Source organism: Planomonospora antibiotica, assembly GCF_014647955.1.
In the GTDB taxonomy this organism is placed as follows: Bacteria; Actinomycetota; Actinomycetes; order Streptosporangiales; family Streptosporangiaceae; genus Planomonospora; species Planomonospora parontospora.
Genome location: NZ_BMQE01000006.1, coordinates 57,672 through 114,586, shown reverse-complemented (window position 1 = coordinate 114,586; position 56,915 = coordinate 57,672). Strand labels below are relative to the sequence as shown.

Here is a 56,915-nt window from a genome sequence, read left to right as displayed (position 1 = left end):
GACCTGCCCCTCGAACAGGAAACAGCGGGATTGGCCGAGCTCACCGACACGGTGGTGGAGGCCATCGGCGAGCGCACCGACCTGGTCGTGGTCGCCCACTCCTGGGGCGGGTTCGTCGGTCCGCTGGTGTGCGAGCGGGTCCGCACCGACCTGCTGGTCCTGCTGGCGGGCATGATCCCCGCGCCGGGCGAGCCGCCAGGCGACTGGTGGACCGCGACCGGCTTCGAAGCGTCCGGCGGCGACGACATCGACGGAGATCCGGTGGCCACCTTCTGCCATGACGTGCCGCCTGCCTTGGCCGCCGAAGCGATGCGCCGGGGTCAGGGCCACGCCGAACGCTCGCTGGTCGAGCCCTGGCCGTTGACGGCTTGGCCCGATGTGGCGACCAGAGTTCTGATCTGCCGCGACGACCGGTTCTTCGGCCCGGAGTTCATGCGCCGGATCGCACGCGAGCGCCTGGACGTCGTCCCCGACGAAATCGGTGGCAGCCACATGGTGATGCTCTCCCGGCCGCAGGAACTGGCCGACCGCCTCGACGGCTACGCCCGGCACATCTAGCCGACGTCCCGCTCGCGGCCGGGCGGCGCCTCGGGTCCGGGCGGTTCAGTCGTCCCGGCGCCGCGTGGAACCAAGGATCCGGTTCGCGATGCGCGCCCCGTGCTGCCGGGCCGAGGCGCGGTGCGGGCTGTGCCGTACGACGCCACCACCGATCACTGGTGACGTCCGATCTCACTGACGACAACCGGGCGCACGGCCACTGACATCAACCGGCTCTGTCCCGCGCTCAAGGACCTGCATGGTGCAGGGGCTCCGGGAGGGCGGAGCATCGTTGAACGGGATCAGCCCTGAGCTCGGTCTGGCCTTTCGCACGGTCCGTAAGCGCGCCGGCGCCGACAGCGTGGAGGAGCTGCCGGCCCCGATCCTCCACCGTTCAAGGAGCCCATCAACCGGGCGCGCAACAGGAGGTCCCCGGCGGGCGTCAGTAGGCGTCGGCGCGGCGCATGGCACGCGGTCGGCCGTCGGGGTCGCACAGCATGCGGTAGAGCGGCGTGGCCAGGGCGGCGGTCCACGGCGGCAGGGGGCCGGGCTCGTGCAGGCGCAGCCGTCCCGGCGGGCGCGGCCCGCGGCGGCCTCCGGCGTGCCAGCGCTCGAGGGCGGCCGCCGCGGCGGCGTAGGCGTCGAAGAACGCGCGCGGATCCAGCAGTCCCCCGTCGTCCCCGTCGCCGCGGTCCAGGTGCTCGCGGGCGAGCGCCAGCCGCAGGTCCCGGGGCAGGCGGCGCGCTCCGTCGCCGTGCCCGCCGGGGTCGCGGGGTTCCCGCGGGTCCCGCGTCCCGTCCAGGATCGCGCAGGTGAGCTCCGAGTCGTACGTCCAGGAACGGCGGTTGAAGTTGTCCGAGCCGACGGTCATCCACGTGTCGTCGACGATGCAGACCTTGGCGTGCACGTAGACCGGCGTGCCCTGGTGGTTCTCGATCCCGTAGACCGCGACCCGGTCCCCGCCGGCCTCCTTGAGCACGGACAGGGCCTGCTGCCGCCCGAGGACCTGCGGGGTCCCGGCGATCAGGCCGTCCTGGTCGGGGTGGAGCGGCAGGACACCGATCATCAGCAGCTCCGGGTGGGCCCGGAGCGCTTCGGCGAAGGAGGCGGCGACCTGCGGTGACCAGAGGTACTGGTCCTCGATGTAGATCAGGGACCGGGCGCGGCGCAGCGCCTTGAGATACCCGCGGGCGACGCTGTGCTCCCCCTCCGGCGCGAAGGCGTAGCGGGAGCGGCGCTGCGGGTAGGTGCGCAGCAGCTGCACGGCGTGCGGCCCGCAGACCGGCGGATCGGGGGACTGCGGCGGCAGCGGGTCGGCGTGCGTGTCGTCGTGGCGGAGCAGGTCGGCGAGGCGGTGCACGGGGTTGCGGGTCAGCGGCTTGGGGTCGGTCCACCGCTCCCGGAAGACCGCCTCCACATCACCCACGACCGGGCCCTGGAGCGCGACCTGCACGTCGTGCCAGGGCGGCCGGGGGCCGTACACCTTCGCCATCGGGGCGGCCTGCGGGTCGCCACCGTGCGAGGCGTCGTCGCGGCGGGTCCGGCACAGGTCGATCCCGCCGACGTAGGCGATGTCGCGCCGGGGGTCGTCGCGGTGCCGCAGCACCACGAGCTTCTGGTGGTGCGAGCCGCCGGGCGGGACCCGCATGTCGCGCAGGTACTCCCCGCCCGCCGCCTCGATCACCTCCCCGAGGTTGCGGTTCTCCTCGGAGCTGAAGCGGAGCCGGTCCCAGTGGGAGCGCCAGAGCAGGCCCTTGACGACGACGCCGCGCCGGGCGGCGTCCGCGAACACCTCGGCGACCTCGGTGCCGGGGCCGTCCAGCCGCTCGTCGGGGTCTCCGCGCCAGTCGGTGAAGAACAGCAGGTCGCCCTCGCGCAGCTCCCGGACGCGGGCGAGCAGGTCGGCGAAGTACGCGGAGCCGTGCACCAGGGGCCGGACCGCGTTGCCGGTGGACCAGGCGGTGCCGTCGCCGTGCCGGGAGTCGATCACCGTGGCCGGGTTGCCGCGCTCGGCGGCGGTGAGGAACCAGTCGTGGACGCGCACAGGCGCGAACTACCCCTTTTTCCCCGTTCGACGCACGGCCGACGTCGGCCGGCCAGAGGCCGTCCCGCTCGCGCCAGCCCGAGATCTCGCGTCCGCTGCTCACCACCGCCTCCTCCCGGCCGGAGGTGCCGTACCCGTGGGCCTGGTAGACGATCCGGCGGCCGTCGCGGCCGGAATCCTCGCCGGTGAGCAGGAGGGGAGCGGTCAGCGTGTGGACACCGGTCCGCAGGTGGACGGTGACGTCGCCGGCGAGCGTGCGGACGTGGTCGCGCGCCCGTTCCAGGGTGGCGAAGGGCCGCTCCGGCGTGCCCGGGCCGGAGTCGTCACCGGTGGGGGAGACGTGGACATGGTTCATCGGTGTACGCGGGGAGGCCGTCCGGCTGGCGGAGGCGGCCAGGGCCGAGCGGCGCACGGGGGTGAGCGAGGAGGCGTGGTGGGGCGCGCGCGACTCCCTGTTCGAGAGGCTCGGCCGTCATCCGGTGCTGACGGCCGTGTGGGAGGAAGACGGCTACGACCGGCCCGAGGATCCGTTCGAGTTCGGCCTGCAGCGGGTGCTCGACGGTGTCGAGGCACTCATCCGAGCCAGGAGTGACGAAATAGGTGACGAAACAATGGCGTGTGCGGTGTGCGGCACGGCCGTGGTGCGGCCCGCCTCGGGTCGGCCCCGCACCTACTGCTCGCACGCGTGCCGGCAGCGCGCCTACCGGGACCGCCGTGCCGCGCCGGCCCTGCGACCTCGCGGTGACCGGTGACGGCCTGCCGGGAGCGCTGCGCGGATCTCCGCCGGGAGCCGGTGGCCGCCGCGGGCGGGACGCCCACCGCGGGCGCGGTCAGAGGCTCTTCCACCGGGGCGTGTCGTCGGCGTCCCACTCCAGCCGGTCGACCACGTCGACCACCCCGTGCACCCGCTGGACCAGCCGGGTCACCAGGTGCGCGTCGCTGCGGAGCCGCATGCGCCCGGCCAGGGTGACGATCCCGCGGTCGACCGTGGCGGTCGCGTCGCTCGGGCCGGACCACAGGGGGCGCCGCAGGATGTCGCGGTTCACCTCCTCGGCGATCTCGGCGTCGCTCCGGACGAAGACCTTCAGCAGGTCCTGGCGGCTGACGATGCCCTCCAGCCGTCCTGCGGCGTCCACGACCGGCAGGCGCTTGACTCCGCGCTCGTCCATGAGCCGCATCGCGGAGACGATCGAGGCCTGCGAGCGGATCGTGACCGCCGGGGCGGTCATCAGCTCGGCCGCCGTGTCCCCGACGGCCTTGCGCCGGGTGTCCTCCCGGCCGCCGAGCCGGTGCCGGAGCCGGACGCGCAGCGGCGGCTGGTAACCCTCCTGGTAGTACTGCTCCTTGAACTCCTCCTTGCGGAGCAGGTCGGCCTCGGAGACGACGCCGAGGACGTGGCCCTCGCCGTCGACGACCGGGACCGCGCTCACCTCATGGTTGATCAGCACCTCGGCCACGTCCTTGAACGGCGTGCAGCCGTTGACGGACGTCACATCGGTGGTCATCACGTCCTTGACCTTGACGTGCATCCTTCAGTCCTCCTCGCGGAGCCGTTCCGCCGTTCCGCCGTTCCGCCGTTCCGCCGTCCCGCGTGGCGGCGGGACGGCCGTACGACCCGTCCTCCTGGCACCTTCCCCACATCCCCCGCATCTTCATCCCATCGCGGGGGAGGTTCTGAAGCCAGAGGACCAAGGTCCTCGCCCACGGGGTCCATCGGCCGCTGCGGCATGCGCCGCGACGGGGGTCGAATGGGAGCGGACCCCCCGAGGAGGACGACATGGCAGCACATGCGGACAGCACGACGCACGCGGGGACGACGGCGCACGTGGTGGTCGGCGCGGACGGCTCGCCCGCTTCCACGGCCGCGGTCGCCTGGGCCGCCGAGGACGCCGCGCGGCGCGGATGCGCCCTGCGGATCGTCCACGTCTGCGAGCCCTGGACCCTCGACATCCCGTTGGACACCCCGCCGGGCTTCCGCGACTCGGTCGGCGAGCACTGCCGGGAGGTCGCCGACGTGGCGCAGGACGTGGCCCGCGGGGTCGCGCCCGGGATCGAGGTGGACGCGGTGCTGGAATCCGGCCGGGTGGCCGAGGTCCTGCGTCGCGAGGCCGAGGACGCCGAGCAGGTCGTGGTCGGCAGCCGGGGCCTCGGCGGCTTCACCGGGCTGGTGCTGGGTTCGGTCTCGCTCGCGGTGGCCGGCCACGTGGCGGCGCCCGTCGTGGTGGCCAGGAACGTGCCGGAGGAGGTCCGGGGCCGGATCGTGGTGGGGTTCGACGGGTCCGAGCACTCGGCCGCCGCCCTGGCGTACGCCTTCGCCGAGGCCGGGCGGCGGGGCGCCCGCCTGCACGCGGTGCACAGCTGGCACATGCCCGTCCTCGGGCCGGGCGCCACCGCCTACACGCCGCTCGTCGAGGACCTCTTCGCCGCCGAGCGGCAGGTCGCAGAGGAGACGCTCCTGCCCTGGCAGGAGAAGTACCCGCAGGTCGAGGTGGAGCGGACGGTGGTCTGCGGCCACCCGGTCCTGACCCTCTGCGACGCCTCCGAGGGCGCCGACCTCGTCGTCGTCGGATCGCGGGGCCTGGGCACGCTCGGCTCGGCCGTACTGGGCTCGGTCAGCCACGGAGTGCTGCACCACGCCCACTGCCCCGTCGCGGTGGTGCGCGCCCGGGGCGGGTCCGCCGTCGAGGGCTGAGGAGTCACGGGGAGGCGGTGGGCGTCACGGCCTCGGATCGCCTCCCCGCTCCCGGCCGCCGGGCGCGGGGAGGTGCCTTCCGGCCGCTTCGAGCACCTGGCTCTTGGACGGGTTCACCATCGCCCTTCCGGCCACGGTCACGGTCGGCACGGTCTCGTTCCCGTCGGCGACCGAGCGGACGAACGCGGCCGCATCGGGATCCTTCCAGATGTTGACCTCGCTGTAGCGCAGCCGCGTGAAGCGCAGGCGCGCCCGCAGCCTCATGCAGTACGGGCAGCCGGGCCGCCAGTAGACGACCACGCCCGCGTGGTCCGCGTCCCTGTGCGACGCGGACCGGCCGCGGTGGGGCAGGTTCATGACGATCAGCAGCGCGAACAGGGCGAGGAGGAGGAACGCGGAGAACGACATACAGGAAGTATGTCAGGATTGTCTATTTGTGGCTTGTTTTAAAACGGGTGGCGTATCGGCTGGTGAAGGCCGTACGGCCCGAGGAGGATCAGCGGTATGTCCTCCCCGGCCTCGCACGAGGGGCGGGAACTCCTGATCGGCGGACATCGAAGCGGTACCTGTCACCCCCCGTGTACGCGGGGACGGTCTCCACGCGAGATGAGCCGCTGTTCGCGAAGGAACAGCGGCTCGCTCCTCCTGCCGGCGTTGCCCGGCGGGGAGGGCCTACAGGTCGGCTTCCAGGTCCGGGAGTGCCGTCCGCGGTTCCTGCGCCGTTCGGCGGGCTCCTTCCGGGCGGTCCGGCCGCGACCTGCCGGACCGCTCCCAGAGCGAACACCTTCACCGCACGCCGTCGGTCGGGGCATAACGCCGAGAGGATCCGTTCTGCACGACCTTGACGAAGACTTCGTCGCCGTTGCTCCAGGTCCCTCCTCGTCCACGTCGTGGACATACAGGGTGAGGCCGAATCCGAGCTGGGACGCGGCGGCGTTCGCCGGGGTCGCGCCGGCGAGGACCAGCGACCCGACAAGGCTCCGTACACCCATTCCCAGTGGCCGGCCGGCCGCCCGGCCGGACCTCCCGGCGTTTCTCGGGACACCGGGCCGACAGGGCCGAAAGTCCCACCGGGAGGTGACCTCAGGTCGGTCGGGGCGAGCCGTACGGCTCTGCGGGACGGGGGGCGCGAGCCGATGTACTGGGTGACGTAACCGAGAGACGAAAACCCCCGAGGAGCCCACCATGGCGATCATCGAAGGCCGCACCCACCTCAACGGCCGCCACACCGCCCCCGCCGCCCCCGCCACCCCGGTCGCGGCCGCCCCGGCCGCCGCCCGCACCCTGACCCCGGCCGCCGCCTACGGCCTGGCCGCCGCCCGCATCGCACTGGGCTGGGTCTTCCTGTGGGCCTTCGTCGACAAGATGTTCGGCCTGGGCTTCGCCACCCCCGCCGCCAAGGCCTGGATCAACGGCGGCAGCCCCACCACCGGCTTCCTCAAGGGCACCGGCGAGAACGCCCTCGGCGGCCTGTTCGGCGCCCTGGCCGGACAGGCCTGGGTCGACTGGCTGTTCATGACCGGCCTGGCAGGCGTCGGCACCGCCCTGATCCTGGGCATCGGCCTGCGCGTCGCCGCCGGCGCCGGTGCGACCATGATGCTCCTGATGTGGGCCGCCGCCCTGCCGCTGGAGACCAACCCCTTCATGGACGACCACATCGTCTACGCCGTCGTCCTGGTCGTCCTGGCCCTGACCCGCGCCGGCGACACCCTGGGCCTGGGCGCCCGGTGGGGCAAGACCGCCCTGGTCGAGCGCCTGCCGATCCTGAAGTGACCGCCCGCCCCGAAACGACCGCCCATCCCGAAACGACCATCCACTCCGAAACGACCATCCACTCCGAAACGACCATCCACTCCGAAACGACCGCCCGCCGCACCCGGCCGACCCAGCGCCCGCCTCCCCGGAAACCCGGGAGGCGGGCGCTCACGCGTTCCCCCGCTCCTCGCCGCGGCGCGCTTCCCGGCGGTCCGGGTCCCCGCCGGAGCCCCGGTTTCCCCGGATGGCCCGGCCGCGTGAAAGTTTCTTCGGGAGGCGCAGGTCGCGGGCACGGCGCGGGGCGCGGGATTGCCTCGCGGGACCGGGGCTTCCTACGGTCTCCTCGATGTCGAGGAGGACCGTATGACGTCTGCACGGCGCCTGAGCGTTCCGCTGTCACTGCTGTCCGCGCTGCTGCTCGCCGTGGCCCTGACGGTCGCGGACCAGGCGATCGGCGGCCGCCCGGCGGCGCGGGCGTTCGCCGCGCCGTACCAGGACCCGTCCCTGAGCGTGCCGGAGCGGGTGGCGGACCTGCTGTCCCGGATGTCGCTGGACGACAAGGTCGGGCAGATGACGCAGGCCGAGCGGGGAGCGCTCAGCCCGGTGTCGGACCTGGCGACGTACCGGATCGGCTCGGTGCTGTCGGGGGGCGGCTCGGCGCCCTCGCCGAACAACGCCACCGGCTGGGCGGACATGTACGACGCCTTCCAGCGGCAGGCGCTCTCGACCCCGCTCGGCATTCCGATGATCTACGGCGTGGACGCGGTGCACGGGCACAACAACGTCGCCGGGGCCACGATCTTCCCGCACAACATCGGACTGGGCGCCACGCGCGATCCCGGGCTGGTCGAGCGGATCGGCCGCGCCACCGCCGAGGAGGTCGCGGGCACCGGGGTGGACTGGACGTTCGCACCGTGCGTGTGCGTGGCGCGCAACGACCGGTGGGGCCGTACCTACGAGTCGTTCGGCGAGGACCCCGACCTGGTGAGCGCGATGACGACGATCGTCGACGGCTTCCAGGGACCCTCGCTGGACGGCCGGACGTCGGTGCTGGCCACCGCCAAGCACTACATCGGCGACGGCGGCACCACCGGGGGCGACGACCAGGGCGACACCCGGCTGGGCGAGGCCGAGCTGCGGGCGGTCCACCTGCCTCCGTTCAGGGCCGCGGTCGAGCGGGGCGTGGGGTCGGTGATGGTCTCCTACAGCAGCTGGAACGGGGTCAAGCTGCACGGCCACCGCCAGTTGATCACCGACGTCCTCAAGGGCGAGCTGGGCTTCACCGGCTTCGTGGTGTCCGACTGGGCGGGCATCGACCAGCTGGACGGGCAGGAGGGCTTCACCGCCGAGGAGGTCCGGTCGGCGGTGAACGCGGGCATCGACATGGTGATGGTCCCCAACGACTACCGCCGGTTCGTCTCGCTGCTCAAGGCCGAGGTGCAGGCCGGCCGGGTGCCGATGTCCAGGATCGACGACGCCAACCGGCGCATCCTGACCAAGAAGTTCGAGCTCGGGCTGTTCGAGCGGCCGCTGTCCGACCGGTCCCTGACCGGCGGGGTCGGCAGGGCCGAGCACCGCGCGCTGGCCCGCGAAGCCGTACGGAAGTCCCAGGTGCTGCTCAAGAACGACGGGCTCCTGCCGCTGGCGAAGAGCGGAGGGAAGATCTTCGTCGCGGGGCGGAACGCCGACGACATCGGCAACCAGAGCGGCGGCTGGACGATCAGCTGGCAGGGCTCCTCGGGGAACACCACGCCGGGGACGACGATCCTGCAGGGCATCAGGAACGCCGTAGGGTCCGGCGCGACCGTCACCTACAGCCGCGACGGGTCGGGCGTCGACTCCTCCTACCGGGCCGCGATCGCGGTGGTCGGGGAGACGCCGTACGCCGAGGGCCAGGGCGACCGGCCGGGCTCGCTCGGTCTGGACCCGGCCGACCTGGCGACGCTCCAGCGGCTCCGGGCGGCGGGGGTGCCGGTGGCGGTGGTGCTGGTCTCCGGGCGGCCGATGGACGTCGCCGCGCAGCTCGGCGACTGGAACGCGCTGCTGGCGGCGTGGCTGCCGGGCACCGAGGGCGGCGGGGTGGCCGACGTGCTGTTCGGCGACCACGCCCCCACCGGGCGGCTGCCGATGACCTGGATGCGGGAGGCCGGCCAGCAGCCGATCAACGCCGGGGACGGCAAGCCGGCGCTGTTCGAGTACGGCTTCGGCCTCACCTACTCGACGCCGACGCCGACCCCCACCCCCACCCCGACCCCCACCCCGACGCCGACCCCCACCCCGACGCCGACCCCCACCCCGTCCCCGTCCCCGACCGGAGGATGCGTGGTGACGTACCGGACGAACAGCTGGGGCAACGGGTTCACGGCCGAGGTGACGATCGTCAACAGGTCCGCGACCCCCGTCAGCGGCTGGACCCTCCAGTGGGCCTTCGGCGCGAACCAGAGGATCACCGGCTCCTGGAACGTCTCCCTCTCCCAGTCCGGCCGCCAGGTGACCGCGAAGAACGCGGCCTGGAACGCGTCCCTGGGAACGGCCTCCTTCGGCTTCCAGGGCACCCATGACGGAAGCAACCCGGTCCCGGACGCCTTCACCCTGAACGGCGCCGCCTGCTCGGTCGGCTGACGGCCCCGGGACGCCTCCGCGCCGAAGCCGCCCGCACCTGGCCGAGGTATGGGTCCGTCCCGGTGGCGGCCGATTGACATCGTTGTCATAGGAATCGTAGATTCTTCCTGCTTATCCGGTTAACCGGCTTCGTCCATGCACTTCGGAGGACACAGTGAGCAAGCGCCTGCCCGCCGCGGGCCCGGCATCCGGGGCCGGGTCGTGACCGTCCTGGCCGTGGACATCGGCGGCACCAAGTTCGCCGCCGCCGCGGTGGACGCCGACGGCACGGTGGTGACGCGCGCCGAGGTCCCGCTGAAGGACCGGGTCCACCCGGAGGAGGCGCTGCTGGAGGTGGTCGGCCGCGTCACCGACCGGGTGCCCGTCACCAGGCTGCAGGGCGTGGGCGTCGGCTCGGCGGGCCCGCTCGACCCGCGGGCCGGCACCGTCAGCCCGGTCAACATCCCGGCCTGGCGGGGCTTCCCGCTGCTGGACGCCCTCGGCCGGCTGGTCCCCGGCCGTCCGGTACGGCTGGCGGGCGACGGCCAGTGCATGGCGCTGGGCGAGTGGTGGCGGGGACTGCCGAAGGGGGAACCTGCCCGGTCCGTGCTCGGCATGGTCGTCTCCACCGGCGTGGGCGGCGGCTTCGTCTTCGACGGCGTCCCCCACCTCGGCCCGACCGGCAACGCCGGGCACATCGGCCACATCGCCGTCGACCCGGACGGTGAGCCGTGCCCGTGCGGGGCCGCCGGCTGCGTGGAGACCGTCGCCAGCGGACCGAGCATGGTGCGCTGGGCCCGCGCGAACGGCTGGACCGGTGACGACGCCCGGGCTCTCGCGGCCGACGCCCGCGCCGGGGTCTCCGTCGCCGAGCTGGCGTTCCGGCGGGCCGCCGACGCGCTGGCCACCGCGATCCTGACCGCCTCGGCCCTGCTCGACCTGGACCGCGTCGTCATCGGGGGCGGCGTGGCCGCCGCCGGCCCGGTCCTGCTGGACCCCCTCCGGCAGGCCGTCGCCCGCAACGCCGGGCTCGGCTTCCTGCACCGCCTGCGGGTGGAAGCGACCTCCCTGGGCCGCGACGCCGGCCTGCTCGGCGCCGCCGCCCTGGTGCTGTCGCCCTCCCGCCCCGAGGTCCCGCCGGCGCCCGCCGGTGCTCCGGCCCGCGAACCGGTGCCCGCCGGTGTCCCGGCCCGCGAACCGAGGGACACCGCATGCACCTGATGACCAACCCCGTCAAGGACTACGCCTGGGGATCGCGCACCGACATCGCGGCCCTCACCGGCCGGCCCGTGCCCGCCCCCGGCCCGGAGGCGGAGATGTGGCTCGGCGCCCACCCCGCCGGCCCGTCGCTGCTGACCGGGGACGGGCGCTCGCTGGCCGAGGCCATCGCCGCCGACCCCCTCGGGCAGCTGGGCGAGGAGACGCTCACCCGGTTCGGCGCGCGCCTGCCGTACCTGATGAAGCTCATCGCGGTCGCCCGGCCCCTCTCACTGCAGGTGCACCCCTCCGCCGGGCAGGCGGCCGACGGCCACGCCCGGGGCGTCTACGGCGACCCCTGGCCCAAGCCGGAGCTGGTGTGCGCGCTCACGCCGTTCACCGCGCTGGCCGGGTTCCGCCCTCCGGAGCAGGCCGCGATGCTCGTCGACCGGCTGGGCGTGCCGGCGCTGGCGGAGACGACGGAGCTGCTGCGGCGGGGCGCCGTGCTCGACGCCCTGCGCGTCCTCCTGGAAGGCGACCGGGCCACCGAGCAGATCGTCTGGGCGGCCTCCGCCGTGCACCATCCCGACTACGCGCTGGTGGTCCGGCTGGCCCGGCAGTACCCCGGCGACCCCGCCTGCCTGGCCCCGCTGCTGCTGCGGCGGCACGAACTCGCCCCCGGGCAGGCGCTCTTCCTGGGCGCGGGAGTGCTCCACTGCTACCTCAGGGGGTTCGGGGTGGAGATCATGGGCGGTTCCGACAACGTCATGCGGGCCGGGCTCACCGCCAAGCCGCTCGACGTCCCCGAGCTGCTGCGCGTCACCGACCCGGCGGCCGTCCCCCTGCCGGTGGAGGAGCGGGACGGCCTGTACGCCACGCCGTCCCCGGAGTTCCGGCTGCGGAGGCTGACCGGGACGGGGGAGCACCGGCTGGCGGGCGGGACGCCCCGCATCCTGCTGTGCACCGAGGGCGCGGCCGACGCCGGTCCCCTCCGGCTGGCGGCGGGGGAGTCGGCCTTCGTCCCGGCGGCCGGGGGCGCCGTCACGGTGACCACCACCGGCACCGTGTTCTGCGCGGAACCGGGAACCGCCGGCCCGTCCTGAGGCGTTCGGGGCCGGTCGCGCCGGGGACCGCGGGAACGGGTGGAAGATAATCGGGTTGTTTCCCGTCCGGCGTGTCGATCCGCGGCCGCCCCGTTCGACCTAGGGATGACAGGGTCGAGAGGCGGCCCGGAGTCAAGGAGGTCGAAGATGGCGAAGTACATGCTGATCCTGCGCGGCACCGACGAGTCCCTCGCGAAGATGATGGAGACGCCCTTCGAGCAGATGCTCGAGACGATGGGCCGCTTCAACGACGAGCTGATCCGGGCCGGCGTGCTGGTGGCCGCCGAGGGACTGGAGGACCCGGCCCAGGGTGTGGTCGTCGACTTCAGCGGCGAGACGCCGGTGGTCACCGACGGCCCGTACGGCGAGACGAAGGAGCTGTTCGGCGGCTTCTACATCATCGACGTGGCCTCGAAGGAGGAGGCGGTCGAGTGGGCCAGGCGGATCCCGGCGGTCACCGGCACCAAGTGCGAGATCCGCCGGGTGCCGGGCATCGACGAGTTCCCGCAGGACAACGAGTGGATCGCCAGGGAGCGGGCGTGGCGCGAGCGGACCGGCCAGCTGTGAGCCCCGAGGCCGGCGGCCCGCCGCGCACCGAGTCGGCGCGGCGGGCCGTCGAGGCCGTCTGGCGGATCGAGTCCGCCCGGATCGTCGGCGCGCTGACCCGCTACACCGGGGATTTCGAGCTCGCCGAGGACGTCGCGCAGGAGGCGGTGGCGGAGGCGCTCGTCACCTGGTCGCGCGAGGGCGCACCGGAGAGCCCGGTGGGCTGGCTGCTGTCGACCGCACGGCGGCGCGCCATCGACGCCTTCCGCCGCAGGTCGGCGCTCGACGAGCGGTACGCCGCGCTCGCCGGCCGGCTCACCGAGGGGGAGGCGAGCTCCGGCGCGGCGGTCCCGCCGGACCGGCGGGACGACCTGCCGTGGGATCCGGACCGGATCGACGACGACGTCCTGGCGCTGATGTTCACGGCCTGCCACCCGGTGCTCGCGCCCGAGGCGCGGGTGGCCCTGACGCTGCGCGTGGTCGGCGGCCTGTCGAGCGAGGAGATCGCCCGGGGGTTCCTCGTGCCCGTGCCGACCGTCCAGGCGCGGATCACGCGGGCGAAGAAGACGATCGCCGCGGCGAAGGTGCCGTTCGAGCTGCCGCCGGCCGGGGAACGGCGCGAGCGGCTCGGCGGCGTGCTGAGCGTGCTGTACGTGATCTTCACGGAGGGTTCGACGGCGACGAGCGGCGACCGGCTGCTCCGCTCCGACCTCGCCTACGAGGCGATCCGGCTGGCCCGGACGCTGTCCGCGCTGCTGCCCGGCGAGCCGGAGGTGCACGGGCTGCTCGCCCTGTTCGAGCTCACCGCCGCGCGCTTTCCCGCCCGCGTCGGACCCGACGGCGAGGCGGTGCTCCTGGAGGACCAGGACCGGCGGCTGTGGGACCGGTCGGCGATCCGCCGGGGCCTGGCCGCGCTCGGCCGGGCCTCGGCCGCCGGGCGCGGCCTGGGACCGTACGGGCTGCAGGCGGCGATCGCCGCCTGCCACGCGTCGGCGCCCTCGGTGCCGGAGACCGACTGGGAGCGCGTCGTGCTCCTGTACGAGGCGCTGGGCCGTGTGGCGCCCTCGCCCGTCGTCGAGCTCAACCGGGCCGTCGCCGTCGCGATGGCCGACGGGCCGGGGCGGGCGCTGTCCATCGTGGACGAACTGGTCGCCTCCGACCGCCTGTCGGGGTCCCACCTGCTGCCGGGCGTGCGCGGCGAGCTGCTGGCCCGCCTGGGCAGGACCGCCGAGGCGCGGGCGGAGCTGGAGCTCGCCGCCCGGCTCTGCCGCAACGTCCGCGAACGGTCGGTGCTGCTGCGCAAGGCGGCCGCGCTGGCCTGAGCGGAGGTCCCCGCCCGGCGGGCGCGTCACCGGCCCGCGGCCGGCCGCGTGTCCCCGGGCGCCGGGCGGTACGGGAGTCTGCGTATTTGTACATGGTCGGCCCGGCCCCCGTCCGCGACCATCGGTACGGCGGCGCACCTGGCCGTGCGCCGCCGTACAGGCGATGGTGACCCGGGGCGGGAGCGTCGATGGGCGAGGTGCAGGAGCGGGTCCCGCTCGCGGACAGGGCGGTCTTCGGCACCGCCGATCTCGACGAGGCCCGCGAGCAGGTGGCCCGGGTGTTCTGCCCGCACCGGCTGGAGCCGGCCGGCCGGGCCGCGCCGCTGGCCGCCCGGCTCAACTCCGCGCAGCCGGGCTCGGTGCGGGTGAACTACCTCGACTACGGCGCGGACGTGCGCATCGAGCCGGGGGAGCTGGAGGCCTTCTTCCTGGTGCAGATCCCGCTCGCCGGGCGCAGCCTGATCCGGTGCGGCGGGCAGGAGATCGTCTCGACGCCCGCCCTGGCCTCCCTGCCCTCGCCGACGGAGTACCTGGACATGCGCTGGGCGGCGGGCTGCCCGCAGCTGATCGTCAAGTTCGACCGGCCGGCCGTCGAGGAGGCGCTGGAGCGCATGCTCGGCCGGCGGCCCGACCGGCCCCTGGTCTTCGACCTGGGGGTGGACATGACGGCGGGCTGGGCACGGGGCTGGCGGTCGATGGCCGACCTGCTCGTCGCGGCGGCGGAGTGCGACGACGGTCTCGCCGCGCAGCCGCTCGCCGTCGCCCACCTGGAGGGAGCGCTGCTCACCTCGCTGCTCACCATGCAGCCGTCGAACCACCGGGACCTGCTGAACGCGCCCCGGCCCGCGGCCGTGCCCAAGGTGGTGCGCCGGGCGATGGAGTTCATCGAGGGCCACGCCCACGAGCCGCTGACGACCGGCGACGTCGCGCGCGCCGTGGCGGTCAGCGGCCGCTCGCTCCAGGAGGGGTTCCGCCGCCACCTCGGCCTGACCCCGATGACCTACCTGCGGGACGTGCGGCTGAGCCGGGTCCACGACGAGCTGGCGGCCGGCGACCCCGCCCGCCGCACCGTGACCGGGGTGGCCGCGCGCTGGGGCTTCCTGCACCAGGGGCGCTTCGCCGCGGCCTACCGCGCCCGGTACGGCCAGGCGCCGTCGCAGACGCTGCGCGGCCGCTGAGGGAGTCCCGGCCGGCGGTGCGGAGGTCTCCGAAGGAGACCTCGCGACCTGGGGCCGGGGTGCCCGGGCGAGGTGCACGGGGCCGGGAGGGTCAGCGGAAGCCGGCCGCGTGGTCGCGGGCCCATTCGGCGTACGTACGCGGGGGCCGGCCGGTGACCTGCTCGACGTCCGGCCAGACCCGCATCAGCGTGGACCAGTCCTGCTCGGCGTAGCCGCCGCCCTCGGGCGCGTCGCCGCCGTACTCGGCGAACCCGAGCATGAGGTCGGCCGACTCGGCGGCGAAGCCGCCCTGCGCCCTCATCAGTTCCCGCGCCCGCTCCCGGGTGACCTCCTCGTAGCGGACCTCCTCGCCGAGCGCCGCGCCGATGGCCGCGACCTGCTCGCGGACGCTCACCAGGCCGGGACCGGTGACCGTGTAAGCCCGGCCGTGGTGGCCGTCCTGGAGCAGCGCGGCCACCGCGACGGCGGCGATGTCGGCCTCGTGGACGAGCATCGTCGGCTCGTCGGCGAACGGATAGCGCACCACCCGCTCAGCTCGGACGGAGGGCGCCCAGATCTGCAGCGTGTTCACCATGAACCCGCACGGCCGCACGTGCGTCCACTCCATCCCCGACTCCTCGACCGCCTCCTCCACCGGGTTGGTGTGCAGGCCCGCGGTCACCGACGCCGCCGACAGGTCCACCACCCGCCGTACTCCGGCCCGCTCGGCCATCGCCACGACCTCCCGTGCGGTCTCGTCCACCGGGAACAGGTACATCCGGTCGATCCCGTCGAACGCGGGCGCGACGCTCCCGGGCTCGGCCAGGTCGCCCCGCACCACCTCCACCTGCGGCGGTAGTCCGGCGGCCGCCGGGTTCCTGGTCAGCGCCCGCACCTCGGTGCCCGCCCGGACCAACCGGTCCACCACGTTGCGGCCGACGAAGCCCGTCGCCCCGGTCACCAGGATCTTCATGTGCGTTCCTTCCGCCGTTCCGATCACGAGGGCAACGCTAGAGTCCATTCCGGCCATTTTCTGACCGGAATGGACGGGATCCTGAAGTCATGGCGAACACGAGTGCACGCACGCTGCGCCGCGACATCGACCGGCTGCGCGAACTGGGTTGTCCCGTCCACTCGGGTCGCGGCCTGGCCGGCGGTTACCGGCTCCGCTCGGGTACGGCGATGCCGCCGCTGCTGCTCGACGACTTCGACTGGCCGGTGCTGATCCTGGCCGCCACCGGGGCGGACTTCGACGTCGTCCATCCGCCGGAGTTCCACCGGTACCTGCGTGAGCTGGGTGAACGCCTCCTCCGGGCCGGGAGCGCCTAGCCGGGCGGGTCCGGACCCGCCCGGAGGGCCGCTTCTGCGCCCCGGTTCGGGGACGACGTGCGGACGACCGATGACGGACCCCTCCGCGCGCGGAGATCCCGCGCCAGGCGGACGGAACCCGCGCTGAGCGGATGGCCCGGACCGCGGCGCCCGCCGTACCGTTCTTCTCAGGCGCCGATCGACCATCCACCGGAAAACCCTGGAGAAGGGACACCTCACCATGCGCAGGATCCTCATCGTCGGCGCCGGGCAGGCGGGCCTCCACCTCGCCCTCGGCCTGCTCCGCAACGGCTACGACGTCACCGTCGTCTCCAACCGGACCCCGGAGGAGATCCGGGACGGCCGGGTCATGTCCGGCCAGGCCATGTTCGGCACGGCCCTCGGCCACGAGCGCGACCTCGGCCTGGACCTGTGGGCGGGCGAGTGCCCGCCGATCGAAGGGATGCAGCTCACCGTGGCCGGCCCCGGCGGCGGCCGGGCGATCGACTGGGCGGCCCGGCTCGGCACGCCCGCCCGCTCGGTCGACCAGCGGCTGAAGATGCCCGCCTGGATGGCCGAGGTCGAGCGGCTCGGCGGCAAGCTCGTCATCCACGACGCCGGGGTCGGCGACCTGGAGGCGTACGCCGCCGAGTACGACCTCGTCATGGTCGCCGCGGGCAAGGGGCCGATCGCCTCGCTGTTCGAGCGGGACGCCGCCCGCTCGCCGTACGACGCCCCGCAGCGGGCCCTGGCCGTGACCTACGTCACCGGGCTGACGCCGAGGCCGGAGCACTCCGCGGTCTGCTTCAACCTGATCCCAGGTGTCGGCGAGTACTTCGTCTTCCCGGCCCTCACCGCCGCCGGCCCCTGCGAGATCATGGTCTTCGAGGGGGTGCCCGGCGGGCCGATGGACTGCTGGGGCGACGTGCGCACCCCCGCCGAGCACCTGGCCAGGAGCCGGCGGATCCTGGAGACCTTCCTGCCCTGGGAGGCCGAGCGCTGCGCGGGCGTCGAGCTCACCGACTCCGGCGGCGTGCTGACCGGCCGCTTCGCCCCGACCGTGCGCCGCCCGGTCGCGACGCTGCCCTCGGGCGCGCCGGTCCTGGGGGTCGCCGACGTCGTCGTGCTCAACGACCCGATCACCGGGCAGGGGTCCAACAACGCCGCCAAGTGCGCCGCCTCCTATCTGGCGGACATCCTGGAGCGCGGCGGACGGCCGTTCGACGCGGCCTGGATGGAGGAGACCTTCGAGCGCTACTGGCGGGTCGCCCGGCACGTCACCGCCTGGACGAACGCGCTCCTCGCGCCCCCGCCGCCGCACGTCCTGGAGATCCTGCAGGCCGCGGGCCGGGTGCCGGAGGTGGCCTCGCGCTTCGTCAACGGCTTCGACGACCCGGCGGACTTCTCCGAGTGGTTCATGGACCCCGCCTCGGCGGGCGGCTACCTGGCGCGCACCGGCGCCCGAGGGGAGTGAGCGGCCGTGCGATCCCTGCGCGAGGCCCTCGGGCAGTACGCGACCGGGGTGGCGGTGGTCACCGCCGCCGCCCCGGGCGGGGACCGGGCCGGAGTCACCGTCAACTCCTTCACCTCGGTTTCGCTCGACCCGCCCCTGGTGCTGTGGTGCCTGACCCGGAACTCGCCCAGCGTGCCCGTCTTCCTGCGGGCCGGGCGGTTCACGGTCAACGTCCTGGCCGAGGACCAGGACCACCTGTCCCGGCGGTTCGCCACGCCGCTGCCCGACAAGTTCGCCGGGGTGGAGACGCTGCCCGGCCCCGGCGGTGCGCCGCTGCTGGCCGGGACCCTGGCGTACTTCGCCTGCCGTACGGCGACCGTCCACGAGGCCGGCGACCACCTCATCCTCATCGGGGAGGTCGAGCGCTTCCACCGCGCGGAGGGCGAGCCGCTGGTCTTCCACGCCGGCCGCTACCGCTCCGCGGCGCCGCTCGGCGCCGTCCCGGTCCAGGTCCCGGCGCGCTGCGCCTGACGCGCTCTCCGGCCGAAGGCCCGAGCCCGGCCGAATCCCGGCGGCGGCCGGCGGGCGCCGCCGGTCCGTCCCGCCGACCGGACCCGCCGGCCCGTTCCGGCGGGCGGCTCACCAGCCCGCTCCGGCGGCCCGCGCGGGTGCGCCGGAGCGGGGCCCCCAGATCGCGGGATAGTCCGGATAGCCGTAGCCGACGACCTCGCCCTTGGACCGGATGCGCCGCTCGACCCGGCCGTTGTCGGTGTTGCCCTCGATCGTGGTGATCGTGCCGTCGCCGTTGTCCTGCTTCACCAGGCCCATGTGGTCGATGCGGTAGACGCCCTCGCCGCCCTCCCCGTCGATGTCGAAGTAGACGACGGCGCCCGGGGCGGGGGCGTTGCCCCAGCGCCCGTCGAGCTGGAACCGCCTGGCCCAGGTGACGACGTAGACGTCCGAGCCGACCGTGGGGCGGAGCCCCGCCTGCTCGCCGACCCAGGAGACGAACATCGCGCACCAGGGGGCGTTGGCGTAGGCCCGGATGCTGTGGCCGTCGCGGGCCGCGGTCTCCCAGGCCCGGGAGGTCTCCATGTACCAGGAGTGGAACTTGGTGCCGCCGCCGTCGGCGTCCTCCCGGATCCCGACCTGCTGCTCGGCCACGCTCAGCATCCGCGCCACCGCCGCCTGCGGCGCCCGCCCCGCGGTCCAGTACGGCGCGGCCTGGGCGGGCGGGCCGGTCCGGGAACCCGGTGGGACACCGGACATCAGGGCCGGGACGCCGGCGAGGGCCGCCCCCGCGACGAGAACCGCGCTGAGGGCCAGCCGGGGAAGGCTGGAGGGGGGGAGGGAACGGGGAACGCGATCATTGATCATCCCGGGTTCACTCCTTGTCTCCGCGCCGCCTGCCGGGCCGGCCGGCGGATGAGAGAATTCGTCGAGAACTCCGAGGTCAGTCTAACATCCGCCCGCTTCGATGATCGTTCGTCGGTCCGGGAGGCGGCTCAGCGCCGTGCGGAGACCCAGCCGCGTCCGGCGGCCAGGCAGCCGGCCTGGAACCGGCTGCGGGCGTCCAGGCGCTCCATCAGCTCGGCGGTGACGCGGCGCAGGGTGCGCACGGAGACGTCGAGCTTGCGGGCGACGGCCTCGTCGGTGAGCCCCATCGACAGCAGGCGCAGGACCTCGCGCTCCTGGCTGCTCAGCCCCCGCTCGTCGCGGTGGGGCTCGTCGCCGAACGCGTCGGCCCGCTCCCAGATCCCTTCGAACAGCGCGGTCAGGGCGGTGATGACGCCCGCGCCGCGGAGCAGGACCGCGCCGACGCTGCTGTCGTCCGGGTCGATCGGGAGCAGCGCCGCCTCCCGGTCGAAGACGATCATCCGGGTCGGCAGGGCGGGGATCGTGCGCACCCGCCCGCCGAGCTCGGCCAGCCAGGTCGCGTAGGCGGCGGTGTGCTGGTCGTTGCGGACGCTGTCGAGGTAGACGATGCGGATCCGCACGCCGTTCTCCAGCAGCGCCCGGTCGAGCGGCCTGCTGGCGTCGATGTTCGCCAGGGTCTGGGCGCCCTGGGGCTCGAACCCGCGCAGCTCGTGCCGGCAGCGCAGGGCCAGTTCCTCGATGCGCGTGCGGACGGTGTCGATGCCGAGCAGCGTCTCGGCGCCGTCGCTGGGCTGGGCGGGGTTCAGGTCCGCGTAGGCCGCGATCATCTGGGCGACGGCCGTCCGGCCCCGCTCGATCTCCTGCTGGCGGCTCAGCAGCGCCGCCTCCTCCCGGGCGAGCAGCGCGGACAGGCCGACCTCGGGACGCACCAGGCGCAGCACGCCCGGCTCCTCCCAGGAGGGCCGGAGCAGCGACAGCCGGGCCAGCTCGTCGAGCGCGTCGCGGATCCGGGGGACCGGCCAGCCCAGCTTCTCGCTCAGTTCGGACACCCCGTGGGAGGGGTTCTCCAGGATGGCGCGGTAGACGGTCTCCTCGGCGGACCCGAGGCCAAGCAGTGAGAGCACGACCCCTCCCGGTGGCGGACGCGAGCACGGCGCGACCGGTCGGGGATCGACACCGACCTTCCGGCGGTCGCAGTGTGAAACTAGGGCGAAGGGGTCATGCCGGGGTTATGCGGCCACCGGCGGGCCACGCGGCCCCGGGCCGGTCCCGCCACGGCCCGCGGCCGTGCCGGGGCCACGCGGCCACCGGATAACCCGGCGTTAACCACCCGCCCGGAAGGTCCTCGGCGGAGACGTCTCCCCTGGCAGACTCCTGCACGGCAGGTGCCTGCCAGGGCGGATCCCTGGCGGATCCGGCGGCCGGTGGAGACCGTCGAGCCATGTACCTCATCAACGCCCGCCTGCGGGCCCCCGAGGAGGACGGCTCCCGCCCGCCGCCCGCGCCGCGGATCCCGGTCCGCGAGCTCCGCGACCTCGTCCTCGCCCTGGCCGATCCCGCCGACCGGATCGAGCACGTATACGGCGCGGTGAGCGCCGTCGGCGCCGATCTCGGCCTCTTCGTCCTACAGCCCACCCTCGAAGCCGCCGAGAGCGCCGCGGAACGGCTCTGCCGGCGCTGCCTCGCGGCGTCCCCCCGGCTCGCCGGCTGGTCCCTGGACGGCTGCGCCGCCGGCCTCGTCCCCTGCCTGGCCGAGGCCCTGCTGCTCGGCGGCGGGCCTGGCAGCGTCCTGCCATTGCAGGGCGCTGACAGGCGCCGGGGCTTATCCCGGAACTGATTGGCGGCAAGAATCCGAAGGGCCGGAGAAAACGCGGTTGATCTCCGGGGAGGAATTCACGGCCGCACCGGTCGATTGAGCCGGCGCGACGCCGGCGGAAAGGAAGGGGAGAACAATGAACGGAATCGGCCGTCCCGCCGCGCTCGGCGCCCTGTCCCTCGCGGCCGCGTTCGCCTTCGCGGCCCCGTCCCCGGTGTGCCCGGTGTCCCGGGTGTCCCCGGCCCACCTCGCGGCGGACGGTCCGGCGGGCTCCGCGCCCGGCGCCGGGCCGCTCCCCGCGCTCGGCGCCGGCTGGCAGTGACCGGCCGGCGAAGCACCTGGTCCGGGCGGTAGCCCGGCAAGTCGTCTGGGAGGCGACCACAGTGAACCATCAGGAAGTCGAAGTACTGGCGATCGGAGCAGGCCCCTCCAACCTCGCCCTCGCGGTGGCGCTGGAGGAGCTCTCACCCGAGCTGGCGAGCAGGACCCTGCTCCTCGAACAGCACGAGGACGTGTCCTGGCAGCGCGGCATGCTGCTGCCCTGGGCGCAGAGTCAGGTGTCCTTTCTGAAGGACCTCGTGACACTGCGGAATCCGCGGAGCAGATTCTCGTTCGTCAATTATCTGCACTCGGCCGGAAGGCTCAATGAATTCGTCAACCTGGGCAGCTTCACCCCCTACCGGAGTGAGATATCGGAATATCTCCTGTGGGTGGCGCAGTCGCTGTCGCGGGTGCGGATCGAGTACAGCCGGCGGTGCGTCAGGATCGAGCCGGTCCTGACGTCCGGCGGCGAGGTGGAGGAGTGGCGCGCCGAGCTCGGCGACGGCTCCACCGTCACCGCCCGCACCCTCGTGGTCGGCGCCGGCCGCGACCCGCACATCCCCGAGGTGTTCGGCGCGCTGCCGCGGGAGCGGATCATCCACAGCACCGAGTACACGCGGGGGATCAGCCGGTTCGACCACGGCGCGCCGCACCGGGTCGCGGTGATCGGCGGAGCGCAGAGCGCGGCCGAGATGCTCTGGGCCACCCACCAGGGCATGCCCGAGGCCCAGTGCACCATGGTCATGCGCTCCATCGGCCTCAACGGCTACGAGAGCAGCAGGTTCACCAACGAGCTCTTCTACTCCTCGTTCATCGACGAGTTCTACGGCGCGAAGCCGGAGGCGCGCCGCCAGCTCCTGTCCGAGATGCACCGCAGCAACTACGCGGGGCTCTCACCCGGCCTGCTGGACACCCTGTACCGGCAGATCTACCTCGAGCGGCTCAACGGCGCGGAACGGCTCAGGATGATCACGATGGCGGAGATCACCGCCGCCGGGCTCGACGGGGACGAGATCGTGCTGACCCTGACCGACCGCAAGAGCGGGAACCGCACCGAGCTGCCCTGCGACATCCTGCTGCTGGGCACCGGCTTCGACCGCCGGATGCCCTGGCTGGTCCGCGACCTGGCGGCCCGGGCCGGCCTGGAGGAGATCACCGTCGACCGGGTCTACCGGCTCGGCCTGCCCCCGGGCTCCGGCGCCGCCTGCTACCTGCAGGGCGTCAACGAGGACACGCACGGCATCGCCGACTCGCTGCTCAGCGTGCTCGCCACCCGTGCCGAGGAGATCGTCGGGGACATCCAGGACCGCCTGGCCGCCACCGAGCTGCTCGCGCCGTTCGCCCTGCCCGTCGCCTCCTGACCGCCCCACCGCCGCCCCACCGCGGCCCCCGTCCGCGACCCCGCCCGCCATCCCGTCCACCACCGCGCTCCCACCGCGCCTTCCGGCCCGTGCGGCGACCCCGCCGCGGCCCCGTCCGATCCGAGGAGCCCTCCATGGACCTCAGTACCTTCGACCCCGACCAGCTCAGGCCCGACAACGGCCTGCTCGCCAAACGGCTGCTGCCCTGGACCACGCTGAACGCCCCGTTCGAGGGCGCCTGGTGCGTGGTCCGGCCCGGCACCGCCTCCACCCGGCACGCCCACCACGAGTACGAGATCTTCATCGCCGTGTCCGGCGAGGCGGTCCTGGAGAGCGAGGGCGACCGGGCCGCCTTCGCCGCCGGGGACGTCGCCTACTTCCCGCCCGGCACCGACCACCGGGTCGTCAACGACGGCGCCGCCGACTTCGAGATGTACGGCATCTGGTGGGACGCCGACATGACCGGCGCCTTCACCGCCCGCCACGAGCAGGGCCACCGGCAGAGCCACGAGCGCGACGCCCAGGAGGAGAGATGACACGGACGATCGTCATCGCCGCCACCCCCACCCCCAACGGGGACCTGCACGTCGGGCACATGGCGGGGCCGTACCTCGCCGGCGACGTGTACGCCCGCTACCTGCGCGCCGACGGCCGGCCGGTGACCTACGCGACCTGCACCGACGACAGCCAGTCCTACATGGTCTCGACCGCGCGGGCGCGCGGCACGACCCCCGGAGAGCTCTGCCGGACCTCGACCGGGCAGATCGGCCGGTCGGTGGAGGCCATGGGCATCTCCCTGGCGCAGCTGCCGCCCGTCGACGACGTCTACCGCCGGACGGTGCTCGACTTCGTGACCGCCCTGCACCGGCAGGGGCGCTTCGAGACCCGGACCGTGCGCATGCCGTACGCCGAGAACGCGGGGACCTACCTGTTCGACGGCCTGGTCAAGGGGGAGTGCCCGTCCTGCCTGGCCGAGAGCTGCGGGGGGTCCTGCGAGGGCTGCGGCCGGCCCAACCACTTCGACGACCTGATCGGCCCCCGCTCGGTCCTCGACCCCGCCGACCCGGTGACCTCGCGGGAGGCGACCGTCCTGGTCCTGCCCATGGAGCACTACCGAAAGGAGCTCACCGCCTACTACGCGGCCCGCCAGGACGTCTGGCGGCGGCACGGCGCGCAGCTCGTCCGGGAGATCCTGGCCGGTCCGCTCCCCGAGATCCCGATCACGGTGCCGTCGCCGGGCTGGGGGATCGACGCCCCGTTCGCCGAGACCCCCGGCCAGATCCTCTACCCGTGGATCGAGGCCATGCCCGCCTCCGTCTACGCCACCTGGAAGGCGGCGGGAGAGCCCGAGGGCCCGGTCGACGCGCTCTGGCGGGCCGGGAGCGGCAACCGCCTCGTCTACTTCCACGGCTTCGACAACGTCTACTTCTGGGGGATGCTCGACCTGGTGATGCTGCTCGCCCACGGCGATCGCTACATCACCCCGGACGCCAACGTCTGCAACGAGTTCTACGAGCTGGAGAACGAGAAGTTCTCCACCAGCCGGGGCCACCTCATCCGCGGCGCCGACCTCGTCGCGGAGGTCCCGCGCGACCTGGTCCGGTTCTACCTCGCCCTGACCTGCCCCGAGGACCAGCGGGCCAACTTCACCAGGGAGGGACTCGACCAGGTGGCCGAGCGGCGCCTGCGCGCGCCGTGGAACGCGCTGGCCGACCGGATCGACGCCCTCGTCACCGACCCCGGCGAGGAGCTCCCCGTCACAGATGAGGGCCGCCGCCGGGCGGCCGTCATGGTGGAGCGGTTCCGCCTCTGCTACGACCTGCCGTCCTTCAGCCTGACCCGGGCGGCGGACGGGATCGTCACCCAGCTCGGCCGGCTGCTGGCGGCCGAGCGCGCCGAGACCGGCGACCTGCTGCTGGAGGCGCGCACCCTGCTGGCCTGCGCGGCCCCCATCCTGATCGACGTCGCCGCCGAGGCCGAGACGCGCGGGGTGAAGCTCACCCTGGAGACCGGCGCCGAGACGGTCGCCTCCTTCCTGCTGCCACGACTGCCCGGGAGCGCCCGATGAGACTGCTCGCCCTGGAGGCGCGCCAGAACGCCTCCTACTACCAGTCCCGCTACCACCAGGTCGCCGACCTCGGCGCCGAGCTGTACGTGCTGAACGGGATCGGCACGCCGGACTTCTGGCCGCAGGACCGCTACCGCGTCGCCGGCTCCCAGCGGATCGACGACCTCATCACCGAGGCGAAGGCCTGGCACGAGCAGGAGCGCTTCGACGGGGTCATCACCTTCTCCGAGTCGGCCGTGACCGCGGTCGCCGCGGTCGCCGAGGCGCTCGGCCTGCCGGGCGTCGGCCCGGAGGCGGCCAGGACCAGCCGGAACAAGCTGCTGATGCGCGAGGCGCACCGCAGGCACGGCGCCCCGCACCCCGACTTCCGCCTGGTGGCCGACGTGGAGGAGGCGCGGCGGGCCGCCGAGGACTTCGGCTACCCCGTCATCCTCAAGCCGACGCTCGGCGCGGCCAGCAACTTCGTGTTCCGCATCGACGACGAGGAGGAGCTGCGGGAGACCTTCCCGCGGGCGGCCGAGGGCATCGCGGGCATGTCGTGGTACGCCATGGAGGCCGAGGGGATCGACCTCGGCCCGCACGGCCTGATGGTCGAGGCCTTCCTCGACGGGGAGGAGTTCCTGATCGAGGCCGTCGCCTGGGACGGCGAGGTCTACCTGGGCTCGATCGTGGACCGGATCACCGCCGAGGGCGGGACCTTCGACGACGACGTGCACCACGCGCCGACCTCGCTCGGCCCGGAGCAGGTGGCCGCCGTGCACCGGGTCGTCGCGGCGGGCGCCCGCGCCCAGGGGCTGGACCGCAGCGTGATGCACGCCGAGGTGCGCTTCCACCGCGGCGAGCCGTACCTGCTGGAGATCGCGATCCGCCCCGGCGGCGGGGGACTGGACCTCATCGCCCGGATCACCGCCGACCACTGCCCGATCCGCGCCGTCATGGACGTGGCGCGCGGCGTGCGGCCCCGGGTCCGCCACTACGAGCCGACCGGCGTCCACGTCACCGCCATGTGCCTGCTCTGCGACGCGGGCCGGATCGAGCGGATCGACGTGCCCGCCGAGGTGAGCGGGTCGGACCGGGTCTTCTTCCTCAAGATCACCGCCCGGCCCGGGGACGTCGTCCGCCGCCCGCCGGAGGGCAACAGCATCCTCGGCTTCCTGGGCACCACCGGCGACTCGCTGGAGGACGCCCGGCAGACCATGAACGACCTCGCGGACCGGATCCGCGTCGAACTCTCCCCGATCGGAGACCGGTGATGACCCAGCTGACCGTCGCCCCCGCCCAGACCGCAGTCCCCGAGCGGCCCGCCGTCCCCGCGCAGGCCCCCGCGGCCCGCGGTGCGGCCCCCGGCGGGCGGACCGCCCGGACCCGCCGCTACCTGATGTGCCCGCCCACCCACTTCGACGTCGTCTACTCCATCAACCCCTGGATGGACCCTGGCAAGCCGGTGGACGGCGCCCTGGCGCGCCTCCAGTGGGAGGGGCTGCTCCGCGCCTTCCAGGCCCTCGGCCACCGGGTGGAGCTCATCGAGCCGCTGGCCGGCTACCCCGACATGGTCTTCGCCGCCAACGGCGCCACGGTCATCGGCGGGAAGGTGCTCTCGGCGCGCTTCCGGCACGCCGAGCGGGCCGCGGAGGGCCCGGCCTACCTGGAGTGGTTCCGCGCCCGCGGCTACGAGACCCGCGAGGCCGTCCACGTCAACGAGGGGGAGGGCGACTACCTGGCCGCCGGCCGCTACCTGCTCGCCGGGACCGGCTTCCGCACCGACGTCCGCTCGCACCGCGAGGCCGAGAGGTTCTTCGGCCTCCCCGTCGCCGGGCTCCGGCTGGTGGACCCGCGCTTCTACCACCTCGACACGGCGCTGGCCGTACTCGACGACGAACTGATCATGTACTACCCGGGGGCGTTCTCCCGGGAGAGCCAGGGCGTGCTGCGCGTGCTCTACCCCGACGCGGTCATCGCCACCGAGGCCGACGCCGAGGCCTTCGGCCTGAACGCCGTCTCCGACGGCCGCCACGTCCTGATGCCGCCCGCCGCCACCCACCTCATGGACGAGCTGCGCGAGCGCGGCTTCGAACCGATCGGCGTGGAGCTGTCGGAGCTGCTCAAGTCCGGCGGCAGCGCCAAGTGCTGCACGCTGGAGCTGCGCGGGGGTCCCCGATGAGCACCCCGGAGAACGGCTACGAGGGACGGCGCTTCACCTCCGGGGACGTGCCCGCCGGGGTGGAGTCGCCGACCGCGACCTACCGGCAGGACGGGGACCTGCTGTGGGGCGAGTTCGCCGGCGGGCACGCCCGGCGCGGCGCCCTCACCGGGGTCTGCGCCCCCGACGGCACCCTCGACTTCGCCTACTGCATGGTCCTGGACACCGGGGAGATCGTCTCGGGCCGCTGCCACAGCACCCCGGAGACGCTCGCCGACGGGCGCGTCCGGCTGCACGAGGAGTGGGAGCGGTACGGCGAGCACGCCGCCACCGGCGTCTCCCTGCTGGAGGAGCTCCCCGCCGCCGCCACAGCCACAGCCACCGCCGAGAACGAGAACGAGTACGAGGACGAGGACGAGGACCGGACATGACCGCGACCATCGACACCGCGACCGCCGACGCCCCGACCGCCGACACGGCGGCCCCCGCGCGCCCGCGCGGTGAGACCCCCGTCAAGGGCGGGACCGTCACCTGGGCCTGCGCGCCCGGCTTCCCGCCGTCGATCATCTTCCCGTTCACCCCGCCGGAGCGCTTCGGCACCCGCAACCTGCTGGAATTCCAGATCCTGATGTACCGGCCGCTGTACTTCTTCGGCACCCACGGCACACCCGAGGTCGACTACGACCTCAGCATCGGCGAGCCGCCGGAGTGGAGCGAGGACGGGCGGACGGTCACCGTCACGATCAAGCCCTGGAAGTGGTCCAACGGCGAGACCGTCTGCGCGGACAACGTCCTGTTCTGGGTCAACATGATGGCCGTCAAGGGCGAGCGCTACGGCGAGTACGTCCCCGGGTACTTCCCCGACAACCTGGTCTCCTACGGCAAGCTCGCCGAGGACAGGGTCTACTTCACCTTCGACAAGGCCTACTCCAAGCGCTGGGTGCTGATGAACCAGCTCAGCACCATCACCCCGATGCCCCGGGCCTGGGACCGGACCGCCGACGGGCCGGCCAACGCGTCGGAGGACCCCGCCGACGTCGAGGCCGTCTACGACTTCCTGATGGCAGAGAACGGCGGCGTGCTGGAGGAGGACAACTCCGACCGCGTGCACTGGGCCGACAGCCCCGTCTGGAGCGTGGTCAGCGGCCCGTGGCGGCTGAAGAGCTACACCATGGACGGCGTCGTCACCTTCGTGCCCAACGAGCACTACTCCGGCCCGAACAAGCCCCACCTCGACGAGTTCCGCCAGATCCCGTTCATGTCGGACGGCGAGGAGTACGAGCGGCTCCTGGCCGGACCGGACGGCCCGGACGGCGTCCAGGTCGGCTACCTGCCGCTCAGCTTCAGCACCGAGCCCACCGACGACCCCACCAGGGGCGGGCCGAACCCGCTCGCCGAGAACTACACGCTGGTCCCGCAGGCCGCGTTCTGCATCCGCTACATCCCCCTCAACTACAACAACCCGACCGTGGCCGGGAAGATGCTCGCCCAGACCTACATCCGGCAGGCGATGCAGCACACGCTCGACCAGGACCGGGCGGCCCGCGAGATCTACCACGGCTACGCCTACCGGCAGGACGGCCCCGTGCCCTGCCACCCCGCGAGCGACCTGGTCTCGCCCGCCCTGCGGGGCGCGCCGGTCCTGCCGTTCGACCCCGAGCGGGCCCGCGCGCTGCTGGCCGCCAACGGCTGGGACACGAGCGTCTTCCCCGCGGTGTGCACCGGCCCCGGCGAGGGCCCCGGCCAGGCGGGCGCGGGCATCCCGGCCGGCACGAAGCTCAGCTTCTCGCTCCGGTACGCCGAGGGGCGCCCGGCGCTCACCCTGCTGATGGAGCGGTTCCGCGACGACGCGGCGCGCGCCGGCATCGAGCTGCGGCTGCAGGAGGTCTACGGCTCGGTCCTGGTCGCCGAGGACGCCCCGTGCGTCCCCGGACCGGACAGCCCCTGCCTGTGGGAGCTGAGCACCTGGGGCGGCGGCTGGGTCTACCACTTCCCGAGCGGCGAGATCCTGTTCAAGACCGACGCCGGCGGCAACTTCGGCCACTACACCGACCCGAAGGCCGACGAGCTCATCGCGAAGTCGGTCACCACCGACGACCTGGGCGCGCTCTACGACTACCAGGACTACATCGCCGAGCAGGTCCCGGTCATCTTCATCCCGAACTTCTCGCTGCGGCTGTTCGAGGTCGCGAACGGCCTGCGGGGCTTCGAGCCGATCAACCCCTTCGGCATGATCGCGCCGGAGAACTGGTACTACGTCGAGAGCGGGGAGTGACGCCGTGACCTCCGCCGCGACGCTCACCGCCTTCTCCGGGGCACCCCTCGCCGGGGCACCCGTCGCCGTCATCCCCGCCCACCACCTGATGACCTTCCTCCTCCAGCTCGGCCTGCTCCTCGGCCTGGCGACCCTGCTCGGACGGCTCTCCGCCCGGTTCGGGCTGCCGGCGCTCCTCGGCGAGCTGTGCGCGGGCATTCTCATCGGGCCGTCGCTGCTGGCCAACGCGGCCCCGGACCTGTTCGCCTGGCTGCTGCCGCAGGACCCGGCCCGCTTCCACCTGATCGACGCCGTCGGCCAGCTCGGCGTCCTGCTCCTGGTCGGCATGACCGGCATGCACCTCGACACCGGCTTCCTGCGGCGCCAGGGCAGGTCGGCGGCCTGGATCAGCGGCACGGGACTCCTGGTGCCCCTCGCCCTCGGCGTCGGGATCGGGTTCCTGGCCCCGCCGGAGATGATCGCCGGCGGCACCGACCCCGCGGTGTTCGCCCTCTTCCTCGGCGTCGCGCTGTGCGTCAGCGCGATCCCCGTCATCGCCAAGATCCTCACCGAGATGCGCCTGCTCCACCGGGACATCGGCCAGCTCATCCTGAGCACCTCCGTGATCGACGACGTGGCGGGCTGGTTCCTGCTCTCCGTGGTCTCCGCGCTCGCCACCGCCGGAGCCCGCACCGGCCAGGCGGCGCTGACCGCGATCGCGCTGCTGGCGGTGTTCGTCCTGGCCTCCCTGCTGATCGGCCGCAGGGTGGTCGCGGCGGTGCTGCGGCTGGCCGACCGCGGCCACGGGGACCGCACCCTGATCGCCGCGGTGACCGTGCTGTTCCTGCTCTTCGCGGCGGTGACCCACGCGCTGGGCTTCGAGGCCATCCTCGGCGCCTTCGTCTGCGGGGCGCTCATCGGCTCGGCCCCGGACCTGAAGGTCGCCCGGCTCGCCCCGCTGCAGACGTTCGTCGCCGCGGTGCTGGCGCCGATCTTCTTCGCCACGGCGGGCCTGCGGATGGACCTGACCGAGCTGGCGAACCCCGTCGTGCTCGGTGCGGGCCTGCTGGTCCTCGCCGTCGCCGTCGCCGGCAAGTTCGCCGGGGCCTACCTCGGGGCGCGCATCGCGCGGCGCACCCGCTGGGAGGCGCTCGCCCTGGGCGCCGGCCTCAACTCCCGGGGCGTCATCGAGGTGATCGTCGCCATGGTCGGACTCCGGCTCGGCGTGCTCACCACCGCGTCCTACACGGTGATCGTCCTCGTCGCGGTCGTGACCTCGATGATGGCGCCGCCCCTGCTCCGCTTCGCGGCCTCCCGCATCGCCCCCACCGAGGACGAGGTCGTCCGCGAGGAGTTCTTCGACGCCCTGGAGACCCCCGGGCAGACCACCGACAAGCAGTTCGTGACGACCGCCAAGGAGGCGTGACATGACCGCAGACGACCGCCCGCTCGTCCTGCTGATCGCGACGGGGATGCGGCACTACCGCGAGTACCTGCTGCGCTCGATCGCGACCGGGTACCGGATCCACCTGTTCGCCACCGCCGAGCCCGGCTGGGAGCGCGAGTACGTCACCGGCTGGACCCTGGTGGACAGCACCGTGGACGGCCCCGGCATGGTCCCCGCCGCGCTCGACCTGGCCGCGCGCGAGCCCGTCCAGGGCGTGCTGTGCTGGGACGAGGCCAGGATCCTGGCCGCCGCCCACGTCGCGGAGGCCCTGGGCCTGCCCGGCGGCGACACCGCGATGGTGCGCCGCTGCCGCGACAAGCACCTCACCCGGGTCGCGCTCGACGCCCGCGGCGTGCCGCAGCCGCGCTCCCTGGCCGTCGGCACGCTGGAGGAGGCGCTGAAGGCCGCCGGCGAGACCGGCTACCCGGCCATCCTCAAACCGCGCGGCCTCGGCGGCAGCCTGGGCGTGATCCGGGTCGAGGACCCGGAGGAGCTCGCCGAGCGGTTCGCGTTCGTCCGCGACCTCACCGTCCCCGACGGCGCCACGTTCGACGTGCCCGTCCTGGTCGAGGAGTACGCCGACGGCCCCGAGGTGAGCGTGGACGCCGTCGTCCGGGACGGCGTGGTGACGCCGCTCTTCCTGGCCCGCAAGGTCCTCGGCTACGAGCCGTACTGCGAGGAGGTGGGCCACTACGTCGACGCCCGCGACGAGCTCCTGCACGACCCGGAGTTCCGCCGCGTCCTGCAGGACACCCACACCGCCCTCGGGTTCACCGACGGGTTCACCCACACGGAGATCAAGCTCTCCTCCCGGGGCCTGCGCGTCATCGAGGTCAACGGCCGCCTCGGCGGGGACATGATCCCCTACCTCGGGCTCCTCACCACCGGGATCGACCCCGGCCTGGCCGCCGCGGCGGTGGCCTGCGGGCGCGCGCCCGACGTGACGCCCCGGCGCGAGCTGGCCGCCGGGGTCCGCTTCTTCTACGTCGCGGAGGACGATACGACGATCGGGTCGATCGCCTTCGACGAGGCCGGCCTGCCCGGGGCCGTCGACCGGGCGATCCCGGTCGTCGAGCCCGGAGCGACCGTCTCACCCCCGCCCAAGGGCACCCTGTGGGGCCGCGTCGCCTACGCGACCGCGGTCTCCGCCGACCTCGCCGAGTGCCGCGCCGCCCTGGACGCGGCCGAGGCCAACCTGGAAGTGAAGGCAGCAGCATGACCGCCGTCGTCGGGAACGAAGAGACCACCGGGCCCGCGAAGCCCACCGAGCCCACCGATCCCACCGGAGCCGCGAAGCCCGCCGGGACCCCGCCGGCCCCGCCGGGCCAGGGCGACGACGGCGTGCTCGTCACCCTCAGGGAGACGTCCCGCGCGGCCAAGGCGCTGCTGCTCGGCGTGTTCGTCAACAAGCTCGCCGCGTTCATCCAGATCTACCTCGTGCTGTTCCTGACCAACCGCGGGTTCTCCCCGACCCAGGCGGGCCTCGCGCTCGGCGTCTACGGCGCGGGCGCGGTCGTGGGCTCGCTCGTCGGCGGGTCGCTCTCCGACCGGATCGGGCCGCGCGCGGCCACGCTGGTCAGCATGACGGGATCGGCCGCGCTGATCGTCTCCATCCTCTACCTGCCCACCTACCCGCTCCTGCTGGGCGCGATCTTCCTGGTCAGCACGGTCGGCCAGTTCTACCGGCCGGCGGCCCAGGTGCTCCTGACCGAGCTGACGCCCAAGCACCGCCTCGTGATGATCACCGCGGTGTACCGGCTCGGGCTCAACCTCGGCATGACCGCGGCCCCGCTGATCGGCGCGGCGCTGCTGTCGGTCTCCTACAACGCGCTCTTCTGGGGCGAGGCCGCCGCCGCGCTCACCTTCGCCGTCATCGCCTCGCTCGCGCTGCCCCGGCGGGTCGCGCGGCCCGCGGCCGAGCAGCAGGCCGCCGAGCCGGAGCCCGCGGGCGGGTCGGGCTACCGGGCGGTCCTCGCCGACCGGCGCTACAGCCTCTACCTGGTCGCGGTCCTGCTCACCTCCATCGTGTACTGCCAGTACACGGCCACGCTCCCGCTGGACGTCGCCGCGGCGGGGATCAGCCTGTGGTGGTACGGCGCCGCCGTCTCGCTCAACGGGTTCATCGTGATCACCTGCGAGCTGGCGATGACGAAGGTCGTGCAGCGGTGGCCGATCCGGCTCACCGCGCTGCTCGGGCTGGGCCTGGTCTCCGTCGGCTACGCGATCTACGCCATCTCCCCGCTGCCGATCTGGTTCATGGTCGGCACCCTGGTCTGGACCCTCTCGGAGATCATCGGCGGGCCGACGGTCTTCGCCTACCCGGCCATGGCGGGCCCCGAACGGCTGCGCGGCCGCTACATCGGCGCCATGCAGAGCGTCTTCGGCCTCGGCACCGCACTCGGCCCGGTCCTCGGCACACTGGTGTGGTTCCAGGTCGGCCGCGCGGTGTGGCTCTGGGCGGCCCTGGTCGCCGCCGTCGCGACCGTCGCCGGACTGCTCGGCATGCGCACCCCTGCGACCGGGGCCGAGGAGCCGCAGCCCGCGGCCGCCTCGGCCGGCTGAGCGGGGGTGCGGTGATGCCGAGGATCGCCGTCGTCGGAGGAGGGATCGCCGGAGTCACCCTGGCGTGGCGCCTGTGCGAGTCCATCCGGGGAACCGCCGTCCACCTCTACACCGGGGAGCCGTACCGCAGGGCCGACGCGAGCGCGGCCTCCGGCGGGCTGACCCGGGCCTTCGAACCCGACCCCGACCTGTGCATGGAGGCCGCCGCGAGCCTCGCCGAGCTCCAGTCGGACCCCGTGCTGCAGGCCTGGGCCTCCTACCGGGAGACCGGGTCGGTCTACCTGATGCCGGCCCTGGGCCGCGACACCGCCGAACTGGTGGACGCCGTGCGGAGCCGCATCCCGGGCTCGGTCGAACTGCTCGACGCCGGGCGGCTCACCGCCCGGGGCGCCTTCCGCGACCTGCCGGAGGGGAGCGTCGCCGTGGTGGAGCGGCGGGCGGGCTACGTCTCGCCGAACGCGCTGCGCGACAAGCTCCTGGTGGAACTCGCCCGATCAGGGGTGTTCGTCGTCGACGGCCGGATCGAGACCGTCACCCGCGAGGGCGAGGTCCACCCCGTCGGCGGGCCCCCGGCGCGGTTCGACGTGGTCGTCGTCGCCGCGGGCGCGTGGACGCGGACGCTGCTGGCCCGCACCGGCCTGCCGGACGGCGGACTGCGGACCAAGACCATCCAGTACGTGCTCGCGCCGTCGCACCCGGGGGGTCCGGGCGCGTTCGTCGACGAGACCACCGGCCTGTACGGCAGGCCGTACGCCGACGGGCGGATGCTGCTCGGCCTGCCCACCGACCGCTGGGACGTGCCGCCGGGCGCGGCGGTGGCCGACCCCGCGCTGACCACCCGGATCCTGGACACCGCCCGGGCCAGGATCGGCCACGGGACGCCCGGCGGGAAGGCCGGCGGAGGCGCGGGGGTCACCGCGGTGGCCGCGGTCGAGTGCTATCACGCGACGGGCGCGCTCTCGCTCCGCCCGCTGGCGCAGGGGATCTACACCTTCACCGGGGGGAGCGGCGGGGCGGGCAAGACGGTGCTGGCCGCCAGCAGGACGGCGGCGCGGAGCCTGGTCAGGACGCTGCGGTGAGCACGGCGACCGGCGGGGGCCGCGGCGGCCACGGGGCGGCCGGAACCCCGGCGGGCAGGACGGCGACCGGGGCGGTGATCGGCGGAACCGCCCGCGGCGGGCGGGACGGTCCCGCCCCGGCGGGTCAGCCGGCGGTCCGCGCCGGCTCGCGGCGGGGCTCCGGCTCCGCCGCGGCGGGTCGAGGGGTCTCCCGGGTGGGGGTCTCCCGCTCGGAGGACGCCTGGGGAGGGACGCCGTCCTCGATGCGGCGGACCGTCCGCTCCAGTTCCTCGGCCGTGGCCGCCTCGGCGTGCGAGGCGCCGGCCCGCCCCTTGGTGCGGGAGAGGGCCCAGAAGCGGCGGGTGTGCTCGCCGTACCAGACCGTCCAGCCGGGCAGCCGCGCGGCCAGCGCCCGCGCCGCGGCGGCTCCTTCGGTGTGCTCTTTCGCCATCGTGACCCTCTTCCGTGGTGCGCTCCGTGATGCATCGGCCGGGACGGATCCCTTACCCGGGAACACCCGTCCCATCCGCACCGGGGGTCGTCGCGGGCCGATTCTTTGCTGAAGCATTGCGCATCGGCGGGCGTCGGCGCGTCACAACACGCTGAAAGTCAGGTAGCAGTAGTCGTCGAGCATCTTCGTCAGCGGCCGCCCGGGCCGGCCGAGCTCCGCGGCCAGGGCCTCCTCGCCGAGTCCCGACTCGGCCAGCACGCCCAGCGCCCACTCCCGGCCCAGCCGCAGATGGGCGGCGTAGGACGCCGGGGTGCGGGCGCCGTGCAGGCGCTCGGCGATCGCCGCGTCCCAGGGCATCACGGCCCTGGGACGCAGGGCGTGCAGGGCCTTGGAGGCGGCGGTGGAACCGAGCGAGCGGGGGCGGGCCCCCGCGGTGGCGGGGGCCGCGGCGAGGTCGGCGTAGCACAGGCCGAGCCGGTCGATCTCGGCGTCCGTGAGCCGGGCCAGGCAGGCGTCCGGTCCGGGCAGGTGGGCGGCCCAGCGCGACCACCAGGCGGCCACCGACGCGCCGAAGACGTCCGGCTCGCCGGGGCGCGGGTTGCGCAGCCGGCAGCCCCAGGAGTTCAGCCAGGCCAGCAGGGCGCGCGGGTGGGCGGGGACCGAGAGGTCGAGCGCCGGGGCGGTCTCCCGGAGCAGGTGCTGCCAGGACCGTTCGGGACCGGCGAAGCGGGCGAACTCCGCGACCGCCTCGCGCAGGGCCGCCAGGTCCGGGCCCGGCGCGTTCACAGCGGCACGCGGCCGGCGGCGCCGGACGCGGGGACGAGGGCGAGCGCGGGCCGGGCGCCGCGCCGTACGGCGAACCCGGCGGCGGCCGCGACCAGGAACACCAGCACGCCGTACACCACGGCGGGGATCGCCATCCGGGGGTCGCCCAGCAGGGCGGGGCTCACGGCGACGGCGATGGCCAGGGTGCTGTTGTGGATGCCGATCTCCATGCACGAGGCGACGGCCTGCCGGGGGGCCACCCCCGCCAGGCGCGGCAGCCAGTAGCCGGCGGTCAGGCTCACGACGCTGAACAGCAGGCAGACCAGGCCGACGGCCCGGATGTCGGCGGCGAGCCCGTCCGCCGCGGAGACGACCGCGACCGCGATCACCGCCGCCAGCGTGACGACCGAGAGCACCTTGACCGGGCGGGCCATCCGGTCGGCGAACGCGGTCCTGGCGGCCCGGATCAGCATGCCGAGGGCGGCGGGGACCAGGACGACGGCGAAGACCTGGACGGTCTTGTCGAACTGCAGGCCCAGCGTGCCCGCGTCGGCGTAGAAGTACGCCAGGGAGAGGTTGGCGACGAGGGGGAGGGTGAAGACGGCGGTCAGGGAGTTGATCGCGGTCAGCGTGACGTTGAGCGCCACGTCCCCGCCGAAGAGGTGGCTGTAGAGGTTGGCGGTCGGGCCCCCGGGCGAGGCGGCCAGCAGCATCATGCCGACCGCGAGGGAGGGCGGCAGGCCGAAGGCCAGGACGAGCCCGAAGCAGACCGCGGGCAGCAGGAGGGCCTGGCAGACGAGGGCGACGAGGACGGCCCGGGGGTGGACCGCGACGCGGCGGAAGTCGTCCGCGGTCAGGCTCAGGCCGAGGCCGAACATGATCACGGCGAGGGCGGCGGGGAGCAGGACGCTGCTGACGGTGGGACTCATGGCGGTCCCTGCCTTTCGTGACGGGGCATCATGGATCGTGACCGGATGTGACTCGGTGCGACCGCGCCTCGGCGTGCCGGGCGGACCGGCCCGCCGGGGCACGGCCGGCCGCCGGGGAGCCGGGAGGGCCGGGGAGAGGACAGGAGCGGTCAGGAGAGGTCAGGAGAGGTCGAGGCGGACGACCCAGCGGTGCCGGCGGTCGCTCTTGGCCTCGGTCTTGAGCAGCCGGCGGAACCCGGCCCGCTCGAACATGCCCATCGTCCCGACGTAGGCGAGGGAGGGGTTGACGCGTCCGCCCTCGGGGTCGACGGGGTAGCCCTCGATGGCGGGCGCGCCGTACCTGCGGGCGTGCTCCACGGCGCCCAGCAGCAGGGCCTCGGCGACGCCGCGGCGGCGGTGGGAGGCCCGCACGACGAAGCACACCACCGACCACACCGGGACGTCGTCGACCGCGGGGATGGTGCGCGAGCCGGTCAGCCGGTCCATGCCCGCGCGGGGGCCCACGTTGCACCAGCCGGCGACCTCGCCGTCCACGTAGGCCAGGAGGCCGGGCGGTGGATCGGCGTCGACCAGGGCGCGCATGACCGCCCCGCGCTCGTCGGCGGTCCTCCGGTTGTACTCGGCCGTGGTCAGACGCCAGGCCAGGCACCAGCACGTCTGCCTGTTCTCGGTGGGGCACAGGACGGCGCGGAGGTCGTCCCAGCGCCGGGAGTCGGCCGGATGAATTTCGACGGGCATACCGTGGATCCGTTTCTGGGGGAGTCCGGGCGCATGGGCCGCGCCAGTTCTCCCCGCGGGCTTTCGAGTTTTACAGGGACTTGACTGGTGGTGATTCAAAAGGGCTAGAGAAGGGCGGTGGGAGGGTTCGTGAAAAGGCGAGGGAGGGCGGCGGTCAGGCCAGCGCGGGCGCGAGCGGCCGGCTCCCGCGGCGGGTCAGCGAGGCGAGGATCCGCTCGGTGCGCTCCGTGGGCTCGGTGTCGAGGTCGTTGCGGAGCCGGCGGCGGCACAGCTCGTACCAGTCCCTGACCCGGCCCAGCTCGCCCAGCTCGCCGTGCATCATCATCAGCGTCTGGTAGGTGTCCTCGTGGTAGGGGTCGAGGGAGATGATGCGGCGGCACCAGTGCATGGCGGCCGGCCAGTCCTCCCGCTCCAGGGAGTCGGCGCGCAGCACCGCCAGCGCGCGCAGCGCGACACCCTGCGCCCACTGCCGCTGCTCGTTGATCCAGTCGCTGGCCTCGCCGGTCAGGAAGTCGCCGGAGTAGAGGTCGGCGGCGGTCCGGAAGCACTCCAGCGCCCGCTGGTGCTCCTTGGCCGCCCAGAGGTCGCGGCCCTGCTGGAAGGCCCGCTCGAACTCCTCCAGGTCCACCCACGCGCTCTGCGCCTGCAGCATGTATCCGTGGTCCTGGTGGACCAGCCGGAACCCGTCGTCCCCCTGGTAGACCCCCAGCACGCGGCGGACGGCGTGGACCGCCACCTTCAGGGAGCTGGAGCTCCGGTCGTCGCTGTCGGGCCAGAGCACCTCGTGCAGCCTGTCCCGGTGGACCAGCCGGCCGCGGTTGACCAGGAGGTACTGGAAGAGCGCCCGGGCCTTGCCCGCGCGCCAGTGGGCCACCGGCAGGCCGTCGATCTCCAGACGGAAGTTGCCCAGGCAGTGGACCGTCACCGCCGGCGTGGAATCCGTGAGCATGGGGGCCGCCCTTTCCATAGGACCCGGAGGGCCGGTGCGGCGCTCCGAACCCGGTCATCGGGTCTGACCGGAACGCTATGGAACCGCGGAGGTCCTGTTCAAGGGCGCTGCCCACAAGGTGCAAGGGGGTCTACGACTTTAGTCGTAGGGGGGTGCACACCTCGCACTATGTACGGCGGGCGACCACCCGTGAACGATGAGTGCGTCGCACCCCCCTAGCCAGAAGGCATCGCGATGACGCATCCCGTGTACAAGATCGAAGCAGCGGTCCGGCCGATGGCCGCCATCAGCGGCCGGGCGGTGCGGCTGTCCTGGACGGAGGCGCGGCCCGCGGTCCAGGTGATCTTCCAGCTCCGGCTGCTCGCCGGCGCGCTCATCGGAGCCGGGGCGGCGGCGGACGTCTCCTGGGGGGTGATGGCGGCGGGGGCGGCGGCCTGGCTCCTGCTGACCTGGTCCGCGTACCTGCTCAACGGCGCGGCCGACGTCGTCGAGGACCAGTCGAACGGCTCCACCCGGCCGATCGCCCGCGGCGACCTGTCCGCACTCACCGGAGGGCGGCTGGCCCTCCTGCTCGGCGCCCTGGGCCTGTCGCTGTCCGCGGCGCTGTCGGAGCGGTTCTTCCTCCTCGCGCTCCTGCTCCTGGTGCTCAGCTGGGCCTACTCGACCGGCCCGGCCCCGCTGAAGAACACCGTCGCCGGGGTGCAGGTCGCCGTGGTGGGCGCGGGCCTGGTCACCTACCTGGCGGGCATCAGCGCGGCGGGCGTCCCCGTCACCGGCACCGTGCTGGTGTTCGCGGTCGCGATGTCGGCCTGGATGGGCATCGGCGGGCTCGCCAAGGACCTGTCCGACGTCGCCGGGGACCGGGCCGCCGGGCGCCACACCCTGCCGCTGCTGTGGGGCGAGCGCCGGGCCAAGCTCGCCATCGCGGCCGCGGCCGTGGCGGTGGGCGGCTCCTTCCTCGCCGCGGCCCTGACCGCCGCGCCGGGCCTGGTGCCCGCCGCCGCGCTGGTCCTCGCCGGGAGCGCCGCCCTGGCCGCCGTCGCGCTCGGCCGGTGGAGCACCGGGGACCGCAGGGCCCAGCGCCGGCCGTACCGGCTCTTCATGCTGACCCAGTACTCGGCGCACCTGACCGTCCTGGCGGAGGTCGTGCTCCGCTGACCGGAGTCGGCGCCGAACGATCGAGGCGGGTCCGGATGGTTCCGGACCCGCCTCGATCGTTTCCCCGCTTCGATCGTTTCTCCGGTCCCGGCTCCGGCTGCGGTCCCGGCTCCCGATCCCGTCGTCCCCCGCTCGCGCGAGCGCCCGGAGACCCTGGGGTCTCCGGGCGCTCGCGGGATCCGCTAGGGCAGGGCCGGCTCCTCCTCCCGCTCGCTCAGCTCCGCGATGAGCTCGGCCGCCGCCACCGCCGCGGCCCCGTGCACCGGGACGGCGGCGATGGCGGCGGCGAGGTCGGCGGGGACGGGGTTGTCGAACACCTGGCGGAGCGGCACCTCGACGCCGAGCAGCTCCCGCAGCGCGTACGCCAGGCGGGTGCCGCTGAGCGAGTCGCCGCCGAGCCGCAGGAAGTTGCCGGTGCGCTCGACCGGCTCGGAACCCAGCACGTCGCCCATCAGCGCGCCGATGACGAGCTCCAGCGCGCTGCCGGGCCCGTCCTGGCCCGCCGGCGGCACGGCCTGCGCCGCCGGGTCCTCCCGCCCGGCCAGCGGGGGGTGCCCGGCGGCCTGGGCGGGGTGCCCGGCGGCCTGGGCGGGGTGCCCGGCGGCCTGGGCGGGGTGGCCGGGGGACTGGGCGGCGGTCGCGCCGCCGGCCCGCTCGGTGAGGGCCAGCCGGTCGGTCTTGCCGTTGCGGGTCAGCGGCAGCGCGTCGACGACCTCGACCTTGGCCGGCACCATGTACGAGGGCAGCAGCTCCCGGAGCCGGGCGCGCAGCGCGCGCGGGTCGGGCCGGTCCCGCCCGGCCTCCTGGCTCCCGGTGACGAAGGCGTGCAGGCGGCGCACCCCCCACCCGCTGCGCGGGGCCACGACGACCGCGGCCTCGACCGAGGGCTGGTCCCGCAGGACCGCCTCGATCTCGCCGAGCTCGATCCGGTAGCCCTGGATCTTCACCTGGTGGTCCTCGCGGCCCAGGATCTCGATGTTGCCGTCGGGGAGGTGGCGTCCGACGTCCCCGGTCAGGTAGGCGCGCTCCCCGCTCTCCGGGAGCGCGGTGAACTGGGCCGCGGTCCGCTCCGGGTCGTCGAAGTACCCGTGCGCCAGCCCGACGTCGCTCACCACCGCCATCTGCCCGACGGCCCACACCGGGCGGCGCCGCAGCTCGTCGTCGACGACGAGGTAGCGCTGGTTGGTGATCGGCTTGCCGTACGGGATGCTCGTCCAGGCCGGGTCCACCTCGCCGACGGGCGAGAACACCGACCAGCAGATCGTCTCCGTCGGCCCGCCGGAGCCGACGAACAGCAGGTCTCCGGCCTGGGCGCGCAGGCGGCCGGGGAGGGTGAGCGGGATCCAGTCGCCGGACAGCACGGCCAGCCGCAGGGTGGACAGGGGGCGGTCGTCGCGGATCTCGGCCTGGCCGACGAGCATCTCCATGATCGCCGGTACGGAGTTCCAGAGCGTGACGCGCTCCTCCTTCACCCGGTCGGTCCACCGGTCGGGCTGGGCGCGCTCGAAGGGGTCCGGCAGCACGACGGTGCCGCCGGCGGCGGGCACGCCGAACACGTCGTAGACCGACGCGTCGAAGTGCAGCCCCGAGATGCCGAACAGGCGGTCGTCCGGGCCGACGCCGAACCGGGCGTTGACGTCGGCGACGAGGTTCGCCACGCCGCGGTGGTCCACCATCACGCCCTTGGGCTCGCCCGTCGACCCGGAGGTGAAGATGACGTAGGCCAGGTCGCCGAGGCTCTGGACGGAGGGGAGCGGGCCGTCGTCCCCGGTCTCGAACTCCTCGTCGACCCGGTGCACGGTCACGCCCTCGGGCCAGGTCAGCCGCTCGGCCAGGTGCGACTGGGTGAGCACGTGCCGTACGCGACCGCGCTCGATCAGCCGGGCCAGCCGCTCGGCGGGGGCGGCGGCGTCGACCGGGAGGTAGGCGGCGCCGGAGGCGAGCACGCCGTACACGGCGGCGTACTGCTCCCAGCCCTTCTCCATGACGACGGCGACCAGCTCGTTGGTCCGCACGCGGCCGCGCCGCAGGCGGCGGCCGATGCGGCGCGCGTAACCGGACAGCTCGCCGTAGGTGAGCCGGCGGCGGCCGTCGACGACGGCCTCGGCGTCCGGGCGCTCGGCGGCCCGGGCGAAGAGGGTCTCGTGCAGCAGCGCGCCGGGTACGGGCCCGGCGGTGGAGTTCACCTCGTCGACGAGCCTGCGGTCGGCGCCGGGGAGCACGTCGGGGCGGGTCTGCGCCCAGTCGGGCCCGCCGTCGGCCAGCCGCTCCAGCAGCGCCGCCAGGACGCCGGACATCGACGCGCACAGGCCGGGCGGGAACACGCCGCCCGCGGCCTCCCAGCGCAGGTACAGCCCGCCGTCCTCCTGGCGGAAGCCCAGGTCGAGCAGGGGCCGCTCCGTGCTCCCGGTCCCGCGGGCGGTCGTCGGCGCGGACTCCCGGCCGGCCCGCGGACCGGCCTCCAGTGTGCCGACGACCACCGGCAGGCCGGCCGTCCCGGCACCGCCGTCGGCCGCGGTGCCGGCCGCGGTGCCGGTCGGGGTGCCGGTCGCGGCTCCGGCCAGCGCGCGGGCGATCGCCTGGTCGAGCTTGGCGGCCCTGACGCCGAACCGGTCCCCGGTACGCGGGGCGGTCACCGGGACGGTGGCGGCCCCGGGCGAGCGGTAGGCCAAGGTGAAGTCCGGGCTCTTGGCCCACCCCCGCAGCACCTCGGCGAACGCGGCCACGAGCAGGGCCTCCGGGCGGGCGCCGTGGGTGCGGGCGGCTGCGGTCAGCGCCCGCCAGCGGCGGGGGGAGATCCGGTACTCGTGCCGTTCGGCCGGGGCGGGGGCGCTCGGACCCGCGGCGACCGGGAGGTCGGGAGGGGAGAGGAGCGCCGGTCGGTCCGGCTCCTGGTGCAGGGCGGTCATGGATTCCTCCATTCGAATTACGTCGGCGCCGTGAACATAAGAAGGGCCGGTTATGCCCAGGCGGATCTCCTGACAGGGGATATGACTCGAAGTCGGTGTCGTAACCGGTCGATAACCAGTAGTGGTTACGGTCGCCGGGACCGAGAAAAGGATTCCCCGACCCGACCGGAAAAGAGGACGATGGTATGGCGAAGGCATCATTGGGCCGACACGCCGATTTCAACCGGCTGTGGGCCGGACAGACGATCAGCAATTTCGGCGACAAGATCTCACTGCTGGCGCTGCCCACCATCGCGATCGTCACGCTCGGCGGCGGTCCGGTGGAGGTCGGCGTGCTGGGGACCCTGAGGTTCCTGCCCTTCTTCCTGCTGGCCCCGCTGGCCGGGCTGGTCGCCGACCGGGTCTCGCGGCGGTCGATCATGATCGCCGCGGACCTCGGGCGCTTCCTGGCGCTCGCGAGCATCCCGGTGGCGTTCGCGCTCGACGCGGTCACGCTGCCGCACCTCTACGTCGTGGCCGCGGTCGTCGGCGTGCTCACCACGTTCTTCGAGGTCTCCTACCAGTCCTGGCTGCCGCAGCTCATCGGCACCGAGAACCTGGTCGAGGGCAACACCAAGCTGCAGATCAGCCGGAGCCTCGCCGAGGCCCTCGGCGCGGGCGCGGGCGGCGCGCTCATGCAGGTCCTGGGCGCGGCCAGGGCCGTCACGGTGGACGCGTTCACCTTCCTCGTCTCGCTGGTGGCGCTGCTGTTCATCCGGCACCGCGAGGTCCGCGAGCAGGTGGAGGGGCGCAAGGCCTCCGCGGCGGCCGACATGAAGGAGGGCATGCGCACGCTGTTCGGCACGCCGGTCCTGCGGAGCCTGTTCGTCTCCAACGTCGTGGTGAACTTCGGCGCGGCCATCGGCGACGCGCTGATCCTGGTGTACGCCTACAACGTGCTGGGCCTCAGCCCCGGCCAGGTCGGCATCGCCTGGGCCGTCATGGCCGTCTTCGTCATCGTCGGGGCGGTCCTGTCCGAGCAGGTCGCCAAGGCCCTGACCCTCGGCCGGACGCTGGTCCTCGTCGCGGTCGTGCTCGGCGCCGGCTACATCCTGGTCCCGTCCGCCGGCGCGGTCGGCGGCTTCGCGGGTCTGCTGGTCGTCCAGGCGGTCCTCGGGTTCGTCAGCCCGATCTTCGACATCCACGTGCTCAGCCTGGTGCAGGGGGTCACCCCCAACGACCAGATGGGCAGGGTCGGCGGCACCGCGCTCGCGGCGGTCTACGGCGCGCTCTCCGTCGGTTACGCGGTCGGCGGCGTGCTCGGCGAGACCGTGGGCCTGACCCCGGGCCTCGTGCTGGCCGGCGTGATCATCGCCCTCGGCGGCCTCACGCTGCTCCTGGGACCGGTGGCGGCCATCCGGGAGCAGCCCGGCGGGGAGCCGCAGGACGTCCGCGCGGAGGGGGGACCGGAGGACGGGACCCCGGAGGACGACCCCGAGCGTCCGGTGGCGTCCGTCACCGGGTGACGGCCAGGACGTGAAAGCGCCGGAGCGGGCCCGGGCGACCGGGCCCGCTCCGGCCTGTGCGGCTTCCGGCTCAGTCCGTTCCGGAGGCCAGGAACCGTGCGACGTCCGCCGACTCCGCGGCGATCCCGGACTCGATCTCCGGCGGCAGGGGGCCGAACGGCGTGACGCCGACGGCCCGCTCCCGGCGCGTCCAGGTGGCGACCGCCAGGCCGTCCGCCAGGACGACCGGGCGGATCTGGCCGCCGCCGGGCCACACGCGCCGGGCGTGGGCGGCCGGCACCGAGAGGTCCCTCGTCCGGTAGCCCACGAGGTAGCCGTCGTAGGCGGGCAGCAGCCGCACGTCGGGCGGCCCCTCCGGCTCCGATTCCTCCGCCTCCGCCAGCCGGGCCCGGGGCAGGACGTGCACCCCGCCCCCGATCCCGGCCTCGGCGACGTCCTCGAGGGCGTGCCACCCCTGCCGGGCCAGGCCCGCCGGCAGGCCCGACCAGGCGATGAAGTCCCCGGCCGAGGCGGGGGCGTGCGCGGCGAGGTACCGGCGGGCCAGTTCGGCCGCGGCCTCCCGGGCCGGCGGCGGCGGGGGGCCGCCGGGCGGGACCAGGTCGTCGAGGAGGGCGAACGTCGCCTCGCCCGCGCGGTCCGGGCCGTGGCAGATCCGCCCGCGCAGCGCCGTGCGGCGGATGAGGTGGAAGGCGGCCTGGCCGGTCGGGGGCACCCCCAGGCCCGCCAGCCGGGCCGTGAGCTCGGCGCGGGTGAGCGGCCCGTCCGCGCCCACGGCCTCGGTGATCAGGCCCTCGGCGCGCTCCTGGAGCCGCTCGTCCAGGCCGAGTTCGGCGTACCGCCGGCGGCTCGCCGCCAGGAAGACCGGCCCGAGCAGCCCCAGCAGCCACCTGGCGTCGTGCGCCGCCACCGCGTGCAGCGTGCCGCGCATGAACCAGCCGCGGACGAGGACGGGACCGTACGCGGCGGAGACGTCCCTCCGGGTGATCCGCGCGCTGCGGGCCCGCAGGCCGAGCGCGGCGGCCTCGGCGTCCTGAGCCTGGATCGCGAAGGCGCGGCCGACGACCTCCGCCACGCCGCCGCCCCTGACGCCGCCGGCCAGCCCCTGAGCCCGGGCGCGCATCAGCCGGGCGCGCTCCGGGGTGATGATCGGCATGGGGCCCCACCCTAGTGGGGCTCAGCCGAAGTCGACCAGATGATTACGATCATGTACGGTTTTATCTCTCTTGCCGACAAGTGCCGATTTCGAAACACCTTCGAACATCCGGAGCACGCGCTTGCCGGACTTCACGGAACTTCGTACTATCTGCGTTTTAAGCGTGTTTTGCGATTAATGTAATGACTCCGGTAAACGGGCGGGACTGCTCCCTAGTGTCGAGGTGTGGGATGGCGCTGCGCGACGACGAGAGTTCCGATGGGGATGGGCCCGGTTTTGACAGGGAAGCCGTTCACGCCGAGGTCGTGGCGTCCTACCGGTCGCTGCTGAGCTCCGCGGGAAGCGTCGTGCTGAGCGACGAGACGGTGGTCGAGCAGCTCGTCCGGCAGGCGGGTCTGGTCGTCGACGACGTGCTGGCCCGCTGCAGCGGCGTCCCTCCGGAGGAGGACGCCCTGTCGCTCCCCCTCAGCATGGAGATCGGCGCGACCCGCGCGCAGCAGGGCGTGCACCCGACGCAGTCGCTCCTCGCGGCCGCCCTCATGTTCGAGGCCGCCTTCCCGGTCCTCGCCCGCAGGCTCTCCGCGCGGGACGGTCTGGACGTGCAGGAGCGGACGGTGACCATCGGCCTGGACCTGCAGCGGGCCATCATGGTACGGCTCGCCGTCGGGTCGGTGCCCTACGTCAACTTCCTGCTCGCCAAGCTGCTCTCGGCCCACCAGGACGAGCGCCACCGGATCGCGCGGGACCTCCATGACCGGATCGCCCACGGGATGGGCGTGGCGCTGCAGCAGCTCGACCTCTACGAGGTCTACCAGGGCGACGACCCCGAGCGCGCGGCCGCCAACCTGGCGATGGCCCGGCAGGCGATCAACGAGGGGCTGCAGGGCACCCGGCGGCTCTCGGCGGACCTGTGGGAGCGGGTCGGCGACGACAGCCTGGAGGCCGCGCTCGGCAAGTACCTGCGCATCACGGTCCCGCGCTCCACCCGCACCACGCTGACCACGACCGGCGGCGAGCCGAGCCTCCCCTGGGAGGTCCGGGAGGAGATCTACATCCTGCTCAGGGAGGCGGTGCGCAACGCGCTGCTGCACTCGGGCACCGCGGAGATCCACGTGGAGGTGGAGGGGCGGGACGGCGTGCTGCGCGCGGCGGTCAGCGACCGCGGCTGCGGGTTCGACGTGACGGCGACGCGGGCGGCGCGCAGCGGCGGGGGACTGACGTCGATGCGGGAGCGGGCCGCGCTGCTCGGCGGCACCGTCAACCTGTCGAGCAGGGTGGGGGAGGGGACGACCGTCGAGGTGCTGGTGCCGCTGGGGGAGGACCCGGCCCTGGGGCCGTGGAGCAGACCGGAGGCGAAGGACGCCGCCGATGAGGAGAGGGCGGGAGACGTTGACCGATCCGGATGAGCGGCGGATCAGGGTGGTGCTGGCGGACGACCACACCCTGTTCCGGGACGGCCTGGCGGAGCTGATCCAGACCGACCCGGCCTTCCAGGTCGTGGGGCAGGCGGCCGACGGGGACAAGGTCCTCGCGCTGGTGCCGGTCCTGCGGCCGGACATCGTCATCGTGGACGTCGAGATGCCGGGCCCCGGGGCCCGGGCGGTCGTCAGCCGGCTCCGGCAGGTCTGCCCCGAGGCGACGGTCATCGTCCTGACGATGCACCAGAACTCCAGGATCGTGCAGGAGCTCCTCGACTGCGGGGCGGCCGCCTACCTCGTCAAGAACATCGCCCGCGACCAGCTGATCGCGGCCCTGCACGCCGTCCACCAGAGCCCGCGCAACGTGCTGCTGTCGGTGTCGCGCGAGACGCTGGGCCGCGGGGAGCCGGCCGAGGGGGGCGGCCGGCCGCTGTCGGCGCGGGAGATGGAGGTGCTGCGGCTGACCGCCGACGCCTACTCCAACTCCCAGATCGCCACCAGGCTCGGCATCACCGAGGCCACGGTGAAGCGGCACCTGTCCAACATCTACGCCAAGCTCGGCGCCGTCTCGCGGGTGGACTCGGTCCGCAAGGCGATGGCGGCCCGGCTCATCAACCCGGTCATCGACTCGGGGCGGAACGGCCGGCCGCCGGAGTGACCGCGCCGCGGAGGCTCCCGGAGGGCCCCGCGGCACGGACCCGGGCGCGCAGGCGCCGTCACCTGCCGTGCAGCAGCCGGAGGAACTCGCGGTTGCTCGGCAGCGTGGCCAGCAGTTCCCGCTGCTCCCGCTTGACGTCGGCGAACAGCGCCCGCGCCTGCTCGATGGAGCGCTCCTTGTAGGTGAGCGAGGGGAGGGGGTTGTCGGGCAGGCAGCCCAGCCCGGCGAAAATGCAGTAATAACTACCGTTTGTCCAGAAATTCCGGAACTCGGCCTCGAAGTTGCCGTAATAGGTGCCCTCGTCCGTCACCGGTTGGTTGATGGGGAGGCCGGCCTTGTAGGCGGCCATCTTCCCCTTGATGTTGTCCGTCAGGTGCAGTTCCTTGTTCGCCTTCCAGAACGGTGTGTCGACGCGCGGCGAGTAGTAGAAGTGGGCCTGGAGGAAGTCCCGGGTGTCGTCGAACATCTCCTCGATCTCGCGGTTGAACCCGTCGGCCAGCGCGGGGTCGAACCGCCGGTCGGGGAAGTGCTTGGCGAGCTGGAAGATCGCGGCGTAGGTGAAGTAGATGCCGGTCGACTCCAGCGGCTCCAGGAAGCACGAGGCCAGGCCGATGCTGACCACGTTGTTCACCCAGGCGCGGCGGTTGCGGCCGACCCGGAAGCGGATGTGGTTGAAGGAGGTGGAGTCGGGGTCGAGGTTCCACAGGCGGGCGAAGTCGGCGGTCGCCTCGTCCCTGGAGGCGAACTGGCTGCTGTAGACGTAGCCGCTGCCGAACCGCCCCAGCATCGGGATCTTCCACGCCCAGCCCGAGGGCATCGCGATGGAGGAGGTGTACGGCTCGATCCCCTCCGCCTCGTCGTCGTGCGGGATGGAGGTGGCGACCGCGCTGTCGTTGATCAGGTGGTCGCCCATGTCGATGAACGGCTCGGCCATGGCCTTGTTGATGAGCAGGCCGCGGAAACCGGAGCAGTCGACGAACAGGTCGCCCTCGAGCGTGAGGCCGCCCTTCGTCCGCAGGGCGGTGACGAAGCCCCGCTCGTCCATGACGGGCTCGGTCATCTCGTCCTGGACGTGCACGACCCCCTGCTTCCCGGTGGCGAAGCGCCGCAGGAAGTCGGCGACCAGGTGCGCGTCGAAGTGCCAGGCGTAGGCGGTCGAGCGGCGGCCGTCCAGCCAGCGCGGCGAGAGCCTGGCGTCCATGAGGGGGGGCTCGCGGAAGCACGCGTAGTCGAACGGCTCGCCGGTGCGGCCCTCGTGGACCTCGTTGTACCAGTAGTGCGAGAGGGGCAGCCCGTCGTGGGAGCGCAGGAGCCCGAACGGGTGGTAGAACTGGTCCGGCCGGCCGTCCTCCAGGGTCCGGGGGGTGCTCTCACCCGCGCCGGGCGTGCGCCAGTTGACGAACTTGACCGCCATCTTGAAGCTCGCGTTGCACTCGGGCATCCATTCCTCCTCCGGGATGCCCAGCACGTCGAAGAACGCACGCTGCAGGTTCGGCACGGTCGCCTCGCCCACACCGATCCTGGGGATGGCGGGCGCCTCCAGGACCGTGATCCGCACGCCGCCCTGCAGCACCTTGCCGAGGTAGCTGGCGGCCATCCAGCCCGCCGTGCCTCCACCGAGGATGACCACGTTCTTGATGCGATGATCCACTGCGCGTCCTCCGTTTCCTGGGACCGTGCCGGGCGTCACCGGCGCGGAACGTCGTCGTTCACGGTGGACCGTAGGCCGGGCGAGTCGGTCCGGGGTTACGCCTCCGCCGGGACCCCGGCCGCCGGCGTAACCGGGCGCCGGCGTAACCGGGCACCGACCCGGCCGCGCCTAGGGTCCGGCCGAACCCGGCCGGACCCCGGTCCCGAGGACGTGAGGGAGCCGCGAGAGCCCGGAGGGTCCGCAAGAGAAGGAGCACGGCATGACCGCGACCCTGCCCGCGAGCCCGTCCACCAGCCCGCCCGTGAGCCCGCCCGCCAGCCCGTCCACCAGCCCGCCCGTGAGCCCGCCCGCCAGCCCGTCCGCGAGCCCGCCTGCGAACCGGGCCGAACGCCCGTCCGCGAGCCCGCCTGCGAGCCCGTCCGCGGGTCCGTCTGCGAATCCGTCTGCGAATCCGCAGGCGGGCCCGGCCGGTGACGGCGCGACGGCCCGCCCCGCGCCGCCCGTCCACCGGGGCGCGCTGTGGATCGGCGGCAGGTGGACCCCGCCGGACACCTGCGAGAGGTTCACCGTCCTCGACCCGGCGCGGGAGGAGGTCGTCGGCAGCGTGCCCGCGGGCACCGCGGACGAGGCGCGGCGGGCCGTGGAGGCGGCGGCCGCGGCCTTCCCCGGCTGGGCCGCCCTGCCGCTGGAGGCCCGGCTCCGCCCCCTGCGCAGGCTGCTGGAGCTCATGGAGGCCGACGCCGGGGTCCTGGCCGACACGATCAGCCGGGAGGTGGGCATGCCCCGCCACCTGGCCCGCGGCGTGCAGGTGGAGTTCGCCCTCGGGGTGCTCCGCTCCTACCTGGAGACGCTGCCCTCGCACCCCTTCGAGCAGCGGGTGGGAGGCTCGGTGGTCCTGCGCGAGCCCGTCGGCGTCGTCGCCTGCATCACCCCCTGGAACGTCCCGCTCCTGCTCGTCATGCAGAAGCTGGTGCCCGCGCTCGCGGTGGGCTGCACCGTCGTGCTCAAGCCGAGCGAGCTCGCCCCGCTCAACACCTTCCGCCTGGCCGACCTGCTCGCCGAGTGCGACCTGCCGCCGGGCGTGGTCAACCTGGTCAGCGGCGCCGGCCCGGTCGTCGGATCGGTCCTGGCCGAGCACCCCGGCGTCGCCATGGTCTCCCTGACCGGCTCGCAGCGCGCCGGCCGGAGCGTCTCCACGCTCGCGGCCGGCACCGTCAAGCGGGTGCACCTGGAACTCGGCGGCAAGAGCGCGAACATCGTCCTGGACGACGCCGACCTCGAGACGGCCGTCGGCGCGGGCATCCGGCAGGCCTGCTTCAACTCGGGCCAGGCCTGCCTGGCCTGGAGCCGCCTCCTCGTCCCGCAGGCCCGGTACGGCGAGGCGGTCGAGATCGCCGCCGCGACCGCCGCCTCCCTGCGCACGGGCGACCCCTTCGACCCGCGCACCGACCTGGGACCGCTGATCTCGGGAGCCGCGCGGGCCCGGGTGCGCGACCACATCCGGCTCGGGGAGCGGGAGGGGGCCCGGCTCGTCGCCGGCGGCGCGGCGCCCCCCGAAGGCCTGGACCGCGGCTTCTACGTCCGGCCCACGGTCTTCGCCGACGTGCACAACGGGATGAGGATCGCCAGGGAGGAGATCTTCGGCCCGGTCACGGTGCTGATCCCGTACGCCGGCGAGGACGACGCGGTGCGGATCGCCAACGACAGCGACTACGGCCTGCACGGCGCCGTGTGGTCGGCCTCGACGGAGCGCGCGCTGGCGGTCGCCCGCCGGATCCGCACCGGGAGGGTCGACGTGAACGGGGCGCCGTTCAACCTGCTCGCGCCGTTCGGCGGGTACAAGCGGTCGGGCAACGGGCGCGAGCTGGGCGAATGGGGAGTGGAGGCGTTCTGCGAGGTCAAGGCGGTGCAGATCGGCCCGGGTGAGGCGCAGGTGGAGATCGGCGCCCGCTGACGGCTCCGGCGGAACCTCCGCCACCGGGAGCACCGGTTCACGAAGCGGAACCGACGTGGGGCGGCCGGCCCGGGTTGAAGGCGTGCTGCGCCGCCAGGCCGGGGACGACGAGGACGGCGCGGTGACCGCCGGCTTCTTCCGCGACCCGGCCGCCGCCCTCGGCATCGACTACTCCGGCCCGCCGGACGCGTGACGGGCCGGTTCGTCCGCGTGACTCAGCCGCCGCCCGCCGCGGTCTCCCACAGCAGCGTCGGCCGGCCGCCGCGCAGCGCCTCCCACGCGACCCTCCGGTAGCACGAGGCCACCACCGAGTCGCGGGCCAGCCCGGACGCGCCGTGCAGGTGCACGGCGTCGCGCGTGACGTCCAGGGCCGTCTCGGCGGTCAGGGCGAGCAGGCCGGCCGCGTCCGCGGAGCCGAGCGCCCCCCGGTCCAGGGACCGGGCGGCGTCGGCGACGGCCCAGCGCACGGCGTCGAGCCGGGCCAGCAGCCCCGCGACCCGCAGCCGCGGCGCCTGGTGCCTGGACAGCGGCTGGCCGAACTGCCGGCGGCCGCGGACGCGTTCCACCACCGCCGTGAGCGTGGCCGCGGCGAGCCCCATCAGGAGCGCCGCCTGGTAGACGGCTCCGCGCAGGCCCACGCGGGCCAGCGCCCGCTCCGCCTCGCGGCCGCGCAGCAGCACCGCCTCCGCGGGCACCCGGACGCCGGTGAGGGCCGCCGCCGCGGCCGGGCCGCCGCCCCGGTCGGCCAGCTCGCGCAGTTCCACGCCCGGGCCGGGCAGGGTGACCAGGCTCACCTGGGGGCCGTCGGAGGTCTCGGCGAGCAGCAGCAGCGCGCCCGGCTCGACCCCCACCGAGAAGGGGCCCGCCGTGCCGGAGAGCAGTCCGCCGTCCCCGCCCGGGTCCGGCCACCAGACCAGGCCGGTGGACAGGCAGCCCTCCAGCCCCGGCAGGCGGCCGGGGATCGGCACCGGGAGCCCGCCCGACCTGATCCGGTCGAGCAGTCCGGCGCGGTCGGGCAGGGCGGCGAGCAGGTCCAGGGTGACGAGCGTGCCGAGCAGGGGCAGCGGCTGCATCGAGCCGCCGACCTCCTCGCACAGCATGCTCACCACGGCGTGCCCCAGCTCCAGGCCGCCGCGCTCCAGCGGCACCCCGAACTCCCAGGCGCCGACGTCGGTCAGGGCCTCCCACGCCTGCTGCGGGCTCCCGCCGCCGTCCAGCAGCGCCTGCCGCACGGTCAGGCGGAGCTGGCGGAAGAGCGGGTCCTCCTCCTCCCACGCGGTCCACCACTCGCCGGTCATCGGCTCCATCGCGGTCATCGCGCCTCCCCGCGCAGATCGTCCCCCGGCCGGGGGAGTCCCCGGCCGGTCCCGTCCGAGGGCGCGGTCACGGCCGCACCTCCGCACCCGAGTCGAGGCGCAGGCGGGCCAGCGTCTCCAGCATCATCTCCGAGGTCCCGCCGGAGATCCGCATCCCCGGGGCCTCGCGCGCCGCCACGTCGAGCGGATCGGCGACGCCGTCCTCCTCGGCGATCATCGCCTGGTCGGCGCCGCGCTCGGCCGCCCACCAGGCGATCTCGGCGGCCAGCTCGGTGGTGTACCACTTGGCGGCCGCCGCCTCGTCCTCGTTGAGCTCGCCCCGGTCCAGCCGGGTCAGCACCCGCCGGACCAGCGTGCCCGCCGCGACGAGGCGGGCGTTGAGCCGGGCCAGCCCGATCGCGTCGTGCTGGCCGATCCCGCCCCGCAGCCGCCCGGTGGCGGCGGTGGCGGCGCGGTGCCAGCGCAGCGCCTTGACGTAGTAGTCCAGGCCGGTCCGCTCGTAGGCCAGTGTCCGGACGACGATGGCCCAGCCCTGGCCGGGCTCGCCCACGACGTCGCCGGGCCCCACCTCGACGCCGTCCAGCGTCACCTCGTGGAAGTCGTCGTCCATCAGGGCCGGGATCGGCTCGATCCGGACCCCCTCGCCGGCGAGGGGGACCAGGAACAGGGTCAGTGCGTCGTCGTCGTCGCGGGCCAGGCAGAGGGCGGAGTCAGCGAGCCTGGCGAAGATGGAGTGCGTCTTGGTGCCGTGCAGCCGGTAGCCGTCGCCGTGCCGGACCGCCCGGGTGGACAGCACCGACAGGTCCGAGCCCGCGTGCGGCTCGCTGAACAGCACGCAGCCGAAGGACGTGCCCGCCGCGAAGCCCGGCAGGTGCCGGGCCCGCATCTCCGGGCCGGCGCAGTTGAGCAGCGTCGTGCCGACGATCGACACGGTGAGCGTGTGCAGCAGGTCCGGCACGTCGTGCATGGCCAGTTCCTCGACCAGCACCGCGGCGGTCACGTGGCTCACCCCCCGGCCGCCGTACTCCACCGGCCACTGCGGCGCGAGCAGTCCCGCCCGGCCGAGCGCCCGGTGGACGGGGCGCGGATCGCGCCGCCGCCGGGCCTCCGCGATCGGCGCCGCGGCGAGGATCTCGCGGATCTCGTCGCGCAGCGCCCGCACGGGCGCCTCGCTGTGCTCCCACAGGAGCTCGGACGTGAGCATGGCTTCCCTCCCTCAGGTGAGTACGGCTCAGGTGAGTACGGCCGACCCCGGTTCGCGGACGGCGGCGGACAGGACCCGCCCGACGCCGTCCACGAGGTCGCCGACCTCGGCGGCGGTGGCCGCGAAGCGGTTGTACTCGGCGGTCCCGGACACCCGCCCGTCCCGCTCGACGAGCCCCACGCAGGCCAGCGCCGCCGCCGGGACCGGGCTGTAGAGCTCCAGGTGCCGCGCCGGAGGGCCCGGCACCTGCTCCACCGAGATCCCGGGCAGGTCGAGCGGGACCGCGGGGTAGTTGTGCAGCGCGAACAGCACCGAGTACGGCGGCGCGGCCCCGTCCCCGACGCCGCCTCCGGCACGGCCCCGGCCCTCGCCGAACAGCGCGTCCACCGGCAGCCGCTGGCGGGCCAGCGCGTCCGTCACGGCCGTGCGGGCCCGGCCCAGCAGCGACCGGAACGACGGCCGCCCCGAGCAGTCCACCCGGATGGGCACCACCGTGGTGAACTGCCCCACGGCGTCCTCCATCCCGGACAGGACCCGGCCGGCCGCGGGGGTCCCGACGACCACGTCGCGGTCGCGGCGGCCCGGGTCCTCGCGCTCCTGCCGGCGGGCGAGCACCACGGCCAGCGCGGCGAGCAGCGTCATGAACGGCGTCGCGCCCTCGGCGGCGCCCAGCGCGAACCCGGCGGAGGTCGCCGCCGGATCCAGCCCGACGGGCAGGTGGCCGCGGGCGAACCCGCGTGCCGGGCGGGCCGGGGGCAGCCCGGCCAGGGCGTCCCGCCAGTGGCCGAGCTCCGCGGCCCCGCCGGGGCCCTCGAGCCAGCGGCGCTGCCAGGCGGCGAAGTCGGGGAACTGGAGCGCGGGCGGGGTGCGGTCGCGCCCCCGGTAGGCGTCGGACAGGTCCTTGAGGAACACCGCCGACGACCAGCCGTCGAAGAACGCCAGGTGCGCGGCGAGGACGAGCACGTGGTCGTCCTCGCCGAGCCGCAGCAGCCGGAACCGGGTGCTCTCGCCCGAGGCGAGGTCCAGGGGGCGCCGCGCGCTCCCCGCCACCTGCCGCGCCACCTCGGCCGCGCGCCGTCCCGCCGGGGCGTCGGCCAGGTCCAGCACCTGCAACCGCAGGTACGGCTCGGCGGTGACGTGCTGCACCGGCCCGCCGAGGCCGCCGGGGTCGCCGTCCAGCCGGGTGCGCAGCGCCTCGTGCCGGCCCAGCACGGAGGTGAGCGCGGCGGCCAGGGTCCCGGGGTCGAGCGGGCCGCGCAGCCGTACGGCGTGCGAACCCGTGCCCGCGCCGGGATCGGCGGCCTCCTGCAGGAACAGCCGCGCCTGCGCCGGAGTGGCCGGCACCGGCCCGCCCCCGGCACGGGGCTCGGGACGGGACGGCACGGGCGCCTGCGCCTGGAGCAGGAGCCTGGCCAGCTCCCGCTTGTGCGCCGGGAGCCCGTCCAGGACGTCCGCCGGGGCGGCCGTCACGACGCGCCCCCGCCCGCGCGCAGCGAGCGGAGCATCTCCGCCGCCTCCTCGTCGCTCATCTGCTCGATCCGGTCGAAGACCGACAGCAGCCGGTCCTGCTGGGCGGCGGCGTCGCGCTGGGCGTCGCGGACCAGCGCGGCCAGGCCCGCCACGGTCGGCCGGGAGAAGAAGTCCGCCAGCGCGATGTCGACGCCGAAGTGGCCGCGCACCCGGGAGACCACCGTGGTGGCCTGCAGAGAGCTGCCACCGAGGGCGAAGAAGTCGCCCTCCACGTCCACCTGCTCGCGCCCCAGCAGCGGCGCGACGACGCCGCGCGCGATCTTCTCCTCGACCGCGTCGCGCGGTGCCGTCCCCTCCGGCCCGGCCTGGTCGGCGGGGACCGGCAGCGCGGCGAGGTCCACCTTCCCGTGCGGGGTGAGCGGCAGCTCGTCGAGCGTCACGACGACCGGGACCATGTAGCCGGGCAGCAGCGCGGCGGCGCCCCGCCGTACCGCCTCGGCGTCCGCGGTCCCGGCGACGTAGCCGACGAGCACGCGCTCGCCGTCGGCTCCGGCGACCACGGTGACCACCGCCTGCTCCACGCCGGGCTGGCGGGCGAGCACCGCCTCGACCTCGCCCGGCTCGATCCGGAACCCGCGCAGCTTCAGCTGCCGGTCGGTGCGGCCCAGGAAGTCGAGGTTGCCGCCGGGCAGCCAGCGGACCAGGTCGCCCGTCCGGTACAGCCGCGCGGTCGCCTCCCCGTCGGCGTAGGGGTTGTCGACGAACCGCTCCGCGGTCAGCTCCGGCCGCCCCAGGTAGCCGCGCGCGATGCCCGGCCCGGCCACGCACAGTTCGCCGGGGACGCCGGGCGGCACCGGCCGCAGCCGCCCGTCCAGCACGAACGCCTGGTGGCCGGCCATCGGGCGGCCGATCGGCGGGTTGCGGTCGTAGGAGCCGACGCAGTTCATGAGCGTCACCGCGACGGTGGCCTCGGTCGGCCCGTACCCGTTGACGAAGCGGCGCTCCCCGGCGGTCCACTCGGCCACCAGCCTGCCGGGGAAGGCCTCGCCGCCGACCGACACCAGGCGCAGGTCGGGCAGGCGCCGCTGGTCCAGCAGGGGCATCAGCGCGGGCGGCAGCTCCGCCACCGTCACGCCGGTGCGGCGCATGAGCGCCGTCAGCAGTTCGGGGTCGCGCCGCTCCTCGTCCCCGGCGACGACCAGCTCGGCGCCGGCCAGCAGGGTGGTGAAGATCTCGAACACCGACACGTCGAACGTCAGGGGCGCGAAGTGCAGGACCCGGTCGGACTCGGTGATCCCGTAGTCCGCCGCGATGGCCCGGGAGAAGTGCGCGACCGAGCGGTGCTCGACCATGACCCCCTTGGGGGTGCCGCTGCTGCCCGAGGTGTAGAGCACGTAGGCGAGGTCCCCCGGCTCGCAGACCGGGGGCGCCGGAGGCTCGGAGGGCGTCCCACCCGCGGGCGGCCCCGGGACCGGGACGGCCTCCACGTGCCCCGGCAGCACCCCCGCCGGGTCCGAGTCCGCGCCGCCCACGCCGCCGGAGCCGCCCACGCCGCCCGGACCGCCCGGCACGAGGGCGAGGCGCACCGAGGCGTCGGCGAGGATCGTGCCCACCCGCTCCGCCGGGGCGGCCGGGTCGACCGGCAGATAGGCGGCGCCGGCCTTGAGCACCCCGAGCACCCCGGCGACGGCCGCGGGGCCCCGGCCGAGGAGGACCGCCACCGGCTCGTTCCGGCGGGCGCCGCGGGCGCGCAGCCCGTCCGCGACGGCGTCCGACCAGCGGTCCAGCGTCGCGTAGTCGACCACCGCGTCCCCGGAGCGGACCGCGACCGCCCCGGGCCGGGCCCGGACCCGCTCGCGGAACAACCGGTCCAGCGTCGCGGTCCAGGCCGCCTCGTCGACGGGCCCGCCGCGGGAGAGCTCGCGCGCGTGCCGGGAGGCGCCGGGCTCCTCGACGAGGCCGAGGTCGCCCACCCGGATCTGCGGATCCTCCGCGACCTGCCGCAGCACCCGCTGGAACGCCTCCAGCAGCCCGGCCGCGGTGCCGTACCGGTACAGGGAGGTGTTGTACTCCAGCGACAGCTCCAGGCCGTCGGACTCGCCGGCCAGGAAGCTCATGTCGAACTTCGCGGCGCCGTCGTGCTTCTGCTCGATGCAGAACTCCACGCCGCCGGCCTCGGCGCGGTGCGCGCCCCAGCGGCCCAGGGAGGTGAACTCGATCTGGAACAGCGGGTGGCGCAGCGGGTCGCGCGGCGGCCGCACGGCCTCCACCACCTGCTCGAACGGGAGCTCGCTGTGCGCGAACGCGTCCATCACCGCCGAGGAGGTGCGGCCGACCAGCTCCAGGAAGGTCAGGTCGTCGGTCACCTCCGTGCGCAGTGTGATCATGCTGACGAAGCAGCCGATGAGCCGCTCCAGGTCGGGGTGGGGGCGCGAGGCGCTGGCCGTGCCGACCACGACGTCCTCGGACCGGGTCCAGTGGCGCAGCAGCGCGTTGAACGCGGCCAGCAGCGTGGTGAACACCGTCGCGCCCGCCGCCTCCGCGGTGGCCGACAGCCTGCCGAGCGTC

General features: G+C 74.3%; 50 protein-coding genes (2 of these 50 cut by a window edge). 32 read left to right on the top strand and 18 right to left on the bottom strand.

Annotated elements, in window-relative coordinates:
• Nucleotides 1–558 carry the 3' portion of an alpha/beta hydrolase gene (locus tag IEZ06_RS07770; RefSeq protein ID WP_189235975.1) on the top strand. It extends 99 nt beyond the left edge of the window, so only the last 558 of its 657 coding nucleotides appear in the window; its start codon lies off the left edge, out of view; its stop codon occupies nt 556–558.
• A 421-nt stretch (nt 559–979) separates the two neighbouring features.
• Here the strand turns inward: IEZ06_RS07770 and IEZ06_RS07765 are convergent, their stop codons facing one another.
• The gene (locus IEZ06_RS07765; RefSeq protein WP_189235974.1) at nt 980–2,581 is read right to left on the bottom strand and encodes a phospholipase D family protein; all 1,602 of its coding nucleotides are present in this window, start codon (nt 2,579–2,581) and stop codon (nt 980–982) included.
• Nucleotides 2,582–2,790: 209 nt separating this feature from the next.
• Here IEZ06_RS07765 and IEZ06_RS07760 point away from each other — a divergent pair, with 209 nt between their 5' ends.
• Entirely contained in the window at nt 2,791–3,333 is a 543-nt protein-coding gene (locus tag IEZ06_RS07760) for a TetR/AcrR family transcriptional regulator C-terminal domain-containing protein (RefSeq protein WP_229797867.1), read from the top strand.
• 78 nt (nt 3,334–3,411) lie between these two features.
• Here IEZ06_RS07760 and IEZ06_RS07755 read toward each other — a convergent pair whose 3' ends face one another.
• Complete coding sequence (locus tag IEZ06_RS07755; RefSeq protein ID WP_189235973.1) at nt 3,412–4,110, bottom strand: CBS domain-containing protein; 699 nt, start codon at nt 4,108–4,110, stop codon at nt 3,412–3,414.
• A 248-nt stretch (nt 4,111–4,358) separates the two neighbouring features.
• Between IEZ06_RS07755 and IEZ06_RS07750 the strand changes: the two genes are divergently transcribed.
• Nucleotides 4,359–5,273: a universal stress protein gene (locus IEZ06_RS07750; RefSeq protein WP_189235972.1), complete on the top strand. Its 915-nt coding sequence runs from the start codon at nt 4,359–4,361 to the stop codon at nt 5,271–5,273.
• 24 nt (nt 5,274–5,297) lie between these two features.
• Here the strand turns inward: IEZ06_RS07750 and IEZ06_RS07745 are convergent, their stop codons facing one another.
• A complete protein-coding gene (locus tag IEZ06_RS07745) occupies nt 5,298–5,681 on the bottom strand; it encodes a glutaredoxin domain-containing protein (RefSeq protein WP_229797866.1) in 384 nt (127 codons plus the stop codon).
• Between the two features lie 777 nt (nt 5,682–6,458).
• Between IEZ06_RS07745 and IEZ06_RS07740 the strand changes: the two genes are divergently transcribed.
• The 7 genes from IEZ06_RS07740 to IEZ06_RS07710 all read left to right on the top strand — a co-directional run bounded on the left by IEZ06_RS07740 (nt 6,459) and on the right by IEZ06_RS07710 (nt 14,975).
• Nucleotides 6,459–7,046, top strand: a complete 588-nt coding sequence (locus IEZ06_RS07740; protein ID WP_229797865.1) for a hypothetical protein — start codon at nt 6,459–6,461, stop codon at nt 7,044–7,046.
• Nucleotides 7,047–7,391: 345 nt separating this feature from the next.
• Nucleotides 7,392–9,650, top strand: a complete 2,259-nt coding sequence (locus IEZ06_RS07735; protein ID WP_189235971.1) for a glycoside hydrolase family 3 N-terminal domain-containing protein — start codon at nt 7,392–7,394, stop codon at nt 9,648–9,650.
• 201 nt (nt 9,651–9,851) lie between these two features.
• On the top strand, nt 9,852–10,850 hold the full coding sequence (locus IEZ06_RS07730; RefSeq protein ID WP_229797864.1) for an ROK family protein: 999 nt from the start codon (nt 9,852–9,854) through the stop codon (nt 10,848–10,850).
• Entirely contained in the window at nt 10,841–11,929 is a 1,089-nt protein-coding gene (gene manA / locus IEZ06_RS07725) for a mannose-6-phosphate isomerase, class I (protein WP_189235969.1), read from the top strand. Before IEZ06_RS07730 ends, manA begins: the two co-directional genes overlap by 10 nt.
• Nucleotides 11,930–12,076: 147 nt before the next feature.
• The gene (locus tag IEZ06_RS07720; protein WP_189235968.1) at nt 12,077–12,496 is read left to right on the top strand and encodes a YciI family protein; all 420 of its coding nucleotides are present in this window, start codon (nt 12,077–12,079) and stop codon (nt 12,494–12,496) included.
• Complete coding sequence (locus tag IEZ06_RS07715) at nt 12,493–13,797, top strand: RNA polymerase sigma factor (protein ID WP_203872090.1); 1,305 nt, start codon at nt 12,493–12,495, stop codon at nt 13,795–13,797. Before IEZ06_RS07720 ends, IEZ06_RS07715 begins: the two co-directional genes overlap by 4 nt.
• A gap of 188 nt (nt 13,798–13,985) precedes the next feature.
• Nucleotides 13,986–14,975, top strand: coding sequence for an AraC family transcriptional regulator (locus IEZ06_RS07710; protein WP_189235966.1), 990 nt, complete (start codon nt 13,986–13,988; stop codon nt 14,973–14,975).
• A 91-nt stretch (nt 14,976–15,066) separates the two neighbouring features.
• On the opposite strand, the gene IEZ06_RS07705 is transcribed toward IEZ06_RS07710, so the two are convergent.
• A complete protein-coding gene (locus IEZ06_RS07705; RefSeq protein WP_189235965.1) occupies nt 15,067–15,927 on the bottom strand; it encodes an SDR family oxidoreductase in 861 nt (286 codons plus the stop codon).
• Between the two features lie 89 nt (nt 15,928–16,016).
• Here IEZ06_RS07705 and IEZ06_RS37835 point away from each other — a divergent pair, with 89 nt between their 5' ends.
• From IEZ06_RS37835 to IEZ06_RS07690, 3 genes are all read left to right on the top strand, one after another.
• Nucleotides 16,017–16,283, top strand: coding sequence for an HTH domain-containing protein (locus IEZ06_RS37835; RefSeq protein WP_444544036.1), 267 nt, complete (start codon nt 16,017–16,019; stop codon nt 16,281–16,283).
• A gap of 220 nt (nt 16,284–16,503) precedes the next feature.
• Nucleotides 16,504–17,736 carry a styrene monooxygenase/indole monooxygenase family protein gene (locus IEZ06_RS07695; protein WP_189235964.1) on the top strand — a complete coding sequence of 411 codons (1,233 nt, stop codon included), beginning with the start codon at nt 16,504–16,506 and terminating at the stop codon, nt 17,734–17,736.
• Between the two features lie 6 nt (nt 17,737–17,742).
• Entirely contained in the window at nt 17,743–18,246 is a 504-nt protein-coding gene (locus IEZ06_RS07690; protein ID WP_189235963.1) for a flavin reductase family protein, read from the top strand.
• 108 nt (nt 18,247–18,354) lie between these two features.
• Here IEZ06_RS07690 and IEZ06_RS07685 read toward each other — a convergent pair whose 3' ends face one another.
• A complete protein-coding gene (locus tag IEZ06_RS07685; RefSeq protein ID WP_189235962.1) occupies nt 18,355–19,092 on the bottom strand; it encodes a CHAP domain-containing protein in 738 nt (245 codons plus the stop codon).
• 128 nt (nt 19,093–19,220) lie between these two features.
• Nucleotides 19,221–20,216, bottom strand: coding sequence for a LuxR C-terminal-related transcriptional regulator (locus IEZ06_RS07680; RefSeq protein ID WP_189235961.1), 996 nt, complete (start codon nt 20,214–20,216; stop codon nt 19,221–19,223).
• Nucleotides 20,217–20,533: 317 nt separating this feature from the next.
• On the opposite strand from IEZ06_RS07680, the gene IEZ06_RS07675 reads away from it, so the two are divergent.
• The 13 genes from IEZ06_RS07675 (at nt 20,534) to IEZ06_RS07615 (ending at nt 34,140) form a co-directional block, all read left to right on the top strand.
• Nucleotides 20,534–20,929 (top strand): hypothetical protein, encoded by a 396-nt coding sequence (locus IEZ06_RS07675; RefSeq protein WP_189235960.1) that lies wholly within the window; start codon nt 20,534–20,536, stop codon nt 20,927–20,929.
• A gap of 115 nt (nt 20,930–21,044) precedes the next feature.
• Nucleotides 21,045–21,230: a hypothetical protein gene (locus tag IEZ06_RS07670; RefSeq protein WP_189235959.1), complete on the top strand. Its 186-nt coding sequence runs from the start codon at nt 21,045–21,047 to the stop codon at nt 21,228–21,230.
• A gap of 61 nt (nt 21,231–21,291) precedes the next feature.
• The gene (locus tag IEZ06_RS07665) at nt 21,292–22,590 is read left to right on the top strand and encodes a lysine N(6)-hydroxylase/L-ornithine N(5)-oxygenase family protein (RefSeq protein WP_189235958.1); all 1,299 of its coding nucleotides are present in this window, start codon (nt 21,292–21,294) and stop codon (nt 22,588–22,590) included.
• 134 nt (nt 22,591–22,724) lie between these two features.
• A complete protein-coding gene (locus tag IEZ06_RS07660) occupies nt 22,725–23,126 on the top strand; it encodes a cupin domain-containing protein (protein ID WP_189235957.1) in 402 nt (133 codons plus the stop codon).
• Nucleotides 23,123–24,658: a class I tRNA ligase family protein gene (locus IEZ06_RS07655; RefSeq protein WP_189235956.1), complete on the top strand. Its 1,536-nt coding sequence runs from the start codon at nt 23,123–23,125 to the stop codon at nt 24,656–24,658. Before IEZ06_RS07660 ends, IEZ06_RS07655 begins: the two co-directional genes overlap by 4 nt.
• Complete coding sequence (locus IEZ06_RS07650; RefSeq protein WP_189235955.1) at nt 24,655–25,911, top strand: ATP-grasp domain-containing protein; 1,257 nt, start codon at nt 24,655–24,657, stop codon at nt 25,909–25,911. Before IEZ06_RS07655 ends, IEZ06_RS07650 begins: the two co-directional genes overlap by 4 nt.
• Nucleotides 25,911–26,819, top strand: coding sequence for a dimethylargininase (gene ddaH, locus IEZ06_RS07645; protein ID WP_189235954.1), 909 nt, complete (start codon nt 25,911–25,913; stop codon nt 26,817–26,819). The genes IEZ06_RS07650 and ddaH overlap by 1 nt, the downstream gene beginning before the upstream one ends.
• On the top strand, nt 26,816–27,229 hold the full coding sequence (locus tag IEZ06_RS07640) for an avidin-fold protein (RefSeq protein WP_189235953.1): 414 nt from the start codon (nt 26,816–26,818) through the stop codon (nt 27,227–27,229). The genes ddaH and IEZ06_RS07640 overlap by 4 nt, the downstream gene beginning before the upstream one ends.
• Complete coding sequence (locus tag IEZ06_RS07635; protein ID WP_189235952.1) at nt 27,226–29,073, top strand: ABC transporter substrate-binding protein; 1,848 nt, start codon at nt 27,226–27,228, stop codon at nt 29,071–29,073. The genes IEZ06_RS07640 and IEZ06_RS07635 overlap by 4 nt, the downstream gene beginning before the upstream one ends.
• Before the next feature lie 4 nt (nt 29,074–29,077).
• Entirely contained in the window at nt 29,078–30,478 is a 1,401-nt protein-coding gene (locus IEZ06_RS07630; RefSeq protein ID WP_229797863.1) for a cation:proton antiporter, read from the top strand.
• Nucleotide 30,479: 1 nt separating this feature from the next.
• Nucleotides 30,480–31,718, top strand: a complete 1,239-nt coding sequence (locus IEZ06_RS07625) for an ATP-grasp domain-containing protein (RefSeq protein ID WP_189235951.1) — start codon at nt 30,480–30,482, stop codon at nt 31,716–31,718.
• Complete coding sequence (locus IEZ06_RS07620; RefSeq protein WP_189235950.1) at nt 31,715–33,061, top strand: MFS transporter; 1,347 nt, start codon at nt 31,715–31,717, stop codon at nt 33,059–33,061. The genes IEZ06_RS07625 and IEZ06_RS07620 overlap by 4 nt, the downstream gene beginning before the upstream one ends.
• A 14-nt stretch (nt 33,062–33,075) precedes the next feature.
• Complete coding sequence (locus IEZ06_RS07615; RefSeq protein WP_189235949.1) at nt 33,076–34,140, top strand: FAD-dependent oxidoreductase; 1,065 nt, start codon at nt 33,076–33,078, stop codon at nt 34,138–34,140.
• A 124-nt stretch (nt 34,141–34,264) separates the two neighbouring features.
• Here IEZ06_RS07615 and IEZ06_RS07610 read toward each other — a convergent pair whose 3' ends face one another.
• The 5 genes from IEZ06_RS07610 to IEZ06_RS07590 all read right to left on the bottom strand — a co-directional run bounded on the left by IEZ06_RS07610 (nt 34,265) and on the right by IEZ06_RS07590 (nt 37,951).
• Nucleotides 34,265–34,570 (bottom strand): hypothetical protein, encoded by a 306-nt coding sequence (locus tag IEZ06_RS07610; RefSeq protein WP_189235948.1) that lies wholly within the window; start codon nt 34,568–34,570, stop codon nt 34,265–34,267.
• Nucleotides 34,571–34,711: 141 nt separating this feature from the next.
• Complete coding sequence (locus tag IEZ06_RS07605; protein WP_189235947.1) at nt 34,712–35,356, bottom strand: hypothetical protein; 645 nt, start codon at nt 35,354–35,356, stop codon at nt 34,712–34,714.
• Entirely contained in the window at nt 35,353–36,264 is a 912-nt protein-coding gene (locus IEZ06_RS07600; RefSeq protein WP_189235946.1) for a bile acid:sodium symporter family protein, read from the bottom strand. Before IEZ06_RS07600 ends, IEZ06_RS07605 begins: the two co-directional genes overlap by 4 nt.
• Before the next feature lie 159 nt (nt 36,265–36,423).
• The gene (locus tag IEZ06_RS07595) at nt 36,424–37,002 is read right to left on the bottom strand and encodes a GNAT family N-acetyltransferase (RefSeq protein WP_189235945.1); all 579 of its coding nucleotides are present in this window, start codon (nt 37,000–37,002) and stop codon (nt 36,424–36,426) included.
• A 154-nt stretch (nt 37,003–37,156) separates the two neighbouring features.
• Nucleotides 37,157–37,951, bottom strand: coding sequence for an AfsR/SARP family transcriptional regulator (locus IEZ06_RS07590; protein ID WP_189235944.1), 795 nt, complete (start codon nt 37,949–37,951; stop codon nt 37,157–37,159).
• A 234-nt stretch (nt 37,952–38,185) separates the two neighbouring features.
• Here IEZ06_RS07590 and IEZ06_RS07585 point away from each other — a divergent pair, with 234 nt between their 5' ends.
• On the top strand, nt 38,186–39,109 hold the full coding sequence (locus IEZ06_RS07585; RefSeq protein ID WP_203872086.1) for a UbiA family prenyltransferase: 924 nt from the start codon (nt 38,186–38,188) through the stop codon (nt 39,107–39,109).
• Nucleotides 39,110–39,291: 182 nt separating this feature from the next.
• On the opposite strand, the gene IEZ06_RS07580 is transcribed toward IEZ06_RS07585, so the two are convergent.
• Complete coding sequence (locus IEZ06_RS07580) at nt 39,292–42,018, bottom strand: non-ribosomal peptide synthetase (protein WP_189235943.1); 2,727 nt, start codon at nt 42,016–42,018, stop codon at nt 39,292–39,294.
• A gap of 185 nt (nt 42,019–42,203) precedes the next feature.
• On the opposite strand from IEZ06_RS07580, the gene IEZ06_RS07575 reads away from it, so the two are divergent.
• On the top strand, nt 42,204–43,523 hold the full coding sequence (locus IEZ06_RS07575) for an MFS transporter (RefSeq protein ID WP_189235942.1): 1,320 nt from the start codon (nt 42,204–42,206) through the stop codon (nt 43,521–43,523).
• 70 nt (nt 43,524–43,593) lie between these two features.
• Here the strand turns inward: IEZ06_RS07575 and IEZ06_RS07570 are convergent, their stop codons facing one another.
• The gene (locus tag IEZ06_RS07570) at nt 43,594–44,676 is read right to left on the bottom strand and encodes a winged helix DNA-binding domain-containing protein (RefSeq protein ID WP_189235941.1); all 1,083 of its coding nucleotides are present in this window, start codon (nt 44,674–44,676) and stop codon (nt 43,594–43,596) included.
• A 305-nt stretch (nt 44,677–44,981) separates the two neighbouring features.
• Between IEZ06_RS07570 and IEZ06_RS07565 the strand changes: the two genes are divergently transcribed.
• Both IEZ06_RS07565 and IEZ06_RS07560 read left to right on the top strand, forming a co-directional pair.
• The gene (locus tag IEZ06_RS07565) at nt 44,982–46,082 is read left to right on the top strand and encodes a sensor histidine kinase (protein ID WP_189235940.1); all 1,101 of its coding nucleotides are present in this window, start codon (nt 44,982–44,984) and stop codon (nt 46,080–46,082) included.
• Entirely contained in the window at nt 46,066–46,752 is a 687-nt protein-coding gene (locus IEZ06_RS07560; RefSeq protein WP_189235939.1) for a response regulator transcription factor, read from the top strand. Before IEZ06_RS07565 ends, IEZ06_RS07560 begins: the two co-directional genes overlap by 17 nt.
• Before the next feature lie 58 nt (nt 46,753–46,810).
• Here IEZ06_RS07560 and IEZ06_RS07555 read toward each other — a convergent pair whose 3' ends face one another.
• Complete coding sequence (locus IEZ06_RS07555; protein ID WP_189235938.1) at nt 46,811–48,403, bottom strand: tryptophan halogenase family protein; 1,593 nt, start codon at nt 48,401–48,403, stop codon at nt 46,811–46,813.
• Nucleotides 48,404–48,662: 259 nt separating this feature from the next.
• On the opposite strand from IEZ06_RS07555, the gene IEZ06_RS07550 reads away from it, so the two are divergent.
• Both IEZ06_RS07550 and IEZ06_RS07545 read left to right on the top strand, forming a co-directional pair.
• Entirely contained in the window at nt 48,663–50,357 is a 1,695-nt protein-coding gene (locus IEZ06_RS07550; protein WP_189235937.1) for an aldehyde dehydrogenase family protein, read from the top strand.
• 55 nt (nt 50,358–50,412) lie between these two features.
• The gene (locus IEZ06_RS07545; RefSeq protein ID WP_189235936.1) at nt 50,413–50,550 is read left to right on the top strand and encodes a hypothetical protein; all 138 of its coding nucleotides are present in this window, start codon (nt 50,413–50,415) and stop codon (nt 50,548–50,550) included.
• 22 nt (nt 50,551–50,572) lie between these two features.
• Here the strand turns inward: IEZ06_RS07545 and IEZ06_RS07540 are convergent, their stop codons facing one another.
• From IEZ06_RS07540 to IEZ06_RS07525, 4 genes are all read right to left on the bottom strand, one after another.
• Nucleotides 50,573–51,673, bottom strand: coding sequence for an acyl-CoA dehydrogenase family protein (locus IEZ06_RS07540; RefSeq protein ID WP_189235935.1), 1,101 nt, complete (start codon nt 51,671–51,673; stop codon nt 50,573–50,575).
• A 67-nt stretch (nt 51,674–51,740) separates the two neighbouring features.
• A complete protein-coding gene (locus IEZ06_RS07535; RefSeq protein ID WP_189235934.1) occupies nt 51,741–52,877 on the bottom strand; it encodes an acyl-CoA dehydrogenase family protein in 1,137 nt (378 codons plus the stop codon).
• Between the two features lie 27 nt (nt 52,878–52,904).
• The gene (locus IEZ06_RS07530) at nt 52,905–54,347 is read right to left on the bottom strand and encodes a condensation domain-containing protein (protein WP_189235933.1); all 1,443 of its coding nucleotides are present in this window, start codon (nt 54,345–54,347) and stop codon (nt 52,905–52,907) included.
• Nucleotides 54,344–56,915: the 3' portion of a non-ribosomal peptide synthetase gene (locus IEZ06_RS07525; protein WP_189235932.1), read on the bottom strand. It continues 818 nt past the right edge of the window; only the last 2,572 of its 3,390 coding nucleotides appear in the window; the start codon falls outside the window, past its right edge; it ends in the stop codon at nt 54,344–54,346. The genes IEZ06_RS07530 and IEZ06_RS07525 overlap by 4 nt, the downstream gene beginning before the upstream one ends.

Coding starts and splice junctions, on each gene's coding strand:
- IEZ06_RS07675 (WP_189235960.1), top strand. CDS start 20,534: ATGTACCTCATCAACGCCCGCCTGCGGGCCCCCGAGGAGGACGGCTCC.
- IEZ06_RS07745 (WP_229797866.1), bottom strand. CDS start 5,681: ATGTCGTTCTCCGCGTTCCTCCTCCTCGCCCTGTTCGCGCTGCTGATC.
- IEZ06_RS07610 (WP_189235948.1), bottom strand. CDS start 34,570: ATGGCGAAAGAGCACACCGAAGGAGCCGCCGCGGCGCGGGCGCTGGCC.
- IEZ06_RS07740 (WP_229797865.1), top strand. CDS start 6,459: ATGGCGATCATCGAAGGCCGCACCCACCTCAACGGCCGCCACACCGCC.
- IEZ06_RS07640 (WP_189235953.1), top strand. CDS start 26,816: ATGAGCACCCCGGAGAACGGCTACGAGGGACGGCGCTTCACCTCCGGG.
- IEZ06_RS07580 (WP_189235943.1), bottom strand. CDS start 42,018: ATGACCGCCCTGCACCAGGAGCCGGACCGACCGGCGCTCCTCTCCCCT.
- IEZ06_RS07590 (WP_189235944.1), bottom strand. CDS start 37,951: ATGCTCACGGATTCCACGCCGGCGGTGACGGTCCACTGCCTGGGCAAC.
- IEZ06_RS07615 (WP_189235949.1), top strand. CDS start 33,076: ATGCCGAGGATCGCCGTCGTCGGAGGAGGGATCGCCGGAGTCACCCTG.
- IEZ06_RS07710 (WP_189235966.1), top strand. CDS start 13,986: ATGGGCGAGGTGCAGGAGCGGGTCCCGCTCGCGGACAGGGCGGTCTTC.
- IEZ06_RS07685 (WP_189235962.1), bottom strand. CDS start 19,092: ATGATCAATGATCGCGTTCCCCGTTCCCTCCCCCCCTCCAGCCTTCCC.
- ddaH (WP_189235954.1), top strand. CDS start 25,911: ATGACCCAGCTGACCGTCGCCCCCGCCCAGACCGCAGTCCCCGAGCGG.
- IEZ06_RS07570 (WP_189235941.1), bottom strand. CDS start 44,676: ATGCCGATCATCACCCCGGAGCGCGCCCGGCTGATGCGCGCCCGGGCT.
- IEZ06_RS07655 (WP_189235956.1), top strand. CDS start 23,123: ATGACACGGACGATCGTCATCGCCGCCACCCCCACCCCCAACGGGGAC.
- IEZ06_RS37835 (WP_444544036.1), top strand. CDS start 16,017: ATGGCGAACACGAGTGCACGCACGCTGCGCCGCGACATCGACCGGCTG.
- IEZ06_RS07585 (WP_203872086.1), top strand. CDS start 38,186: ATGACGCATCCCGTGTACAAGATCGAAGCAGCGGTCCGGCCGATGGCC.
- IEZ06_RS07635 (WP_189235952.1), top strand. CDS start 27,226: ATGACCGCGACCATCGACACCGCGACCGCCGACGCCCCGACCGCCGAC.
- manA (WP_189235969.1), top strand. CDS start 10,841: ATGCACCTGATGACCAACCCCGTCAAGGACTACGCCTGGGGATCGCGC.
- IEZ06_RS07720 (WP_189235968.1), top strand. CDS start 12,077: ATGGCGAAGTACATGCTGATCCTGCGCGGCACCGACGAGTCCCTCGCG.
- IEZ06_RS07670 (WP_189235959.1), top strand. CDS start 21,045: ATGAACGGAATCGGCCGTCCCGCCGCGCTCGGCGCCCTGTCCCTCGCG.
- IEZ06_RS07620 (WP_189235950.1), top strand. CDS start 31,715: ATGACCGCCGTCGTCGGGAACGAAGAGACCACCGGGCCCGCGAAGCCC.
- IEZ06_RS07575 (WP_189235942.1), top strand. CDS start 42,204: ATGGCGAAGGCATCATTGGGCCGACACGCCGATTTCAACCGGCTGTGG.
- IEZ06_RS07650 (WP_189235955.1), top strand. CDS start 24,655: ATGAGACTGCTCGCCCTGGAGGCGCGCCAGAACGCCTCCTACTACCAG.
- IEZ06_RS07750 (WP_189235972.1), top strand. CDS start 4,359: ATGGCAGCACATGCGGACAGCACGACGCACGCGGGGACGACGGCGCAC.
- IEZ06_RS07755 (WP_189235973.1), bottom strand. CDS start 4,110: ATGCACGTCAAGGTCAAGGACGTGATGACCACCGATGTGACGTCCGTC.
- IEZ06_RS07695 (WP_189235964.1), top strand. CDS start 16,504: ATGCGCAGGATCCTCATCGTCGGCGCCGGGCAGGCGGGCCTCCACCTC.
- IEZ06_RS07625 (WP_189235951.1), top strand. CDS start 30,480: ATGACCGCAGACGACCGCCCGCTCGTCCTGCTGATCGCGACGGGGATG.
- IEZ06_RS07540 (WP_189235935.1), bottom strand. CDS start 51,673: ATGACCGCGATGGAGCCGATGACCGGCGAGTGGTGGACCGCGTGGGAG.
- IEZ06_RS07600 (WP_189235946.1), bottom strand. CDS start 36,264: ATGAGTCCCACCGTCAGCAGCGTCCTGCTCCCCGCCGCCCTCGCCGTG.
- IEZ06_RS07550 (WP_189235937.1), top strand. CDS start 48,663: ATGACCGCGACCCTGCCCGCGAGCCCGTCCACCAGCCCGCCCGTGAGC.
- IEZ06_RS07535 (WP_189235934.1), bottom strand. CDS start 52,877: ATGCTCACGTCCGAGCTCCTGTGGGAGCACAGCGAGGCGCCCGTGCGG.
- IEZ06_RS07660 (WP_189235957.1), top strand. CDS start 22,725: ATGGACCTCAGTACCTTCGACCCCGACCAGCTCAGGCCCGACAACGGC.
- IEZ06_RS07705 (WP_189235965.1), bottom strand. CDS start 15,927: ATGAAGATCCTGGTGACCGGGGCGACGGGCTTCGTCGGCCGCAACGTG.
- IEZ06_RS07735 (WP_189235971.1), top strand. CDS start 7,392: ATGACGTCTGCACGGCGCCTGAGCGTTCCGCTGTCACTGCTGTCCGCG.
- IEZ06_RS07595 (WP_189235945.1), bottom strand. CDS start 37,002: ATGCCCGTCGAAATTCATCCGGCCGACTCCCGGCGCTGGGACGACCTC.